Here is a 56123-nt window from a genome sequence, read left to right as displayed (position 1 = left end):
GGATGAGGGCGTGTGGGACGTCGTGGTGGTGGGGGCGGGGCCGGCCGGAGCCGCGGCGGCGCTCGGCGCGCGACGGGCCGGGGCGGCGCGGGTGCTGCTGCTCGACCGGTCCGACTTCCCCCGCGACAAGGCCTGCGGGGACGGCATCGCCGCGCACGCGCTGGACGTCCTCGCCGAGCTGGGCGTGACCGGGGCGGTCGACGGCTACTCGCCGCTGCCCGCGCTGCGCCTGGTCGGCCCCGGCGGCGGCACCGTCGCGCGGACGCTGCCCCGGCCCGCGTACACGGTGCCCCGCCAGGTGTTCGACGCACGCCTGGTGGCGGCGGCGGTGGCGGCCGGCGCGGAGCTGCGGCGGCACACGGTACGCCGGGTGGAGATCGCCGCCGACCGGGTGCTGCTCGACGGGGAGTTGTCCGCGCGGGCGGTGGTGGGCGCGGACGGCGCCGGATCGGTGGTACGCCGCGCGCTCGGGCACCCGGTCAACCCGGACCGGCACCTGGCGCTCGCGATCCGGGGCTACGCGCCCGCACCGGCCGGGCCGCCGGAACAGTTGATCGTCACCTCGGCGGCGCGCTGGCCCGCGTACGCCTGGGCCTTTCCGATCGGCGACGGGCGCGCGAACGTCGGGTACGGGGAGGTGCTGCGCGGCGAGCCGCTGACCCGCGCGCACCTGCTGGACCGGATGGCCGCGCTGCTCCCCGGCGTCGACCCGGCCACGGTGACCGGCCTGCGGGCGCACCACCTGCCGCTGTCCACCCACCGGCCGGCGCCCGGCCGGGGACGGGTGGTGCTGGCCGGGGACGCGCTGTCGCTGATCAACCCGTTCACCGGCGAGGGCATCTTCTACGCGCTGCGCTCCGGGGCCCTCGCGGGCGCTGCGGCGGCCGGCTCCCCGGCCGGGGCCGCCCGGGTGTACGCCGCCACGTTGCGCGCCCGGCTCGGCACCCACCTGCGGCACAGCTCCGTGGCGGCGTGGCTGGCCCGGCGGCGCCGGGTGGTCGACGCGGTGGTCGGCGCGGCCGGGCGGGACGAGCGGGTCTACCGCACGGTGGTGGAGCTGGGGCTCGGCGACGGCCGGCTGGACGCGCGCACGCTCATGGCGATCGGGGCGGACCTGCCGCGACCGCGCCGGAGCGGTTCGCCCTCAGGTGATATGCCACCGAGACACTGATCTCTCCCGCGGGTCGCTACCCTGCAAGGTGATGACTCTGCGGAAACTCCTCTACTCCGTGTACGAGCGCCGGCTGACGGCGAAGCTCGCGGGCAAGCCCGTACCCGCACACGTCGGCGTGATGTGCGACGGCAACCGCAGATGGGCCCGGGAGATGGGCTTCGTCGACCCGAACGACGGCCATCGGATGGGCGCCGAGCGGATCAAGGAACTGCTCCGCTGGTGCGACGCGGCAGGCGTCGGGCACGTCACACTCTGGCTGCTCTCCACCGACAACCTTTCCCGCCCGGCCGCCGAGCTGGACCCGCTGCTCCAGATCATCGAGGACCTGAGCACCGAGCTGGCCGAGGAGGGCAACCCCTGGCGGCTGCGGATGGTCGGCGCGCTCGACGTGCTGCCGGCGCAGCACGCCGCCGCGCTCAAGGCCGCCGAGGAACGCACCCGCGACCGCGACGGCGGGGCTCAGGTGAACATCGCTGTCGGGTACGGCGGGCGGCGTGAGATCGCCGACGCGGTCCGCTCGCTGCTGCTGGAGCACGCGGCGAGCGGCGGCACGCTGGAGGAGCTGGCCACCTCGATAGACGTCGACCACATCTCCGAGCACCTCTACACAAAGGGGCTGCCGGACCCGGATCTGATCATCCGGACCAGTGGCGAGCAGCGGCTCTCCGGTTTCATGCTCTGGCAGAGCGCGCACTCGGAGTTCTACTTCTGCGAGCTGAACTGGCCCGACTTCCGCAAGGTCGACTTCCTGCGGGCCCTGCGCTCCTACGCCACCCGCCAACGCCGCTTCGGCACCTGACCCCTCGCCGCAGCCCTCTCGCCCCGCCCCCGCCCCGCCCCGCCCCGCCCCGGCGGGCCGGGGTGTCAGCGGAGGTGGGGCAGGGCTGAGGTGAGGAAGTCGGCCAGGGCGGCGGGGGAGTCCAGGGTCATGTCGGCGGCGTCGGCCACCTCGTGACCGGTCTCCGGGTTGGCGACCGCGACACAGACACCGAGGAAGTCGGGGTCGTCGGCGGCGCGGGCGCGCAGCGCGGCGAACGCCTTGATGTCGGAGACGTCGTCACCGAAGTACCAGGCGCCACCGGCGTCCCGGACCGTCTCGCCGATCACCATGCCCTTGTCCCGGTCGACAGGGGGCTTCAGTTCCAGCACCATCCGGCCCGGCTGGGCGCGCAGCCCCAGCCGCTCGGCCTGGGCCCGGCCCCACTCCTGCACCAGCTCGCCGAGATGCGGGGCGGTACGCCAGTGCAGCGCCACGGAGAGCCGCTTGAACTCGACGAGCGCGCCGGGCGGCAACTCGGCGCGGGCCTGCTCGGCCAGCTCGGACATCGTCGGCACCCACGGCAGGGCGGCCGGCTCGGTGACCGTCTCACCGCCGGAGTGGCTGTGCTCCAGGCCGTAGAGCCCGTACAGGTCGATGCCGGCGAGGCCGCCGAGGTGGTCGCGGAGGAAGTCCACCGGGCGGGCGGAGACGATCGCGATCCGGCGGACGTGCGGGGCGAGCGCCTCCAGCGCGGTGAGCACGTTGGGCGCGGGCCGTACGGCTGTGGGATCGTCGTCGACCGGCGCCAGGGTGCCGTCGAAGTCGAAGAAGAGGACGACGTCACCCGCGCGGGCGGCGGTCGCACGCCAGGCGTGCTCCGCGTTCAACGGGGTCTTCGGCTGCTGGTTGCCCAGATTCAACGGCGGCACGCGCGTCAGCGTACCCCGCGCCGGGCGGCGTATTCGTGGCCGAGATGCGACGTCGGAACGACGTGGGGATCAGCGTTCGGCGGCTCCTCGTCCCCGGCGGCCGAACGGCACCACTGCCGCCTCCTGCCCGTGGCTGAGCAGGTAGCCCTCCACGAAGCCGGTGTTGCGGTCGCCGGTGTGCGCCTCGATCTCGTTGAGCCGCGCCACCAGGAACTCGGTGAGCGCGCTGACGCGGTCGTTGAGCCGATCGTGCAGCTCGGCGACGACGGCGAGGATCACCGCGGTGCCGGCCGTGGTGAGCGCGAAGAGGTTGACGACCAGTGGGAGCTGCCCGCCGTCCAGTACGCCGACCACCACGTTGCCGGTCACGCACGATGTCAGCGACACCACCGCGACCACGACTGCCAACCATTTCAGGGTCATGGACAGACCCCTCCTTCTGTCCCGCAGGGCTGGGTTCGGCTGTGTCCCGTCCCCCCGCCGATGACGAGCCCCTAGCAGTACAAACGTGGACGCTAGCGGGTCCGATCCGTCCCCGCGGCGAAACGATCGGGTCTGCTCATCCGTTCTTTCGCCATCTGAGGAACTAGCCCGCCTGTTTCCCCCTATTTCGGACACCGCCCGGCAGGGTCGGGCGGTATGCGAGGTAACGGATGGTTTCTCGGATGTGGAACTTCTCCGCGTCGGAGACGTTCGGGTCGACCAGCCGGCGCAGCAGCGCCTCCACGTCCGGGTCCATCGGGGGCGGTGCCGGCACGGTGCGCGGCCCGGCGGCCCGGTCCCAGCCGAGCGCGGTGAACGCGGCGGCCGGGTCGAGCCCGAGCCCTTCGCAGAAGGCGACCACCCGCTCCGCCTCCGGGTCGCTGGCCCAGTCGCCGCGTACCCATCGGTTGATGGTCTGGCGGGAGACGCCGGTGCGCCGGGAGACCTCGGTGCCGCTCCAGGCGCGCAGCGCGCGGGCGTCGTCGAGCGCGCGCCGGACGAAGGTGGCGAAGGCGATCTTCCGTGCGTTGGCCGTCTCGGTCACCCCGTGACGGTACGGCCAGTCGGTCCCGAGGGGGTGGCTCGGCACGCTGCTGTCACGCTGACGGGACGCCGGTCCGGGATTTCCGGTAAACGATCCAGTGCTGCTCAGGAGGGGTGTCACCCGGGCAGAATAGATGGACACGAGTGCAGCGGCAAAGGGCTGAAAAGCTGATACTGTCACGCTCATGAGACAGCTTACGGTGTGTCACGTGCCTGAGACGACGAGTGCTCACATGCGTCACTCCGCGGGTGCCGAGGGGGTCTCGTGACCGAGCTCGCGACCCGTGCCCAGGCCTTCGGGCTGATCGCGGACGGAGTGTCCGCCGGGCTGAGCGCCCCCTGGCGTCTCTACCTCGCCCGCGGGTGCCGGTACCTCTCGCTCAGCGTCGGCGACCGGGGGGAGTGGGACGCCTGGCGGACCCACCTCGGCTGCCCCGAGCTGAGCGTGCGGGTCTACGACTCCGGCGGGGAGATCCGCCGGGCGTCGGTGGCCGAGGTGGTCCTCGACGGATGCCGGATCAGCGTCGAGCTGGTCGAGGAGGTCAGCACCGACGACCTGGAGCGGCTGCTCGTGGTCGACCCACTGCCCGGGACGGACGAGCGATGACCCCCTTTCTCGCCGTGGTGCTCGTCCTCGTGCTCGGCTCCACCTGCTACGCGGCCGGCCGCCTGCACGGTCAGCTCAGCTACCGCATCGGCTACCGGTTCGGTTACCGTCAGGGCTACTTCGACGGCGACCGGGGTGCCTGGAACCGCCGTCGCCGCGACGCCCAGGCGGCGATCGCCTCGGCGCTGTCCGGTCCCGGCCCGACGGTGGTGACCTCGGCCGGGCGCTCGGCGGTGCCGTTCGCCGGCACCTCGGTACCCGCCGTGGTCGCCGCCCGGCCCGGCTCCGCCCCCGCGGTACGGGTCACCGCGACCGCCCAGCTCGGTGCCGTCGGCCGGGTGGGCACCACGTACACCGGCTCGTCGTTCGGCGCGGCCGGCGCCGGACCACGGGCCGGCACGTTGGTGCGCCGGCAGAGCTGAGGCCCGCGCCGCATCGCGGCGCTCGACGACCGGCCGGGGTGCGCGCAGGGGGCATGCATCCCGGCCGGTTGCGGTCCGCCCGTCACTCGCACAGGTGTACGTCCGGCGAAGACGACGCTTGATCCACGCGCGCCTCTAGCCGCGCGGCCCCGAGGCGATTAGCGTCTAGGCATGGCACGGGGTTTTCCCGGGCCAGCCGGACAGCCCGGACCTGCGTCCTCGCACACGGGGCCCGCATCCGACCCCGTGTCCTCCGGGCACCGGAAGAGGCGGAACTCGGGTGGCCGGGTGCCCATCCGCGGAGCAGGCCTGTGACCACTCGCCGTACCCCCGCCGGAGCCGAGCAGACCCCGGCCTCGACCGCCCCGACCCGCCGGACCACCCGCAGCCGCCGCGCCGCCGCCGCGGAGGCCGAGGAGCCCCGACCAGCCGGCCCGGCCTTCGTGCTGGACACCTCGGTCCTGCTGTCCGATCCGGCGGCGTTCCACCGCTTCGCCGAGCACGAGGTGGTGCTGCCGCTGGTGGTGATCTCCGAACTGGAGGGCAAGCGGCACCACCCGGAGCTGGGCTGGTTCGCCCGCCAGTCGCTGCGCATGCTGGACGAGTTGCGCGTACGGCACGGCCGGCTGGACCGCCCGGTGCCCGCCAACGACCAGGGCGGCACGCTGCGGGTGGAGCTGAACCACACCGACGACGGTGTGCTGCCGCCCGGCTTCCGCAACGAGTCGAACGACGCGCGCATCCTGTCCGTGGCGCTCAACCTGGCCGCCGAGGGGCGTCAGGTCACGCTGGTCAGCAAGGACATGCCGCTGCGGGTGAAGGCTGCCTCGGTGGGCCTGCGCGCCGACGAGTACCGGCACGGCCAGGCCAGCGATCCGACCTGGACCGGGATGGCCGAGCTGGATCTGGCCGAGGAGGAGATCGGCCGGCTGTACGCGGGCGAGGCGCTCGACGTCGACGTGGCGGCGGGACTGCCCTGCCACACCGGCCTGGTGCTGCACTCGGGCCGGGGCTCGGCGCTGGGCCGGGTGCTGCCGGACAAGACAATCCGGCTGGTCCGGGGCGACCGGGAGGCGTTCGGCGTGCACGGGCGCTCGGCGGAGCAGCGGATCGCGCTCGACCTGCTGCTGGACGAGTCGATCGGCATCGTGTCGCTCGGTGGGCGGGCCGGCACCGGCAAGTCCGCGCTGGCGCTCTGCGCCGGCCTGGAGGCGGTGATGGAGCGACGCCGGCACAAGAAGGTGATCGTGTTCCGTCCCCTGTACGCGGTCGGCGGTCAGGAACTGGGCTACCTGCCCGGGTCGGAGTCGGAGAAGATGTCGCCGTGGGCGCAGGCCGTCTTCGACACGCTCGGCTCGGTGGTGCACGAGAACGTGCTGGAGGAGGTCACCTCGCGCGGGCTGCTCGAGGTGCTGCCGCTGACCCACATCCGCGGCCGCAGCCTGCACGACGCGTTCGTCATCGTGGACGAGGCGCAGTCGCTGGAGCGGGGCGTCCTGCTCACCGTGCTGTCCCGGATCGGTCAGGGGTCGAGGGTGGTGCTCACCCACGACGTGGCCCAGCGGGACAATCTGCGGGTCGGCCGGCACGACGGGGTGACCGCGGTGATCGAGGCGCTGAAGGGGCATCCCCTCTTCGCGCACGTCACGCTCAGCCGATCGGAGCGTTCTCCGATCGCCGCCATGGTCACCGATCTGCTGGAGGACATCCCGGGCTGAGTGCCGCATTTGCACTATTTCATCCCGATATTAGGGGTGACGCAGATCACTTTTCGGCCTGGCTATTTCCCACCGGCCTCACCGTGCGCGATGGTGTCCATCGAGCGTCACCTACCACTCCAGCGCCGGACACGGCCCGGAGTCACACCGGTACCGGTGCGCTCACGGCACCCGGCGTGACCCGACCGTGGCCCACGTGTGCCGTGTCCCTGCCCCCGACGAAGGGAAACTTCGTGAGTCGGCTGTGGAGCCGGTTCGGCGCCCGTACGGCCGCTGTCGCACTGCTCTCCGTGGGCGTCGCAGGCGGCTTCTACCTGGGCGAGGATCGACAGACCCAGCAGCAGGGCCTGACCGCACAGGTCGGCCTGGAGGTCGACCAGGCGGAGCACGCGTACCAGCGTGAGCGGCTGTCCGACCACCGCGTGGACTCGTCGCGCAAGCGTGCCGCCGAGTACCAGGCGAAGCTGCGTGCCGCCGCGGCGGCGAAGGAGGCCGCCGAGCGGGCCAGGAAGGCCGAGGCGGCCGCCGCGTCCCGCAAGAAGGAGCGGGACGCCGCGGAGGCGGCCGAGAAGGAGGCGAAGGTCAAGCCGTACAGCGGCCCGATCCCGTCCTCGTGCGCGGAGTACAGCGGCAACCGGAAGGTCGGTTGCGCCATCATGCTCGACAAGGGCTTCGGCATCGACCAGTTCCCCTGCCTGGACAAGCTCTGGACCAAGGAGAGCGGCTGGAACCCGAAGGCCTCCAACAGCTCCTCGGGGGCGTACGGGATCCCGCAGGCCGTGCCGGGCAGCAAGATGGCCTCGGTGGCCGACGACTGGAAGACCAACCCGGCGACCCAGATCACCTGGGGTCTCGGCTACATCAAGGGCCGGTACGACACCCCCTGCGGCGCCTGGCAGAAGTCGCAGAGTTCGGGCTGGTACTGACATCACCACGACGGCGGGACACACCGGCAGACCCGGGTGTCCCGCCGTCGTCGTGCCGCCGCCCGACTGGCGGCCCGCCGCATTTGCTGATAGCTCTTGGTAGGTGACCTGGCACGGCGGCCCCAGCGGCGACCCCCATCGGTTCGGCACCGACGCGTTCTACGCGGCGCTCGGCCGGGCCTTCGTCGCCATGTGCGCGGTCGTGCCGGTGCTGTTCCTCATCGAGGCGCTCGACGTCGGCCTGCGACTCGGCCTCGACTACACCGCCGGCATCATCCCGCAGCGGCTCCAGGGCCTGGACGGCGTCTTCTTCTCGCCGTTCCTGCACGCCGGGTGGAACCACCTCTACAGCAACAGCATCCCGCTGATCCTGCTCGGCACGTTCGTGCTGGCCGCGGGCACCCGCCGGTTCCTCTGGTCCACCGGGGTGATCATCCTGGTCAGCGGTCTGGGCGTCTGGTTCACCGGCTCACCCAACTCGGTGGTGGTCGGCGCCAGCGGCGTGATCTTCGGATACCTCGGCATCCTGCTCACCCGGGGCGTGGTGGAGCGCAGCTGGTGGAACTTCGCCGTCGGCCTGCTGGTCGGGTTGCTCTACGGCTGGCAGCTGCTCGGCATCCTCCCCACCGACGAGCGCATCTCGTGGCAGGGGCACCTGTTCGGGCTGCTCGGTGGCGTGGTCGCGGCGATCCTGTTCCGGCGCCGCAACGACGCCGGCGAGTCCGACCGTCTCGGCTCACCGAGGATGACGCTGCCCTGACGGCGCGTTGATCGAAGCGCGGGACGTGCTTGCCCGCGGCCACCCGCCCGCCTACCGTTTCCGCATCAGCACGGGGTGATCCGAAGCGGAAAGTGACGGTACGCCATGCGCGAGGTCGATGTCGCCGTGATCGGGGCCGGTCCCGCCGGGCTCTTCGCCGCCTACTACGCCGGTTTCCGTGGACTCTCCGTGTCGGTGATCGACGCGCTGCCCGAGCCGGGCGGCCAGGTCACCGCGATGTACCCGGAGAAGCTGATCCTCGACGTCGCCGGCTTCCCCGCGATCAAGGGCCGTGAGCTGGTCACGAACCTGGTCGCCCAGGCCGCGCCGTTCCACCCCGACTACCGCCTCGGCGTACGCGCGGAGAAGCTGTCCTACCTCGACGGCCGGCCGGTGCTCGGCCTGGCCGGCGGTGAGCAGCTCACCTGCGGCGCGGTGCTGGTCACCGGCGGGCTCGGCAGCTTCACGCCCCGGCCGCTGCCGGTCGCGGAGAGCTTCACCGGCGGCGGGATCGTCTACTTCGTGCCGCAGCCGGCCGAGCTGACCGACAGGCACGTGCTCATCGTCGGCGGCGGCGACTCGGCTTTCGACTGGGCCGCCACGCTCGCCCCGCTGGCCCGGTCGGTGACGCTCGTGCACCGGCGGGACCGCTTCCGGGCACACGCCGCCACCATCGAGCGCGTCCGCGCCCTGCCGGTGCGGATCGTGGTGAACGCCGAGGTGAGCCGGCTGTACGGCGAGGAGACGGTCACCGGCGCCGAGCTGACCGTACGCGGCGGCGAGGTGGAGACGCTTCCGGTGGACACGGTGGTGGCGGCGCTCGGCTTCACCGCCGACCTCGGCCCGCTCGCCGAGTGGGGGCTGAACCTCGACCGGCGGCACATCGTGGTGGACAGCGCGATGGCCACCAACCTGCCCCGGGTGTTCGCGGCCGGGGACATCACCGAGTACCCGGGCAAGGTCCGCCTGATCGCGACCGGCTTCGGCGAGGCCGCCACCGCCGTGAACAACGCGGCCGTCGTCATCGACCCGGCCGCGCACCTGTTCCCCGGCCACTCCTCCGACGGCACCTGACGCCGACCGGCGTCAGGGCAGGCCGACCAGGTCCGCTATCAGTCCGATCTGGTGGTCGAAGTACTCGTCGCGGTGCGGCAGCGCCCGGTTGATCCGGCCGAACAGCTCGAAGCTGATCAGCCCGAACAACTGGGTCCAGCCGGCCATGCCACGGGCCAGCAGGGCGGGCGGCACGTCCATGCCGAGCAGGCCGACCAGTTCGGCCACGTCGCCGCGCAGCGGCTCGGGCAGATCCTCGTCGGGCGGGGCGAGCCGGCCGGACGCCAGCCCGTCGCGCAGGATGCCGACCAGGGTCACCGGTGGGCGCTGGGCCGGCGCGACGGTGTCGTCGGGGGCCGCGTACCCGGGCACCGGGCTGCCGTAGAGCAGCGCGTACTCGGCGGGGTGGGCGAGCGCCCACGCGCGGGCGGCCCGGCAGGCGGCGAGCCAGCGTCCGCGCAGGTCGGCCTGGTCGGCGGCGGCGTCGGCCGCCTCCACGGCGTCACCGAGCGCGTCGTACGCCTCCAGGATCAGCGCGGTGAGCAGGTCGTCGCGGCTGGGGAAGTAGCGGTAGATCGCCGAGGACACCATGCCGAGGTCCCGGGCGACCGCGCGCAGGGACAGGTTCGCGCCGTCGGTGTCCAGGTGGCGGCGGGCGACCGTCTTGATCTCTTCGATCATCCCGGCGCGGACCCGGGCGCGGAGCGAGGGAGCGACCATGTCTCCACTCTGCCATGGAGAGAGCGGCAATCAAAAGAGAGAGCACTGCTCTTGACGTGGGCCGCCGCGTAAGTCATGCTCTGTTGCGAGAGCGATGCTCTCGATTCGGATTACTGCTTCAGTGAAGGTGGACCTGTCATGGCACTGCACGTGATCGTCGGCGCCGGCCCCGTCGGCACCGCCACCGCCCGCCTCCTCGCCGAGCGCGGCGAGCGCGTGCGGATGGTCACCCGGCGCGGCACCGGTCCCGAGCACGCGGCGATCGAGCGGGTGGCCGCCGACGCCGCCGACGCGGACCGGCTCACCGCGCACACCGAGGGCGCGGACGCGCTCTACAACTGCGCCAACCCGGAATACCACAGGTGGCAGACGGACTGGCCGCCGCTGGCCGCCGCCCTGCTCACCGCCGCCGAACGCAGCGGCGCCGTGCTGGCGACAGTCGGCAACCTCTACGGGTACGGCCCGGTCGACGCCCCGATGACCGAGGCGACCCCGCTCGCCGCCACCGGCGTCAAGGGCCGGGTCCGTAACCGGATGTGGGCCGACGCCCTGGCCGCCCACCGCGCCGGCCGGGCCCGGATCACCGAGGTACGCGGCTCCGACTACATCGGCCTCGGCGGCAACTCGCTGCCCATGATGGTGCTGCCCAAGGTGCTCGCCGGGCAGCGGGTGTTCCTGCCGGTGGCCTGGGACGCGCCGCACACCTGGACGTACGTCGGGGACGTCGCCCGTACCCTCGTCGCGGTCGCCGCCGACCCGCGGGCCTGGGGACGGGCCTGGCACGTGCCCAGCGCGCCACCGATGTCCATGCGGGCGCTCGCCCACCGGGCGGCGGAGCGGGCCGGGGCGCCGGCACCCCGGCTGACCCGGATGCCCTACCCGGTGCTCTGGCTCGGCGGCCTCGCCGACCCGTTCGCCAAGGAGATGCGGGAGACCGCGCACCAGTTCGCCGGGCCGTTCGTGATGGACTCCACCGCAGCCACCGAGACGTTCGGGATCGAGGGGACGCCGCTGGACCGGGTGGTCGACGAGATGGTCACCGGCCTGCGCGCCGCCGCACCCGCCGCCGCCCGCTAGGTGCGGGGACGGGTCGGGCCGAAGGCGGCGACGAGCACGGCGACCAGGGTCAGCGCCGCGCCGAGCAGCGTGTCCAGCCCGGGGTGCGAGGCGGCGGTCGGCAGCGCCAGGTCCAGCAGCACCGCGCCGACGATCTGCCCGGCGATGGTGGCCAGGCCGAGCAGCAGCACCCCGGTGAACCGGACGAGGGCGGCGGCCAGCGCGATGAACACGATGCCGATCGGGCCGCCGAGATACAGCCACGGCTCGGCCGGGAACGCGCCGGCCGGCCGGCCGCGTACCGCCAGGTCGACAGCGAACGTGAGCAGCAGCGCCGCGGTGCCCACTGTGAAGTTCACCAGCGTGGCCGTCATGGCGCTGCCCGCCGCCGCCCGGACCCGCCCGTTCACCGCCTGCTGCCAGGCGATGCCCACCCCGGCCGCCAGCGGCAGCACGGCCAGCACCAGCGCTTTCGGGTCGCCGAGCCGGTCGCCCACCGCCAGCAGGACCGCGAGCACGGTGAGCACCGCGCCGATCAGCCGGTTCGGGGTGACCGGCTGCCGGCCGGTCGGGCCGATGCCGGCCCGGTCGACGAGCAGGCTGCTGCCGGACTGCCCGGCCACCACCGCGACGGTGAAGACCGCCACGCCGAGCGTGCCGATGGTCAGCCCCTGCGTCGCGACCAGGAACGCGCCGCACACGCCGCCCAGGCACTGCCACGGCCGCAGCGTGCCGGCGCGCAGCGCGCCGCGCAGGGCGGCCAGTCCCCGCCGGCCACCGGGGGTGGCGGGGGCCAGCACCAGCAGGATCAGCAGGCCCACGCCGAACGAGACCACCGCCGCGGCGATTCCGTCGGCCAGGCGTACGCCCAGCTCGCCGTTGATCCGGGACTGGACGGCGACCATCACGCCCGAGGCGGTGGCCAGCCCGACACCTGCGACACGTCGTCCGGTCGACAGCGTCGGCGGTGCCGGTGGTGCCGCCGTCCCGGCTCTGCTCACTCCTGCTCGGCCAGCGGTCGGCCGTCGAAGTCGACGGCCGAGTAGAGGGCGAGCTTCTCCAGCCGGTGGTACGAGTCGATCACCCGGATCGTGCCGCTCTTGGAGCGCATCACGATCGACTGGGTGTACGCCCCACCGGAGCGGTACCGCACGCCTCGCAGCAGGTCACCCGAGGTGACGCCGGTGGCCACGAAGAAGCAGTTGTCGCCGGTGACCAGGTCGTCGGTGAACAGCACCCGGTCCAGGTCGTGCCCGGCGTCCAGCGCCTTGCGGCGCTCGTCGGAGTCCTTCGGCCAGAGCTTGGCCTGCATCATGCCGCCCATGCACTTGAGCGCGCACGCCGCCGTGATGCCCTCCGGGGTGCCGCCGATGCCCATCAGCACGTCCACGTCCGACTCGCCACGCGCCGCCGCGATGGCGCCGGCGATGTCACCGTCGGAGATGAACCGGATCCCGGCGCCGGTACGCCGGATCTGCTTCACCAGGTCGTCGTGGCGCGAGCGGTCCAGCACGCACACGGTCACCTCGGCGGCGTCGGTGCCCTTGACCTTGGCGATCCGGTTGATGTTCTCGGCCACCCCGGCGTTGATGTCCACCACGTCGGCGTACATCGGGCCGACGGCCAGCTTCTCCATGTAGAAGACGGCGCTCGGGTCGAACATCGCGCCGCGCTCGGCCACCGCGAGCACCGCCAGCGCGTTCGGCATGCCCTTGCTCATCAGCGTGGTGCCGTCGATCGGGTCGACCGCCACGTCCACCTCGGGGCCGGTCCCGTCGCCGACCTCCTCGCCGTTGAACAGCATCGGGGCGTTGTCCTTCTCGCCCTCGCCGATCACCACGACGCCACGCATGGGGATCGAGTTGATCAGCTTTCGCATGGCGTCGACAGCTGCGCCGTCGCCGCCTTCCTTGTCGCCCCGGCCGACCCAGCGGCCGGCGGCCATCGCCGCGGCCTCGGTGACCCGGACCAGATCGAGGGCGAGGTTGCGGTCGAGATCCTGGGGCGTCCGCGTACTGGTGGTTGTCATGGCGGCCTCCTCGCGACGTTGCGGGGTGGGACCGGCGGTCACCACCGCCGGTTTGTCGCTGATCCTCACACGATCTCAGGTTCGTCGTCCCGGCGGGGCGGAGGAGGCCAGGATCACGTCCCCCGGTGGGCTGCGACAATGGCCGGGTGGAAGCCGCACAGCCTGCCGACCGCACACCGACCGACGCCACCCCGCCGGAGGGCCAGCCCGCGCTGGGCGAGCCCGCGGCTGTGGCACCCGCGCCCGGCGAGCCCGCGGCTGTGACACCGGCAGCGGGTGCGCCCGCAGCTGGTCCGGCGGGGGGCAAGGCCCGGTCCGAGCGGTCGCCGAAGGACATGGCGCTGTCCCTGCTGATCCTGCTGGTCCCGATCGCGCTGCTGCTCGCCTTCTACCGGGGCTTCCTCGGCGGCGACTCGCCGGTCACCGTCGACCCGGCGCCCGCGCTGGAGCAGGCCCGCTCCGCGAACGCCTTCCCGGTCAGCGAGCCGACCGGGCTGGGCGACGACTGGCGTACGGTGAACGCCCGGTTCCGGACCGAGGCGGACGGCTCCACGCTGCGCATCGGCTACGTGAACCCGGAGGGCCGGGGCGCCCAGCTCGTGGAGAGCAACGTCCCGGCGGAGAAGCTGCTGCCGGCCGAGCTGACCGAGGGACAGCCGCAGGGCGCGGCCGACCTGCCCGGCGGGCTGAGCTGGCAGCGCTACACCGCGCGCGGCAACGAGCAGGCGCTCGTCCTGCTGGAGCCGAACCGCACCGTGATCGTCGTCGGCGACGCGGGGGAGTCGGAGCTGCGCAAGCTCGCCACGTCGCTGCGCTGATCGTCCTCCCTCCGGGTGAGGCGGGATTGCGGAAGGCCGCTTCCGGGAACAGAAGGGACATCGAGCCCGGACGACCCACCTGGAGAGGTTGACGTGAAGATACGACGCTTCAGCGCCACCGCGTTCGCCGCGGCGCTGCTCATTCCCGGCCTGGCGGCCTGCAACGGCAACGGGACGACGTCCGACGCCTCCGCGACCCCGAGCGCCTCCGGCAGCGTCGCACCGAGCGCCACGGCGTCCAGCAGCGCGGCCAAGCAGGCCCTGCTCGACTCCACCAACGCGATCCGCGAGGGGAACTTCAAGTTCACCATGACCGGCGCGGGCTCCACCGCCGAAGGGCAGGTGCACGAGCCGAGCCAGAGCGCCGACATGCGGATGACCATCGGCGACCCGTCGTCGGACCTGATGATGAAGCTGGACCTGATCCACGCCAAGCCGGACAGCTGGGTCAAGCTGGAACTCGGCGGCGCCGCCGCCGCGCAGATCCCCGGCGTGAAGAACCTCAACACCGGCAAGTACCACCACCTCGACCAGAACCGGATCAAGGGCAACCGGGCGCTCGGCTTCGACTTCGAGAAGCTCGACCCGGCCGGCAGCGCCGTGCTCACCCAGGGCATCACCGAGGTGCGGCAGACCGGCGAGGGCGCGTACGAGGGCACCGTCGACGTGTCGAAGGCCGCCCAGGCGGGCTCGCTCGACCCGGCCGTGATCACCGCGCTCGGGGCGCAGGCCCAGTCGGTGCCGTTCACCGCCAAGGTCGACACGCAGGGCCGGCTCAGCGAGATGGTGCTCAAGATCCCGGCCGCCGGCCAGAGCGCCGCGCAGGACCTGAAGATCACCTACACCGACTACGGCAACGCGGCCCCGGCCCAGAAGCCCTCGGCCGACCAGGTCGTCGAGGCGCCCGCCGAGCTGTACGGCCTGTTCAACTGACCCACCGCTCCCCGAGACCTGGGCAGTTCCCGCGCCGAGCGGGAGCTGCCCAGGATTCGTTTCGGGTCAGTCCTCGGCGCGCTGGCGCGCGGCGTCGATGCGGGCGCGAGCGCCGTCCAGCCAGCGCTGGCACACCCCGGCGAGCTGTTCGCCGCGTTCCCAGAGGGCCAGCGACTCCTCCAGCGAGGTGCCACCCGCCTCCAGCCGCTCCACCACCGAGGCCAACTCGGCGCGGGCCTGCTCGTAGCTGAGCTGTTCGTCCTGCTTCGTCCCGGTCATGGTTCCTCTTCCCTCAGCCGTCGACGGTGGCGGTCAGCTCGCCCTCGGCGAGGCGTACCCGCAGTGCGTCGCCCTTCGCCACCTCGGTGGCCGCGCGGACGACGTGGCCGTCGGCGCGCTGCACGATCGCGTAGCCGCGCTCCATCGTCGCCGCCGGGGACAGCGCGCGCAGCCGGGCCAGCGTGTGCCGCAGGTCGTCGGTGGCGCCCCGCAGCCGGTGCTCAAGGGTGCGGCCGGCGCGGTCGCGCAGCGCCGACACGTCCACCGCCCGCTGTTCGACCATGACCTGCGGGCGGGCCAGGACCGGACGGGAGCGCAGCAGGTCGATCCGGTGCTGTTCCCGGTCGACCAGGTGACGAACGGCCCGTTCCAGGCGGGACCGGGCCTGCCCGATCAGCCGGGTCTCCTCGGTCAGGTCCGGCACGATGCGCTTGGCCGCGTCGGTGGGGGTGGAGGCGCGCACGTCGGCCACGTAGTCGAGCAGCGGCGCGTCCGTCTCGTGGCCGATCGCGCTGACCACAGGGGTGCGGCAGGCGAACACCGCCCGGCACAGCGCCTCGTCGGAGAAGGGCAGCAGATCCTCGATGCCGCCGCCGCCCCGGGCGATGACGATCACGTCGACGGCCGGGTCGGCGTCGAGCACCTTGAGCGCGCCGACGATGTCCGGCACCGCGCTCGGCCCCTGCACCGCCACGTTGATCGTGCGGAAGTCGACGGCGGGCCACCGGCGGCGGGCGTTCGTCAGCACGTCCCGTTCGGCCGCCGAGGCGCGGCCGGTGATCAGGCCGACCCGGCCCGGCAGGAACGGCAGCCGCCGCTTGCGGGCCCTGTCGAACAGGCCCTCCGCGGCGAGCAGCTTCTTGAGCTTCTCCAGCCGGGCCAGCAGCTCACCGAGGCCGACCTGGCGGATCTCGTCGGCCCGCAGGCTCAGCGTGCCCCGGGCGGCGTAGAACTCGGGCTTGGCGTGCAGCACCACCCGCGCACCCTCGCGCAGCTCCGGCGCGCCCGCGTCCAGCACGTCCCGGTTGGTGGTGACGGTGAGGCTGAGATCGGCCGACGGGTCACGCAGCGTGAGGAAGACGGTGCTCGCGCCGGGGCGGCGGCTGATCTGCGCCACCTGGCCGTCGACCCACACCCAGCCCAGGCGGGCGATCCAGGCGCCGACCTTCTGGCTGACCACCCGGACCGGCCACGGCTCCTCGGCCGTGCTCCGCCCGTCCGGCGCCCCTCGGCCGTCTTCTCCCGCGCTCACCCGCCCACCCTACGACCCGGCACCGACAGCGCCCGCGCGCGCCTCGCGGCCGCTGCCGCGCGGGAGAGCGGCACGTACGATGGGCCTGTGACTGACGCTGAGACGACTCCCCGGACCGGCAAGCGCGTGCTCCTGGCCAACCCCCGCGGCTACTGCGCGGGCGTGGACCGGGCGGTGCAGACCGTCGAGGAGGCGCTGAAGCTCTACGGCGCTCCGATCTACGTGCGCAAGCAGATCGTGCACAACAAGCACGTGGTGCGCACGCTGGAGGCCCAGGGCGCGATCTTCGTGGAGGAGAACGAGGAGGTGCCGGAGGGCGCCACAGTCATCTTCTCCGCCCACGGCGTGGCCCCCGAGGTGTACGAGCAGGCCAAGCAGCGCTCGCTGCGGGCGATCGACGCCACCTGCCCGCTGGTCACGAAGGTGCACCACGAGGCCCGCCGCTTCGCCGCGCAGGACTACGACATCCTGCTCATCGGCCACGAGGGGCACGAGGAGGTCATCGGCACCGCCGGTGAGGCGCCCGCCCACATCCAGCTCGTCGACGGCCCGGACGGGGTCGACAAGGTCACCGTGCGCGACCCGGAGAAGGTGGTCTGGCTGTCCCAGACCACCTTGTCCGTGGACGAGACGCTGGAGACCGTGGCCCGGCTCAAGAAGCGCCTGCCGCTGCTCCAGTCGCCGCCCAGCGACGACATCTGTTACGCCACCTCCAACCGCCAGCACGTGGTCAAGGAGATCGCCCCGGAGTGCGACGTGGTGATCGTGGTCGGCTCGCGCAACTCCTCGAACTCCGTCCGGCTGGTCGAGGTGGCGCTGGACGCCGGGGCCCGCGCCGGCTACCTGGTCGACTTCGCGCACGAGATCGAGGACGCCTGGCTGGCCGGCGCCCGCACCGTGGGTGTGACCTCCGGCGCGAGCGTGCCCGACGAGCTGGTCCAGCAGGTGCTCGCGCACCTGGCCGAGCGCGGCTTCGGCGACGTCGAGGAGATCACCACGGCGGACGAGCGGCTGACGTTCTCGCTGCCGCAGGAACTCAAGCGCGACATGAAGGCCGCCGCCGCGGCGCGCGGCTGACCGGGAACGGATCGGCCGCCCGCCGCGTCCAACCGATCATGAAGACTCCTCGTACGGTGCTCGTCGCACTGCTCGCCGGCCTCGCGCTGACCGCCTGCGCCGCGCCCGGCGACGGGTCCGCCGATTCCAGCCCGAGCCCGAGCCCGAGTACGACGGGAGCCGCCCCGGTGACCAGCCAGCCCGACCCCGGCACCAGCCCGACGACCCGCCCGGACCCCTCCTGGAAGGGCGGCCCGTCGACGCCGCCGGGTGTCGGCGGGACCGTCATCAGCGGCACCGTGCAGGCCGGCGTGGAGCCGAACTGCCTGCTGCTCGACGGTCACCTGCTGGTCGGCGGCCCGCGCGACGTGCTCAAGGCCGGTGCCCGGGTCGAGGTCACCGGCCGCCCCGAGCCGGGCATGATGACCACCTGCCAGCAGGGCACCCCGTTCGTGGTCGAGTCCGCCCGCCCCGCCTGACGACACGAAGGAGCCCCGCCCCCTGCGAGAGGGGACGGGGCTCCGTCGTGTCAGCGGCTCAGTTGACCGCGAGGACCTCGACCGAACCGCGGCCGACGACCGCGCCCTCGGTGGTGGTCACGGCCATGTCGCCGTACAGCTCCCGGCCGGCGGCCGGGGTGGACAGGGCGGTCACCGCACCGGTCAGGGTGGCGGTGGCGCCGTACGCCAGGGACAGCGGCGTGGACGGCGCGGAGAGCGTGCCCAGCGCCGGGGACGCGAACGAGTCCCGGTAGTCGTACGCGGTGCTCGGGTCGCTCATCGAGTAACCGTCGATCACGACCCGGTAGGTGCCCGGCGTCGGGTTGGTCAGCGTGACCGCCTCCTCCGAGTCACCGTCGGCCGACTGGCCCACCTGGGTGGTGCCGCGGAAGACGGTCAGGTCCAGGTCGGCGCTCAGGTCGGACGGGTTGCCGATCCGGGCGGTGAACGAGGTGGCGCCCTCGGGCACCTCCACCACGTACTCCTGGGTGGCGCCCTCGGTGATGCTGGGCCGCTCGGCCCGGGCGCTCGCCAGCGGACCGCCGACGCCGGTCACCTGGACCGGGCCGAACGTGTTGGTCAGCTTCCAGCTCACCGAGGCCGGGGTGCCCGCGGTGACCGACGGGAGCTGGACCACTGCGGGCTCCACCTTGACGCCCTGCACGCGGGCCTGCAGCCGGAACGGGTTGTCCAACGCCGGCGAGGTGCGACGCGCCTCCACCTCGATCTCCCACACGCCCGGCAGCGGGTTCTGGTAGTCCCGCTCCTGCGGCTTGCAGACCGCGGCGTCGGAGAAGTTGGTGTAGCAGGCGGTGCTGGCGGTGCTCTCGACCGGCACGCCGTACGGGTTGATGGCGATGAAGCGGGTCTGCGAGCCGGTCGCGATGCCGGACAGGTTGACCTGGAGCGCACCCGCACCCGGCGGGACGGTCACGAAGTACGACCGGAAGCCGTTCCGCTCGACCGAGCCGTCGACCGAGAAGGAGTACGCCGGAGCGGACACCGGGTTCGAGGCGACCACGACGGTGGCGACCTCGAAGTCGACCACATTGGTGGCCGGGTCGTCGACGGTCATGATGGCGCCGTGGGCGCCGGCCGTCATCGGCTTGGCCTTCACCTTGACCGTGACGGTCTTGTTCAGCGGCAGCCAGACCACCTTGGGGGCGCTGTAGGTGCCGTCGTTGCCGCGGAACGCGACCTCGTGCTTGATGCCCTTGTTCGGGCCGCTGGTGCGGGTCAGCTTCACCTCGTAGTGGCGGCTCTCCTTGACCTTCTGGCCACCGCGGTCGGCGGCGCAGCGGTTGTAGAGGCCGGTGCCGACGTTCGGGTTCGGCACGAACGTGCCGGAGGCCCGGTCGTAGCGGGTCAGGTTCGGCGACAGTTCGGTGCAGACCGGCGCCTCGGAGGTGTAGGTGCGGGTCGGCACGCCCTTGGCGAGCAGGCTCCACGCGCCCGGCACGTCGAACATGCCGTAGCCCTGCGCGTACGTCGGGACATCCGCGATCGGCTGGGCCGAGGTGTAGACGGCCCGGCGCAGCGCGGCCGGGGTGACGCCCTTGCCGGTCGCCTTGGCGGCCGACAGCAGCAGCGCGGCGGCGCCGGTGGCCTGCGGGGCGGCCATCGAGGTGCCGTTGAGCATCTGGTAGCCCGGGGGCAGCGGGTAGCCCGCCTCCGGCACCGGGTTGCCCGGCTGCCAGGTCGGCGCGGTGGAGATGGCCGAGCCCGGAGCGGCGACGTTCGGCTTGAAGCCGCCGTCCTCACGCGGGCCGCGCGAGGAGAAGTTGAACAGCGCGTTGTCCTTGCGGACCACCGAGCCGTAGTTGGCCAGCCAGGTGTCCTTGCTGATGCTCGCCGCGACGCTGACCACGTCGGTGGCGACCGACGGGTCGCCGACGGTGTTCAGACCCGGGCCGGAGTTGCCGGCCGAGATGAACAGCTGCACGCCGTAGGTGTTGATCAGGTCGTTGTAGAGGACCGCGCGGGCGTTCGAGCCGTCGTTGAGCGCGGGCAGGCCTCCGATCGACATGTTCACCACGTCGACCTTGCGGTTGATCACCAGGTCGGCCATGCCGGTGGTGAGCGCCGCCGCGGTACAGCCGCCACCCCAGGAGCAGGCGCGGGCGGAGACCAGCTTGGCACCCGGGGCGGCGCCGTCGAAGGCGCTGTTGCCGAGCATGTCGTTTGCGGCGGTGATGCCGGCGACGTGGGTGCCGTGGGTGCTCTCGACGATGCCGATGTTGACGTAGTCGACCAGGCCGGGGCCGCCGACCGGGGCGGTGTTCACGTTGCGCCGGTACTCGACCACGAACGGGATCTGCTCCCGTACGGCGGTGGCCGGGTTGTCCGTGCCGAAGTGGCCGACCTGGAACTTCTCCTTGTACGGCCGCATCACCTCGTCGTCGGTGAAGTCGTTGTTCTGGTTCGCGTCGACGCGGACGTCACCGGTGGTGGGGCTGTAGAGCACGCCCCAGAAGTCGGTGGTGTCCCCGTCGCGGTTGAGGTCACCCCGCGCGTCGCTGTTCGCGGTGATGTTCTCGCGGAACACGTTGAACCGGTAGTTGCCGGCCGGCGCCGTCCAGGTGCCGAGCGAGGTGGTGAACGTCGGGCCGCTGACCTCGGTCAGCATCGGCCGCCAGGACGCGTCCTCCAGCGGGTCGGTGGCGGTCACCCAGTCGACGATCTTGCGCTCGCCGGTGGTGGTCTGCTGCAGCGCCGGGTGATCGAGGTCCACACCGGAGTCCATGATGCCGATGGTGACGCCGCGGCCGTCCCACTGCGGGTTCGCGGCCTTGAAGGACTCCGCGCCGGTCTCGTTCGTCGGCATGTACGGGTTCACCGCACCGGTGTCGCCGCCCGGCCCGGCCAGCGTCTGGGCCTGCGCGGCGGTCTTGGCGCCCTTCGGGGCCGCCTCCGGGGCCGGGTCGGGGAGCTTGATGGTCTCGTCCAGGTCGACGGCGGCGACACCGGGCAGCGTGGCGGCCTTGAGCGCCTTCGCGGTCGGTACCTGGGCCAGCACGTAGCCGATCTGGTCGTACCGCTGGCTGACGGTGGCGCCCAGGGCGGTCAGGCCGTCGACGACCTTCTTGGTCGAGCCCTTCTTGGCCGCGACGATCATCGTGACGGTCGGCGCGTTCTTCGCCTCGGCCTCGTCGAGCAGCTTGGCGTCGTGTGCGCCCAGTGCCTTCGCGGCGGTCGGCTGCGAGGGTTGGGGGGCCGGGGCGGCGCTCGCGGTACCGGCGCCACCTCCGACGGTCAGAGCGCCGGCCGCGAGGACCGAGGCCAGGAGCGCGGCGGACGGTCGCCGGCTGCGCGTGCGGGGTCTACTCAACGTTCTCTTCCTCCAGAGAACAGGGCCCTCGAGGGGCAGGGCACGTGTGACGGTGATCCTGCGTGTCACGACGGCAGGTGTCACTACTCGGCCTGGGTTTGTGATCAGTCCGTGATACGGATCGGCCTACGTCATCGCGCGTGCCGTGCTAGATGTCGACGCCTGCCGACCTCTCGGACGATGTGGACGGCGTCCCCAGCAGCTCTGGTGCCTGCGGCTGCCTCGGCGCCAGCTCGACCTGCGCCGGGGTGGCCAGCTCGTCGTCGGAGACACCCAGCTCGGCCAGCTTGCGGGCGCTGACCAGCACTCGCGCCTCCAGCGACCCCACCGCCCTGTTGTACGCCGTCACCGCCCCGCTCAGCGAACTGCCGAGCTTGCCGACGTGGTCACCCAGTGTGGACAGCCGTGCGTACAGCTCGCGGGCCAGCGAGTGGACGGTGGCCGCGTTGCGCGCCAGCGCCTCCTGCCGCCACGAGTAGGCGACCGTGCGCAGCAGCGCCACCAGAGTGGCCGGGGTGGCGAGCACCACGTTGCGGGCGAACGCGTGCTCCAACAGGGACGGGTCGCGTTGCAGCGCCACGTCGAGGAACGGGTCCGCCGGCACGAACAACACCACGAACTCGGGTGTCTGGTCGAACGCCGACCAGTAGGACTTGGCGGCCAGGGCGTCCACGTGCGCGCGCAGGTGCCGGGCGTGCGCGTCCAGGTGGGTGTCGCGCCCGCGCTCGTCGCGCGCCTCCATCGCGGTCAGGTACGCGTCGAACGGCGCCTTGGCGTCCACCACCACCGTCCGGCCGCCGTGCAGGCGTACCACCAGGTCGGGGCGTACCCCCTGGTGGTCGGTCGCGGCGGTGACCTGCTCGCTGAAGTCGCAGTGCTCCAGCATGCCGGCGGCCTCGACGATCCGGCGGAGCTGGTGCTCGCCCCAGCGGCCCCGCACCTGCGGCGCGCGCAGCGCGGCGACCAGTTGCTTGGTCTCGGTGCGCAGCTCGCCGGAGACCGTGCTCATGGCGCGCACCTGCTCGCGCAGCTCGGCGTACGCGTCGACGCGGTCCCGCTCCAGCTCGGCCACCCGCTGCTCGTAGCGGCGCAGCGTCTCGTGCAGCGGCGCGACCGCGCGGGCAACCGCCTCCTGGGACTGCGCCGTCGCCTCGTAGCTGAGCGCCCGCATGGACTGCTCCAGCCGCCCCTCGCCGGCCTTGGTGGCGGCGAGCGTCGCCTCCAGGCGGGCGATGTCCGCCGCCGCGCGCGCCCGCGCGGCCAGCCAGCCCACCGCGCCGCCCGCGGCGAGGCAGAGCAGCACCACGGCCAGCGTCGCAAAGCTCATGGCCAAGAGCTTGCCAAACGGGTACGACGAGCGCCCGGTGGGTACGTTTGAGTCATGGAGTTCGCGTTGTGGCTGGTCCTGATCCTGCTGCTCGGAGGTGCGTTCGTGTTCTGGCGAAGGGGGAGCAGGTCGCGGCGGTCGAACGAGCTGGCCGACGCCCGCGCCGAGGCGCAGCGCTGGTACGAGCGGCTCGGCGGCCAGCTCATGAACCTGCACGGCGACGCCCCGGCGGTCCGGCAGGCGCTCGCCGACGCCGGTGAGCGCTACAACGCGGCCGGTTCGCAGCTGGAGCAGGCGAGCACGCCGCGCCAGTTCGGGCTGGCCCGGGAGACCGCGCTGGAAGGGCTGGCGTACATCCGGGCGGCGCGGACCGCGATGGGCATCGACCCGGGCCCGGAGCTGCCGCCGCTCGCCTCCGCCCAGGGCGCCGGCGCGCTCACCAAGGAACGCCAGGTCGACGTGCAGGGGCAGACGTTCCGGGCCGGCCCGCAGCCGGGGAACGCGACGCCCTACTACTACCCCGGTGGGCGGTTCCAGGGGCGGCCGGTGCCGGCCGGCTGGTACTCCACGCCGTGGTGGAAGACCGCGCTCGGGGCGGGCGTCGGTGTGGTCGGCGGCATGCTGATCGCGGACGCGCTGTTCTCGCCCGCGTTCGCCGACCCCGGGTACGGCTACGACGCCGGCTACCAGGAGGGCTTCGGCGACGGCCAGGACTTCGGCGACCAGGGCGGCGACATGGGCGGCGGCGACGCCGGTGGCGACTTCGGTGGTGGTGGTGGCTTCGGCGGCGGCGACTTCGGTGGCTTCGGCGGCGGCGACTTCGGCGGGGACTTCGGCGGCGGCGACTTCTAGCCGGCGCCGCGCGTCCGAGACCGCGCGTCCGAGCGCGCCACTCGCGCCACTCGGGCGCGCTCGGCGCATGCGTTAAAAAGGGCCCCCTCTTATGCACGAGGCGTTAAGAGGGGGCCCTTCCTTACACCTCAGCCGGTGTTGCGCATGCCGGCGGCGATGCCGTTGACGGTGGTCAGCAGCGCCCGCTCCAGGGCCGTGCCGTCGTTCGGGGCGCGTCGCCCACCCGGCGCGGTCGCCACCGCCCGCCCGGCCGCGCCGGACTCGCGGTACTGCCGCAGCAACGCCACTTGGAGGTGGTGCAGCGGCTCCAGGTAGGTGTCCCGCACGGCGAGCGTGCGCTGGAGCACCGGGGAGTTGTCCAGCAGCGCCGGTGAGGCGGTGACCGCCAGCACCTCCTGCTTGGTCAGCTCGTACTCCTGCTCGATCTTGTCGAAGATCGGGTGCAGCTTCTTCGGCACCAGCGTCTCCACGTACCGCCGGGCGATGGTCAGGTCGGTCTTGGTCAGCATCATCTCGACGTTCGACAGGAACGTGCGGAAGAAGTGCCAGTTCCGGTTCATCTCGGCGAGCACGTCGGCCAGCCCGGCCGCCCGCGCGGCGGCCAGCCCGGAGCCCACGCCGAACCAGCCCGGCACGATCTGCCGGGTCTGCGTCCAGCCGAACACCCACGGGATGGCCCGCAGGCCGGACAGTCCGGCACCGGTGTTCGGGCGCTTCGCCGGCCGGGAGCCGATGTTCAGCGCGCCGAGCAGCTCGGTCGGGGTGGAGGCCCAGAAGTACGCGGGCAGGTCCGGGTCCTCGACCAGCGACCGGTACGACCGGAACGCCGACTCCGAGACGACGTCCATGGCCGCGTCCCAGCGCTCCAGCATCTCGGCCGGCTGCCGGGGCGCGGTGTGCAGCAGCGTGGCCTGGAGCACCGCCGCCACCGTCAGTTCCAGGTTCTCCCGGGCCAGCGCCGGCAGCGTGTACTTGTCGGAGATGACCTCGCCCTGCTCGGTCACCTTGATCGCGCCGTCGAGCGTGCCGTACGGCTGGGCCAGGATCGCGTCGTGCGTGGGGCCGCCACCCCGGCCGACGGTGCCGCCCCGGCCGTGGAACAACCGCAGGTGCACACCGTGCCGCGCGGCCACGTCCCGCAGCGCGCGCTGCGCCCGGTGGATGGACCACTGGCTGGTGGTGATGCCCGCCTCCTTGTTGGAGTCGGAGTAGCCGAGCATCACCTCCTGCACGTCGCCCCGCGCCGCGACCAGCGCCCGGTACGCGGGCAGCGACAGCAGCTCGTCCAGCAGTTCGCCACCGGCGTTCAGCTCGGCCGGGGTCTCCAGCAGCGGCACGATGCCGATGCGGGCCCGCCCGGAGTGCACGTCCACCAGGCCGGCCTCGCGGGCCAGCACCACCGCGGCGAGCACGTCGTCCACGCCGAGCGTCATCGAGATGATGTACGACTCGATGACCTCGGGGCCGAACCGGTCCTGCGCCTCGCGGATCGCCGCGAACACGTCGAACGTCTTGCGGGCCGACTCGGTGAGCGGGCTGTCCTGGGTGGAGAGCGGACGGCGGCCGGTCAGCTCGTCGGCGAGCAGCTTGGTGCGCTCCAGCCGGGACAGGGCCGGGTAGTCGGACACCTCGCCGACCGCCTCGTAGAGCTGGGCCAGCACCTCGTGGTGCTTCTCCGCGTGCTCCCGGATGTCCATGGTGGCCAGGTGCAGGCCGAACGCGGACACCGTACGGATGGTCGAGGCGAGCCGCCCCACGGCGGTGAGCTGACCGGAGTTGCGGGCCAGCGAGGCGCGCAGCAGCTCCAGGTCGGCGATCAGCTCGGCCGAGCCCCGGTAGTCGCGCCCCGGCACGTGCGGGGTGTCGGCGCGCAGCCGCTCCCGGGTGTTGGCGAGCTTCGCCTTCACGCACCGCGCCTTGAGCCGGTACGGCTCCTCCGCGTTCACCCGGCGGAACCGGGGTGCCACCTCCGGTAGCGCGTCGAGGTCCTTGGCCAGGCTGGCGGACAGGTCGAGCGACACCGCGCGCAGCCGCCGGGAGACGCTGACCTCGGTGATCAGCTCGTCCATCGCCTTCTCGGTGGCGGCGATGCCGTGCTCGTGCTGGATGCGCAGCACCTCGCGGGTGACCACCGGCGTGACGAACGGGTTGCCGTCGCGGTCGCCGCCGATCCAGGTGCCGAAGCTCAGCGGGCGGGACGTCGGTGACGTCTCCACGCCGAGCGTGCGCAGCGTGTCGGCGAGGTCGTCGAGGACCTGCGGCGCGGCCTCGGCGTACAGGTCCCGCAGGTAGTAGATGGCGTTGCGCGCCTCGTCGGTCGGGTCCGGCCGGTCCAGCCGCAGCTCGTCGGTCTGCCACATGAGATCGAGCAGTTCGGCCAGGCGGCGGTTCGCCGGGCCCTCGTCGCTGGCGCCGTAGAGGATCGCGTTCGCGGTCTCGGTGTCCAGCTCGTCGGCGACCGCGCGCAGCTTGGACAGGATGGACCGGCGGGCCGCCTCGGTCGGGTGGGCGGTGAAGACCGGGCGTACGGCAAGCCGCCGGGCCGCCGCGGCGATCTCCTCGGCCGGTACGCCCCGCTCGGCGATCATCTTGGCCGCCTGGTCCAGCCAGCCGCCGTGCGTGGCGCGGCGACGGCGCAGGTCCCGCGCGCGGTGCACCTGCTCGGTGATGTTCGCCAGGTGGAAGTAGGTGGAGAAGGCACGGGCCAGCTTCGTGCCGGTGGTGACGTCGAGCCCGGCGAGGCGCTGGGCGGCGGCCGGCACGTCGGAGCGGACCTGGGCGCGGATCTCCTCGACCAGGTCGAGCAGCGGACGGCCCTCCTGGCGGGCAAGGGTCTGCCCGAGCAGCGTGCCGAGGCGGCGGATGTCGGCCCGGAGAGCGGCGTCGGGGCCGTCGTGGTCGTGCTGGTCGGTCACGGTTGCGCTCCTTACGCGAGGACGAAGGACAGCGCTGTCCGACTCCTCTGGATGGTATCCGCGTGCCCCCGGTGGGCAGGAGGGGGACGGCGTGATGATCTGCACTCTGGGACGGCCCGCCGGTCAGCCCCGGTCGGCGGCGTGCCGACCCGGCGGCGGCCGCCGCCGGGCGCGGAACATGGTCGCGGTGAGCAGACCGGCCAGGCCGGCGAGCACCCAGAGCAGCAACCCGGTCAACGCCCACCCGCCGCCGCGCCAGTCGAAGTAGATGGCCGACTTGAACAGGTCGGTGGCGAGGCCTGGAACGTTCCAGCGGTGCATGCCGCGCAGGAACGGCGGCAGGAACTCGGGCGCGTAGATGCCGCCGGAGCCGGGGTTGCCGAGCACCACGAGCAGCAGGATCACGATGCCGGTGCCGAGCAGCCCGAGCCAGCCCTGCACGGCGGCGGCGACCATCCCGGCCGCGAACGCGGCGAGCGCGCCGACCACCGCCACCGTCGCCGCGTGTCCGGCGAACACACCCAGCACCGGCCCGACCAGGATCGCCCCGATGACGCCGAGCAGGATCGCGTGCACCGCGAGCGTGGCGATCCGCAGCCCGGCCCGGCGCAGGCTGCGCGGGCTGGTGCCGAGCGAGATGCCGAGGGCGGTGGACGCCAGGTAGCCGCCGAGCACCACGCCGACGGCCAGGTAGAACGGCACCAGGCCGCGCGGGTCGTCGGCGGAGACCGGCACGTCGTCGGTGACCTGAAGTGGCACCCCGGCCTGCCGGGCCGCCTCGGTGAACACCCCGGTGACGAGTTCGCTGGCGGCGGGCGCTCCGGCGCTGGCGGTGGCGAGGGTCAGGCCGCCGTCCGGGGCGGAGCTGAGCACCGCGTACACCGACCTGTCGTTGAGGCCGTCGGAGGCGGCGTCGAGGCTGTCGTACCCGACGGGTTTGATCGTGTCTGTGCGGGCGCGGACGCCGGACATCACGGCCTGGGCCTGCTGGTCGTTCGTGACCACGGCGACCGGCACGTCGCGCGGGTCCGGCTTGTGCAGCGCGCCGACGTAGGCGGCAATGAACGCGCTGGCCAGCGCCAGGGTGCCGAGGATCAGCGCCGCCGTGCGCGGCAGCCAGTCCCGGGTACGCAGCTCCGGCTCGTCGTCCACGGCCACAGCCTATTGCCGGCATATGTCCGGCTCGTGGGGTTTCGTCGAGCGAAAACCGCTGGCCCGGGCCGATAGCGTCGGGCCATGAACGTGCCTGTCTACCCCGCCAAACCGCAGCCGGGCGACCGGGTCGCGGTGGTGTCGCCCTCCGCCGGCCTGCCGGGTCTCTTCCCCCACGTGTACGAGCTGGGGCTGCGCCGGCTCCGCGACGAGCTGGGGCTGGAACCGGTGGAGTATCCGACGACCCGGGTCATGGGCGCCGACCCGCGCGACCGGGCACGTGACCTGACCGCCGCGTTCGCCGACCCGACGATCACCGCCGTCCTGGCGACGGTCGGCGGGGACGACCTGATCACCGTCACCCCGTACCTGGACGACGACGTGCTGCGGGCGAACCCGAAGCCGTACTTCGGCTACTCGGACAACACCAACGTGCTCAACCACCTCTACCGGCTGGGCGTCGTCGGCTACCACGGCGGCTCGGTGCTGGTGCACCTCGGGCGCTCCGGCAAGCCGCACCCGCTCACGCTCGACTCGCTGCGCGCCGCGCTGTTCACCTCCGGCTGGTACGAGCTGACCGCCGCGCCCGAGTGGGGCGACGAGCCGTGCGACTGGCGCGACCCGGCCGCGCTGGCCGGGGAGCCGCCGATGTACCCGTCCGAGGGCTGGCGCTGGCACGGCCCGGCCGAGGTGGTGCGGGGCCGCACCTGGGGCGGCAACCTGGAGATCCTGCACTGGCTGATGGCGGCCGACCGCGTTCCGCGCGCGGCCGACCTGGCCGGCTCGGTGCTGGTGCTGGAGACGTCGGAGGAGATGCCGCCCGCGCAGGAGGTCTTCCGGATCGTGCGCAACATGGGCGAGCGGGGTCTGCTCGCCGCCGTACCGGCGATCGTGGTGGGCCGCCCCAAGGCGTGGGACTTCGACCGGCCGCATACCGTGGCGCAGCGGCTGGCCTGGAGTGAGGACCAGCGGGAGGCGATCCTGTCGGCGCTCGCCCCGTACGCCGGCGACCCGGTGGTGGTCTTCGACGTCGACCTGGGCCACACCGACCCGCAGCTGATCATCCCGTACGGCGGCGAGATCCGGGTGGACGCGGTCGAGCGCCGGATCGCCGTGCGCTACTGACGACGCCGGCCATGGGTGTCTCCGCGCTGTTTCGACACCCATGGCGTTCCACCCGGCGCTGTCCGGCCGGCGCCGGCGTGGGTCAGGCGTCGACGACGGCGAAGGCGCGGACCGGGAACGTGCCCATGCCGGCCACCCGTGGCGGGGCGGCGGTGAACCGGAAACCGGTAGGCGGCAGCGCGTCCAGACCGGTCAGGTGTTCCACGATCGGGATGCCGGCGGCCAGCAGGCCGGTGTGCGCCGGGCGCTGACCGGCTGCCGCCGGAGTCATGTCGTCGATGTTGATCGAGTCGATGCCGACGAGCGCCGCGCCCGCCTCGGCCAGCCACTGCGCGCCGTCACCGGTCAGGTAGGGCGCCTCCGGAGCGGCGTACGCGTCGGTGCCGAAGTGCGCGTCCCAGCCGGTGTGCAGCAGCACCGCGCACCCGGCCACGTCGTACGGGGCGAGCAGCAGCCGGTCCACCGCGCGCGTACCGGCCGGCACGCGTACCACCAGGCCGGGCAGGTCGGCGAGGCGGTCCAGCGGCATCCCGGTCAGGTCCGGGCCGTCGGCGAAGCGGTGCGACGGCGTGTCCACGTACGTGCCGGTGTTGGCGATCATGTTGATCCGCGCGACGTGGAACTCGACACCCGGCGCGTACCGCTCCCGGGACTCCTCCCGGGTCAGCCAGTCGGTGATCGACGGTCCGGGCCAGCCGGGCAGCGTGACCATGCCCTCGGTGATCACGTGACTCAGCTCGACGAGCTTCCGCCCACCGGAGGCCGGGACGTCGAGGCCCCGCCCGCCCTTGTGCGGCTCCTCGACGACGGTCCGGTTGGTGATCCGTACCTCGCCGACCATGAGCAGCCCGAGGTGCCGGACCAGCAGCGCGGCCACCTCGTCGTCGGTGACGTCCGGGTGCGGCACGTCCAGCCGGAACCCGTCGGTGCGCAGCCCGCCACCGTTGGAGAAAACCACCTCGGCGTCGAAGACCGTCCGATACTCGATCATCCGCCCACCGCACCACGCCCGGCCGCGGCCGGTCAAGATCCAGATTCGGGCGGCCCCGGAACGTCGGTGCGGGGGGATAGGCTCGAACGGTGCACCCCCCGTCCGGCTGGACGCGGGGTCGTCGTCGTGTGTCGAAGCCGCTGGAAGTGATCACTGATGCTCACCGGACTCTTCTCCGCCGCCCTGGCCGACCCGGGGCTGGCCCGGGCGCGTGACCTGGCGCGCTCCGGTGCCGCGCAGGTCGACGGGCTCGACCTGACCGCCCCCGCCGCGCTGCGCCCGTTCGCTGTCGCAGCCGTCGCCGCCGACGAGCCGGCCGGCGGCGCGGGCCGCCCGGTCCTCGCGGTCACCGCCACCACCCGCGAGGCCGACGACCTGGCCTCCGCGCTGGGCAGCCTGCTGCCGCCGGAGCAGGTGGCGGTCTTCCCGTCCTGGGAGACGCTGCCGCACGAGCGGCTGTCGCCCCGCTCCGACACGGTCGGGCGCCGCCTGGCCGTGCTGCGCCGCCTCGCCCACCCGGACGCCGCTGACGCGCACGGCCGTACCGGGCCGCTGCGGGTGGTCGTCGCGCCGGTCCGCTCGCTGCTCCAGCCGCAGCTCAAGGGCCTCGGCGACCTGGAGCCCGTCCAGCTCGCCGCCGGTGACGAGGCCGACCTGGAAGAGGTGGCCCGCCGGCTCACCGACATGGCGTACGCCCGGGTCGACCTGGTCACCAAGCGCGGCGAGTTCGCCGTGCGCGGCGGCATCCTGGACGTCTTCCCGCCCACCGACGAGCACCCGTCCCGGGTCGAGTTCTGGGGCGACGAGGTGGAGGAGATCCGCACCTTCGCGGTCGCCGACCAGCGCACCATCGAGGGCGTCGCGCAGCTCTGGGCGCCGCCGTGCCGGGAACTGCTGCTGACCCCGGCGGTGCGGGAGCGGGCCGCCGCGCTCGCCGCCGAGCACCCCGAGCTGGCCGAGATCCTGGACAAGCTGGCCGAGGGCATCCCGGTCGAGGGCATGGAGTCGCTGGCCCCGGCGCTGATCGGAGCCGACGCGCTCGAACTCCTCGTGGACTGCATGCCGGCCGGCACCCACGTCCTCCTCTGCGACCCGGAGCGCATCCGCACCCGCGCGCACGACCTGGTCCGTACCTCGGAGGAGTTCCTCCAGGCCAGCTGGGCCGCGGCCGCCGTCGGCGGCCAGGCCCCTGTCGACCTCGGCGCCGCCGCCTTCAAGACCCTGGCCGAGGTACGCACGGCGGCCCGCGCCCTGCGCCAGCCCTGGTGGACGCTCGCGCCGTTCGGCCTGGTCGAGGCCGACGCCGCCCCGGCCCGGCAGCCCTGGGAGGACGAGCCGGCCGCTGTCGACGTCACCCCCGACGACGCCATCGCGGTGAGTCTGGCCGCCCAGCCGGCCCCGCTCTACCACGGCGAGACCGCACGGGTGGTCGACGACCTGAAGCGGTGGGCCGGCGAGGGCTGGTCGATCGCGCTGGTGTTCGAGGGGCACGGTCCCGCCCAGCGGGCCGTCGAGGTGCTGCGCGACGCCGGTCTCGGCGCCCGCCTCACCGAGGAGGTGCCCGCCGCGCCCGCGCCCGGCGAGCTGCTCGTGTCGTGCGGCTGCCTGACCGCCGGCTTCGTCGACGAGGCGTCGAAGTTCGTGCTCCTCACCGGCAACGACGTCACCGGCGGCCGGGGCACGTCCACCCGCGACATGCGCAAGATGCCCAGCCGGCGGCGCAACACCATCGACCCGCTGGAGCTGAAGGCCGGCGACTTCGTGGTGCACGAGCAGCACGGCATCGGCCGGTACGTCGAGCTGGTGCAGCGCACGGTGAACGGCGCGAGCCGCGAATACCTGGTCATCGAGTACGCGCCGAGCAAGCGCGGCCAGCCCGGTGACCGCCTCTTCGTCCCCACCGACCAGCTCGACCAGCTCTCCCGCTACGTCGGCGGCGAGCAGCCCACGCTGCACAAGATGGGCGGCTCGGACTGGCAGAAGTCCAAGGCCCGGGCCCGCAAGGCGGTCCGTGAGATCGCCGCGCAGCTCATCCAGCTCTACGCCGCGCGCAAGGCGTCCAAGGGGCACAACTTCGCCCCCGACACCCCGTGGCAGCGGGAGCTGGAGGACGCGTTCCCCTGGCAGGAGACACCCGACCAGCTGGCCGCCATCGAGGAGGTCAAGCGGGACATGGAACAGACCGTCCCGATGGACCGGCTGATCTGCGGCGACGTCGGCTACGGCAAGACCGAGATCGCGGTACGCGCGGCGTTCAAGGCGGTGCAGGACGGCAAGCAGGTGGCCGTGCTGGTGCCGACCACGCTGCTGGTGCAGCAGCACTACAACACGTTCGCCGAGCGGATGAGCCAGTTCCCGGTGTCGATCCGGCAGCTGTCCCGGTTCCAGACGCCGAAGGAGACCGAGCAGACGCTGGAGATGGCCGCTGCCGGCACCGTCGACATCGTCATCGGCACCCACCGGCTGCTCCAGGCGTCCACCCGGTTCAAGTCTCTGGGGCTGGTCATCATCGACGAGGAGCAGCGGTTCGGCGTCGAGCACAAGGAGCACCTGAAGACGCTGCGCGCCTCGGTCGACGTGCTCGCCATGTCGGCCACCCCGATCCCGCGCACGCTGGAGATGGCGATCACCGGCATTCGGGAGATGTCCACCATCGCCACCCCGCCGGAGGAGCGGCACCCGGTGCTCACGTTCGTCGGCGCGTACGACGACCGGCAGGTGGCCGCCTCCATCCACCGTGAGCTGCTGCGCGACGGTCAGGTCTTCTACCTGCACAACCGGGTCGAGTCGATCGAGAAGACGGCGCGCAAGCTCCGGGAACTGGTGCCGGAGGCGCGGGTCGCGGTGGCGCACGGCCAGATGGGCGAGGAGGCGCTGGAGAAGGTGATGGTCGGCTTCTGGGAGAAGGAGTTCGACGTCCTGGTCTGCACCACCATCGTCGAGTCCGGCATCGACATCCCCAACGCCAACACCCTCATCGTCGAGCGGGCCGACCTGCTCGGCCTGGCCCAGCTGCACCAGATCCGCGGCCGGGTCGGCCGCGGCCGCGAACGGGCGTACGCCTACTTCCTCTACCCGCCGGAGAAGCCGCTGACCGAGAACGCGCACGAGCGGCTCGCCACCATCGCCCAGCACACCGAACTCGGCGCCGGCATGTACGTGGCGATGAAGGACCTGGAGATCCGCGGCGCCGGAAACCTGCTCGGCGGCGAGCAGTCCGGCCACATCGAGGGCGTCGGCTTCGACCTCTACGTGCGGATGGTCGGCGAGGCCGTGTCCGCCTTCAAGGGCGAGAGCACCGAGGAGGAGACCGAGGTCAAGGTCGACCTGCCGATCGACGCGCACCTGCCGCACGACTACGTCGCCGTGGAGCGGCTGCGCCTGGAGATGTACCGCAAGCTCGCCGAGGCCCGCGATGAGGAGCGCCTGCGTGAGGTGGTCGCCGAGATGACCGACCGGTACGGCGAGCCGCCCGCGCCGGTGCAGAACCTGGTCGCGGTGGCCCGGTTCCGGCTGCTGGCCCGCCGCTACGGGCTGACCGACGTGTCGATGCAGGGCAAGCACATCCGGTTCGGCCCGCTGCCGCTGCCCGACTCCAAGCAGATGCGGCTCAAGCGCTACCACCCGGACTCGGTCTACAAGCAGGCGCTCGACCAGGTCAGCGTGCCCCGGCCCAGCACCCGGCGGATCGGCGGCGAACCGCTGCGCGACCAGGCGCTGCTGGAGTGGTGCGGGCAGCTCCTGGCCGATGTGCTGGGCAAGCCCGAGGAGCTGGCCGGTTCTGCCAGCCCCGCAGTGGCGAGCGGAAGGTGACGGGGCAAGCCCCAGGAGCTGGCCGGTTCTGCCAGCCCCGCAGTGGCGAGCGGAAGGTGACGGGGCAAGCCCGAGGAGCTGGCCGGTTCTGCCGGTTCCGTGGCCGGTGCCCGATGAGGTGGGTGGAGTCACAGGCCGGTACGGGGCGTGAGAGAGTGACCCTCATGCGTGCTCGCCGTTCCCTCGTCGCCGTCAGCGTCGCGGCCCTCGCCGCGCTCTCTCTCGCCGCCTGTGGCCGCTCCGCCCCGGACGTCGCCGCATACGTCGGCGACACCCGGTACTCGGTCGACCGGGTCGACGCGATCTACGAGGACGCGCAACGGCAGTACGCGGACGCCGTCCGTAGCCAGGCGCCGCAGACGCCCTCGCCGGCGGAGCTGCGGTCCTCGGTGACCCGGCAGGACGTGCTGAACCTGCTGGTCGCGATCGACCTGGGCAAGCGCGTGGCGGCCGAGAAGGGTCTCCAGGTCGCCGACCAGATCTCCCCGGAGCAGCTCCAGCAGGAGCTGCGCATGCCGGCGACCACCGAGTACACGAAGCTGTGGGGCGAGTGGGTCGACCTCTCCGGCACGCTCCAGCAGAGCCTGCCCCCGGCCGACCTCAGCGACGAGTCCCTGATGGCCGTCTACCGGGCCATCGAGAAGACCGGGGCGATCCAGCCGGGCATGAGCGTCGACCAGGTCCGGCAGGCGTTCGGCGAGGCCGGGTTCGTGCGTACCGCCACCGCCCTCAGCAACGCGCTCCAGCAGCAGGCCGAGAAGACGGACGTCCGCGTCAACCCCCGGTTCGGCGTGACCGGCGTGCCGTCGCTCGTGAACACCGGCCAGTCGTTCGTCTTCTACTCCCTGCCGTACGTCAACGAGGAGGGCCCGGTCACCGACATCTCGACGCCCGAGGCGCCGGCCTCCGGTTCGCCGGCTCCCGGAGCCGCATGACCGCGCGCATCGTCCTGCTCGTCACCTCGCCCCGGCTGCCCGCCGGATTGCTGACCTCGGCCGCCTGGGACGCCGTACGCTCCGCTCCGGTCCTCGCCGGTGCGGAGAGCGAGCTGACCCGGGCGGTGCGGACGGCCGGCGCCGAGGTGAACGTGGTGACCGAGGGTGCGACCCCGGCGCTGCTCGACGCCGCGGCGGCGCACGGTGGGGCGGTGTGGCTGGCCGGCCCGACCGGCGACGAGGCGCTGGCCCGCGAACTCGGCCTGCGGCTGGCCCGCGAGCCCGCCCTGGCCGAACTGGAGCTGATGTACGGCTCGTGGGACCCGCCCGGCGCCCGGCTGCTCGACGCGGTCGAGGTGATGGACCGGCTGGCCTCGCCGGGCGGCGACCCGTGGAAGCGGGCACAGACCCACCGCACCCTGGCCGGTTTCCTGCTGGAGGAGTGCTACGAGGCGTACGACGCGATCAGCGCCGACGACACCGACGCGCTCCGCGAGGAACTGGGCGACGTCCTGCTCCAGGTGCTGCTGCACGCCCGGCTGGCGGAGAACCTGCCGGAGGGCAAGAGCTGGACCGTCGACGACGTGGCGGGGACCCTGGTCGACAAGATGGTGCGGCGTAACCCGCACGTCTTCTCCGGCGAGCCGGCCGGCTCGATCGAGGAGATCGAGGCGAACTGGGAGCGGATCAAGCGGGCCGAGAAGACCCGCGAATCGGTGCTCGACGGCATCGCGCTGAGCCAGCCCGCGCTCTCGCTGGCCGCGAAGATCCTGGACCGTGCCGGCCGGGTCGGCCTGGCCGTACCGCCCCCGCTTGCCGAGTCGCAGGTGGACCCGGAGGCCCGGCTGGGAGCGAGCCTGCTCGCAACTGTCGCCGCCGCACGGCAGGCCGGCATCGACCCGGAGGCCGCCCTGCGGCGGGCCACCCTGGCGTACGCCGAAGCCGTCCGAGCCGCCGAACGCCCCACCCCCACCAACCCCGCCTAGCCCCTCCGCGCCCCACCCTTCCCTGCCCTCCCTTGGCGATCTTGCACTTTCGGCCCGAGCGGTGCCGCAAATGCCCGATCTGCCCGGGCGCAAAGTGCAAGATCGCCGAGCCGACCCGGCCCCGCCCAGCCGCGCCTCCCGGAAGGCGAGACTCGCCGTTCGTATCGCGGGATCAGCGGAGATCTTGGTACGAAAGTGCCCCTATAGGGGCCGTTTCCGTCCAAGATCTACGTCGGCCTTGGGCGCGCTCGCGCCCACCAGCCAGCGCGTCGAGGGCCGGCGGCAGCGCCGGCACGGGCCGTCCAGCTGACTCGCCGTGGTGATCAAGGAGTTTGTGTCGTCGGGGGGCGCTGAGCGGGACGCAAACTCCTTGATCAACGCGGAGGGGCGGGGAGGGCGCGGGGAGGGCGCGGAGGGAGCGGAGGTCGGTAGGGTCGGGGGATGGAGTCGTTCGTGCCGCTGGCGGAGCGGATCGTGGAGGCGTTGCTGGAGAGCCGGCCCGGGCTGGCCACCTTCGCCGGGGACCACCGTTACGACGACCGCCTGCCCGACCTCTCCGCCGATGCCCTCGCGGCCGACCAGGCGATGCTCAAGGACGCCGCCGACGCGCTCGCGGAAATCGACCCGGACGCGCTCGACCCGGCGGAGAGCGTCGACCACGCGCTGCTCACCAGCCTCGTCGACAGGGGTCTGTTCGAGGCCGGCGAGATCCGCGGCCACGAGTGGGATCCGCTGCGCCACAACCCGGGACCGCTGCTGCACGCCCTGCTGGCCCGTCCCTTCGCCCCGGCCGAGGAGCGCCTGACCAGCCTGGTCGGGCGCCTGTCGGCCGTACCCGACGCGCTGTCGACAGCGCGCGCGACGCTGCGGGACATGCCGCGGGTCCACGCGGAGACGGCGGTCGGGCAGTTCACCGGTACGGCGGCGCTGATCCGCGACGAGGTGCCCGGGTTGCTGGCCGAGGCGCCGGCGCTGCGTGAGCGGGTCGGCGCGGCGGCCACCGACGCGATCGCCGCGCTGGAGGAGTTCGTGGCCTGGCTGCGGCAGGGCCTGGCCGCGGATGCCGGCCCGGGGCGTGACCCGCGGCTGGGCCGGCGGCGGTGGGAGGCGCGGCTGTGGCACACGCTCGACACCGAGCTGAGCGCCGCCGAGGTGCAGCGCCGCGCCTGGGCCAACCTCGACCGGGTCACCGAGGAGATCCGCGCGGCGTCGGTCGAGCTGGTCGGTGGTCCGGCCGACGACGAGACGGTACGCCGGGCGCTGGACCTGCTGGCCGCCGAGCACCCGGACGACGCCACGATCGTCGACCTGGCCTCGGTGACGCTGGACGAGGCGAGTGACTTCGTCCGCCACCACGACCTGGTCAGCATGGTCGGCGACCCGTGCGTCATCCAGGAGATGCCGGAGTTCGCGCGGGGCGTGGCGGTGGCCTACTGCGACTCGCCGGGCCCGCTGGAGACGGCCGACGTGCCGACGTTCTACTGCATCTCGCCCACCCCGGCGGACTGGCCGGCGCAGCGGATCGAGTCGTTCTACCGGGAGTACAACGACCACATGATCCGCAACCTGACGGTGCACGAGGCGATGCCCGGCCACTTCCTCCAGCTCGCGCACGCCCGCCGCTACGACGGCCCGACCCGGGTACGCGCGCTCACCGAGTCGGGCGTGTTCGTCGAGGGCTGGGCGGTCTACGCCGAGGAGTTGATGGCCGGGCTCGGCTTCGGCGGCCTGCCGGTGCGGTTGCAGCAGCTCAAGATGCAGCTCCGGATGACCATCAACGCGCTGCTCGACCAGCTCGTGCACTGCGACGACCTGCCCGAGTCCGAGGCGATGGCGTTGATGACCGGGCGTGGCTTCCAGGAGGAGGGCGAGGCGGCCGGCAAGTGGCGGCGGGCGCTGCTCACCTCGACGCAGCTGTCCACCTACTTCGTCGGCTACAGCGAGATGGCCGACATCGCCGCCGCGCGGCCGGACGGCGTGCCGCTGCGCGACTGGCACGACGCCATGCTGGCGCACGACTGCCCGCCGCCGCGCCACCTGCGGACGCTGCTGGGGGTGTGAGGGCTCACCGGCGGCCGGCGGCCGCGTCGATCAGCCAGCGCGACAGCGAGTACGCGGGCGGCAGCTCGGCGGGCAGCGCGTCGACCGGGAACCAGCGCGCCTCGGTCAGCTCGGTGCCGTCGGGGGCCGGTTCGGCGGCCGGGTCGGTCACCTCGGCGGTGAACCCGGCGAGCAGCGTGCCCGGCCCGGACAGCGCCCACGGCTGGCTGTCCACGTAGGCCGGTCGCCGCAGGGTCAGGCCGACCTCCTCGGCGACCTCGCGGTGCACCGCCGCCTCCAGCGACTCGCCCGCCTCGACGAACCCGGCAACGAGCGCCCACAGCTGCGTCGGTCCGTGCGCGTGGCGGACCAGCAGCAGCTCGTCGGCCCCACCGGCCGGGCCGGGCCGGGTGATCGCGGTCAGCACCGCGACGGACAGGGGGAGGAACGAGGTGAGTTCGCACTCCGGGCAACGCCGCGCGGTCTCGCCCGGCACGTCGGCCAGTTCGGCCCGGCACGCGCCGCACCACCTGTGCGTACGCCGCCAGTTGACCACGGCGAGCGCCCGCCCGGCCAGGTCGGCGCGGGGTGCCGGTAGTTCGGCGGCGAGGCCGCGCCAGCTGCGCCACCGGCCGGGCAGCGACTCCGGATCGGTCACCTCGGCGGCCCACGCCGGTATGCCGTCGAGCGTGCCGACCGGCGTCCAGGCGAGGTCGCCGGGCAGCGCGCCGATCCGCAGCGGCTGCTCGTCCGGGCCGGTCAGCAGCTTCCGTCCGGAGACCGGCAGCGCCAGGTCGTCGCGCCGCGGCGGCCGCCCGTGATCGGCAGCGGGCAGGAATCCGGCGCGCGCCGGGCGAGCGCCGGTGGCCCCGGCCTCGGCCTCGGACGGGGGACCGTCGGGCGGGGTCACGACGTGGTGGGGCGGCGGTCCACCACACCGGCGCCGGCCGGCACGGCGAACGCGGCGGCCTCGACGCTCTCGGTGTAGCGACTCAGCGTCACCTCGGCGGGCTTGCCGTCGAGCGTGCCGGAGAAGCTCCCCAGCACGCCTTCGGTCGTCACGCAGGCGCTGAAGCGTTCCCCGCCGTGGGTGACGTCGACGCAGGTGGCGTGGCGGCCGGCGAGCGTGGTGTCGCTCTGCTCGATGACCGCTTCCGGATCGAGCGCCGCCGCGGTGAGCAGCCGGATCACCGCGGGCGGCGTGACGAGGCCCTCCTTGCGCGCCTCGTCGTAGACGACCACCGACGGCTTGCCGGCGGTGAGCACGGGCGGCGAGACGGTGCAGGAGGTGCGGGCGGCGGTGCTCGCGCACCGGGTCACCGACTCCTGCGTCACCGTGATCTTGCCGCCCGGCCAGGTGTACGTGGAGCGCAGCGGCTTCTTCGTCTGCGCGATCGAGGCGGTCCGGCCGCCGTCGATCTGGTAGTCGGCGGCCCAGGTCTGCTCCAGCGCCCGGTCCATCCGCGCGGCGAGGTCGTTGACCAGGTCGGAGCGGCCGAGCGCGACGTTCGCGTCGTCCAGGGCCTGGCAGCCGGTGACCGAGAGCGACGCGATGACCGAGGCGGCGAGCACGCGGAGAGTCGTCGTGGCGGCAGGCATGATGCCCAGCCTTGTCGATCGGCGCAACGTCTCGCAAACCGGTTGCCGGTTGACGACCGGTAATCCGGGAATGTCCGTCTCAGCAGGCGCGTCGAGGGCTGCCCCGAGCGGCGTGCGGCGGGGCGGGGACCGATACGCTGCGTTCAACACCTGCCTCAGCCGCACCGTCGCGGCCCATATGGACCGGAACCACACAAACGAGGAGCGACTCAGTGGCAACCATCGAGGGAATCGTCGCCCGGGAGATCCTGGACTCGCGGGGCAACCCGACGGTCGAGGTCGAGGTCGGGCTCGACGACGGCACGATCGCCCGTGCCGCGGTGCCGTCCGGCGCCTCCACCGGCGCCTTCGAGGCGGTCGAGCTGCGCGACGGTGACAAGGATCGTTACCTGGGCAAGGGTGTCGAGAAGGCGGTCGCCAACATCGAGGACCGGATCGTCGACCAGCTCATCGGTTACGAGGCCAGCGAGCAGCGGCTCATCGACCAGAAGATGATCGACATCGACGGCTCGGACAACAAGGGCGAGCTGGGCGCGAACGCCATCCTCGGCGTCTCCCTGGCCGTGGCGAAGGCCGCCGCCGGCAGCGCCGAGCTGAGCCTGTTCCGCTACCTGGGCGGCCCGAACGCGCACCTGCTCCCGGTGCCGATGATGAACATCCTCAACGGTGGCGCGCACGCGGACTCGAACGTCGACATCCAGGAGTTCATGATCGCGCCGATCGGCGCGCCGACGTTCCGGGACGCGCTGCGCTCGGGCGCCGAGGTCTACCACGCGCTGAAGTCGGTGCTGAAGAAGAAGGACCTGTCGACCGGCCTGGGTGACGAGGGCGGCTTCGCCCCGAACCTGCCCACGAACGCCGCCGCGCTGGACCTGATCGCCGAGGCGGTGGAGAAGGCCGGCTACCGGCTCGGCACCGACATCGTCTTCGCGCTCGACGTGGCCGCCACCGAGTTCTTCGACAACGGCACCTACACGTTCGAGGGCAGCGCCAAGAGCGCCGAGGAGATGAGCAACTACTACACCAAGCTGGCCGGCGACTACCCGATCGTGTCGATCGAGGACCCGCTGGCCGAGGACGACTGGAGCGGCTGGGCCACCCTCACCGCCGCGCTCGGCGACCGGATCCAGATCGTCGGCGACGACCTGTTCGTGACCAACCCGCAGCGCATCGCCCGGGGCATCGCCGAGCAGGCCGCAAACGCGGTGCTGGTCAAGGTGAACCAGATCGGCTCGCTCACCGAGACGCTCGACGCCGTCGACCTGGCCCACCGGGCCGGCTTCAAGTGCATGATGAGCCACCGTTCCGGCGAGACCGAGGACACCACGATCGCCGACCTGGCCGTCGCCACCGGCTGCGGGCAGATCAAGACGGGCGCACCGGCCCGCTCGGACCGCGTGGCCAAGTACAACCAGCTCCTGCGGATCGAGGAGGAGCTGGCCGACGCGGCGCGGTACGCCGGGGCGGGCGCCTTCCCGCGCTACCGTTCGGCCTGAGCGAGCGCTCCGGGGGAGGGGTGTGACGATGCAGCAGCGCCGCACACCGGGTGGCCAGCGGCCCGCCCGTCGGCCGGGTCAGCCCGGCCGGGCGGGCGGGGCCCGGGTCCGGTCCACGGCACGCGACAACGGCGTCCGCGCGGAGGCGCGCGCCGCCGGCCGGTCACCGGGCGCGTCCCGTGCCACCGACGGCGTACGTCCCGCGAGCCGTCCCGCCGCGGCCCGGCGTACCGCCGCCGGTGGTCCGGTCAAGCGGCTCACCGCACCCCAACCCCGGCGCTTCACCGGCCGCGCCACAGTGCTGTTCGCGGTGCTGATCGCGCTCGCGCTGGCGTACACCTATCCGGTCCGGGTCTACCTGGACCAGCAGGCCGACATCGAGCGGATGGAGGCCGCGCAGGCCGCCCAGCGCGACGAGATCGAGCGGCTCACCGCCGAGGCGGCCAAGTGGAAGGACCCGGAGTACGTCAAGACGCAGGCCCGGGAGCGCTTCTTCATGGGCAAGCCGGGCGAGACGCTGCTGGTGGTGCTCTCCGATCCGGAGGGCGCCGCGAAGGACGCCGGCAAGGACGTGAAGCCGGGGGCGCCGAAACAGCCCGAGCCCTGGTACGACACCCTGTGGTCGAGCGTGCGGGCGGCGAACGCCGACCGCGGGGACAAGTGAGCACCACACGAAAGGCACTTCCTGTGAGCGCGAGGAGTGAGCCGGATTTGCGAGCCCCGCAGTCGCGAACGAAGGCGGCGCGGTGAGCGTCGTACCACCGCAGGAGCCGGCGGCGGATTCCGTACCCCCGCCGGAGCGCCAGCCGGCCACCGAGGCCGACCTGGCCGCGGTGGCCGCGCAGCTCGGACGCCCGCCGCGCGGCACCCGCGCGGTGGCCCACAGGTGTCCCTGCGGCCTGCCCGACGTGGTGGAGACGACGCCCCGGCTGGCCGACGGCACGCCGTTCCCGACGCTGTTCTACCTGACCTGCCCGCGTGCCACAGCGGCGTGCAGCCGGCTGGAGTCGGCCGGGCTGATGAAGGAGATGGCCGAGCGGCTGGCGGAGGATCCGGAGCTGGCCGCGCGGTACCGGGCGGCCCACGAGGACTACCTGACCCGCCGGGAGGCGATCGGCGAGGTGCCGGAGATCGCCGGCATCTCGGCCGGCGGCATGCCGGGGCGGGTGAAGTGCCTGCACGTGCACCTCGGGCACGCGCTCGCCGCCGGGCCGGGGGTCAACCCGTTCGGCGACGAGACGCTGGCGCTGGTGGAGAAGTGGTGGGCGGCCGGCCCCTGCGTGGACGTGCCGCCGGCGGAGTGAGATGAGCGCCGACGAGATCACTGTCCGCCGGGCCCGCACCACTGACGTGCGTGGGATCCGGCGGCTGGTGGACACCTACACCGACGATCGTCGGCTGCTCAGCAAGGCCACCGTGACGTTGTACGAGGACGTGCAGGAGTTCCGGGTCGCGGTGACGTCGAGCGGTGCCGTGGTCGGCTGCGGCGCGCTGCACGTCATGTGGGAGGACCTGGCCGAGATCCGGACGGTGGCAGTGGACCCGTCCTGCCGGGGCCACCGGATCGGGCACCGGATCGTGGGCGAGCTGATCGACTCGGCGCGTGAGCTGGGCATCGGCCGGATCTTCGTGCTCACGTTCGAGACCGGTTTCTTCGGCTCGTTCGGCTTCCGCGAGATCGACGGCGCCCCCGTCCCGCAGCCGGTGTACGAGCAGCTCCTGCGCTCCTACGACGAGGGTGTCGCGGAGTTCCTGGACCTGGAACGGGTCAAGCCCAACACCCTGGGCAACACCCGCATGCTGCTGCGCCTCTGACCGTGCGCGGGCTGCCGTAGGGTGGGCGCCGTGAGTGCGCGTGTGGCCGCCATCGACTGCGGGACCAACTCGATCCGACTGCTGATCGCCGACCTGCCCGACCCGTCCGCCGGGGAGACGGCGCCGCTGCGCGACGTCAGCCGGCGGATGGAGATCGTCCGGCTGGGGCAGGGCGTCGACCAGACCGGCATGCTCGCCCCGGAGGCCGTCGAGCGGACCCGGGTGGCGCTCGCCGACTACGCGGCCGAGATCGAGAAGTCCGGCGCCGAGCGGGTACGCATGTGCGCCACCTCGGCCTCCCGCGACGCCTCGAACGCCGCCGACTTCCGTGCCATGGTCGAGCGCACGCTCGGCGTACCGCCCGAGGTGGTGACCGGCGACGAGGAGGCACGGCTGTCGTTCACCGGCGCGGTGCGCGGCCTGCCCGCCGACGCCGAGCCGCCGTACCTGGTGGTCGACATCGGCGGCGGCTCGACCGAGTTCGTGGTCGGCACCCGCGCCGACGGGGTGCGCGGCGCGATCTCGGTGGACATCGGCTGCGTCCGGATGACCGAACGGCACCTGCACGGCGACCCGCCCGGCGCTGCCGAGATCGCCGCCGCCGAGGCCGACATCGCCGCCGCCGTCGACCGCGCGCTCGCCGTCGTGCCCGGCCGCGAGGCCGCCACGCTGGTCGGGCTCGCCGGTTCGGTCACCACAGTGGTCGCCCTGGCGCAGGGGCTCCAGGAGTACGACCCGAGCCGCATCCACCACGCCCGCATCTCGTACGAGCAGGTGGCCGAGGTGACCGCCGACCTGCTCGGCAAGAGCAGTGAGCAGCGGCTGGCGTACCCGGTGATGCACCCCGGGCGGGCCGACGTGATCGGCGCGGGCGCGCTGGTGCTGCGGATCATCATGGAGCGGGCCGGGATGCCGTCGGTGGTCGCCTCCGAGCACGACATCCTCGACGGCATCGCCTGGAGCCTCGCGGCGACCTCGGGATAGGTGGTTCCCCTGCGTGTGGCCGGTATGATTTCCATATGGTCACCACTGTCAATCTTCCTGAGGGACTGCACGAACGGCTCAAGCAGCTTGCCGAGCAGGAGCACCGGTCGATGAACGCCACCATCGTCGTGGCCGTCGAGGAGTACGTCTCGACGCGCAGTCATCGTGCCCGCGTGCGGGATCTTGCGCGGGAGGTTGCCGAGCGTGACGCCGAGCTGCTGCGGCGGTTGGCGGAGTGATCCACTATCTCGAGGTCGACGACCTCGTGGAGATCGCCTCGATCGTGCTGGGTGGGACGCCGCAGGTCCGTGATTTCGGTCTGCTCTCATCGGCGGTGGTCCGCCCGGCCACCGTGGCGTTCGGCCAGGAGGCTTATCCCGATCTCTGGACCAAGGCCGCCGCGCTGCTGCACTCGGTCTGCATGAACCACGCGCTGATTGACGGGAACAAGCGTCTCGCCTGGGCGGCGGGGCGGGTGTTTCTGGCCCTCAACGAGGTGCCGATCCAGGATGTCGACGTTGATCAGGCCGAGGCTCTCGTGATGTCGGTGGCAAGCGGCACCCTGACCGAGGTCTCGGACATCGCCCGCGAGCTCCGCAAGCTCTACGTCTGAGCCATCGGCGGAGATGCTGTCGCAGTTGCCGGACGGCACCGCCTGGAGTCTCGCCTAGCCGGCCACCTGCCGCCCACCCTCCTCCTGCTGAAGGGGTGCTGTGTTGTTGACGGTAGTGCGGATTGCGCACTAGTGTGCGGGGTGTGGATACCACGCAGCTCCTCAAGGGCGTGCTCGACCTGGCGGTGCTCGCCGTGCTCAAGGACGAGGACGGGTACGGCTACGACATCCTGCGGCGGCTACGCGAGGCCGGTCTCACCGAGGTCGGCGACGCCTCGGTCTACGGCACGCTGCGCCGGCTGTTCGCGGCCGGTCTGCTCACCACGTACGTGGTGCCGAGCGAGTCCGGGCCGCACCGCAAGTACTACTCGCTCAACGCCGCCGGGCGTGACCAGCTCACCCGCTCCGGCAAGACCTGGCGCTCGTTCGCCACCACCATGGACGCGCTGCTCGACGATCGGGGGATGGCGGCATGACCGTCATGGGGCAGGAGATCACGGACTACGTCGACCGGGTGCGGGCGGCGCTCGCAGACCTGCCGCCGGAGGTCCGCGACGAGTTGACCGAGGAACTGCCGGAACACCTCGCGGAGGTCGCCGCCGAGGGCGAGGGCACGCTGGTCGACCGGCTGGGTACCCCCGAGGCGTACGCCGCCGAGCTGCGCGCCGTCGCCGGTGCCCAGCCGAGCCGGCGGCCGACGCGTTTCCACCGCCTCGCCGAGGCCCGGCGGGAGGCGGCCACCCAGCTGCGTCTGCTCGACCGCCAGCTCGGCCCGGTGCTCGGGCACGAGACGGTGAGCGACTTCCTGCGTCCGCTGCGCCCGGCCTGGTGGCTGGTGCGCGGCTGGCTGGCCGCGCTGATCGTGGCGTGGATGGTGGACGGCCGGTCCGGCCTGGTGCCCCGGCTGGACGGCAACAGCTCGATGGGGCTGTTGCTGCTCATCGGCGCGGTAGTCGCGTCCATGTGGTGGGGTCGCCGCTCGGCCGGGATCGCCGGGTGGCGGCGGCAACTGCACCAGATCACCACCGCCGCGCTGCTGTTGTTCTCCTTCGCCGTGCTGGCCCAGGTGGACGAGCGGGCCGACACCGACGTCTACCGCGATTACGAGCAGACGTCGGTGGACCACCGGTACGACCGGATCGAGGACGTCTTCGTCTACGACCAGCAGGGGCGGCTGATCCGCGACGCGCGGCTCTTCGACCAGAACGGCGTGCCGATCACGCTCGGCTGGCCGAGCTGCATGGCCGACACGGGCGCGGTGCCGGAGATGCGTAACACCTACCCGTACTGCCCGGAACTGGCCCCGTTCGGCCCGCCGGTCTCACCGTCGATCGCCCCGCCCGCACCCGCGCCCACGGACAGCGCCACCCCGACCGTGCCCACCACCAGCGCTTCCCCGGAACCCACGTCAACTCCCTGAGAGCGCTCGATCCCGCGAGATCTTGGAAGGAAACGGCCCTCATAAGGGCCGCAAGCTTCCAAGATCTCGCCGGGCTGGGGCGGCTGACGTCCACTACTCGGCTGTGAGTTCTACAGGAGGTGAATGCCACTGTTGTTCCGTCTTCCCCGGGCCGCTCACCGCGTGGCACGCTACCGGCACGTAACAGCCAACTGTGCGACCAGCCAACGTTGACTGACCGCAAGGAGGACGGGCCCATGGGCGAGATGGTGAGCTTCACCGGCAACGGGGGGACGAGCGAGGGGTATCTCGCGATACCCTCCGGCGGTGCGGCCAGCCCGGCGGTCATCGTCATCCAGGACTGGTGGGGTCTCGTGCCCCACGTCCGGGCCGTGGTCGACCGCTTCGCCGAGGCCGGTTTCGTCGCCCTCGCGCCCGACTTCCGGCACGGCGGGCCGGCCGTGAAGCCGACCGAGCCGCAGCTGATGCTCAACAGCTCTCAGATGGACGAGGCGGCGACCGACATCGCCGCCGCCGCCGAATACCTGGCGAGCCGGCCGGAGGTCGCCGGCAAGGTGGGCTGCGCCGGGTTCTGCGCGGGCGCCAGCCTGGCCCTGTGGTCCGCCACGCTCTCCGAGCGCATCGTGGCCACCGCCGGGTTCTATCCGCGCCTGCCCTGGGAGGGCATGGCCGTCGGGGCGGCCGACGAGGGCGGCTGGGCCGGCTACGCCGGCAAGGCGGCGCTCATCCACTGCTCCGAGGCGGACGGCCTGTCCGCCGCCGACGGGGTGCAGAGCGTACGCCGGTCCATCGAGTCGGCCGGCGGCACCTGCCAGACGTTCGACTACCCGGGCACCGCGCACGCGTTCTTCAACGAGGACCGGCCGGAGCACTACGACCAGCGGGCCGCGGCCACCGCCTGGGCCCGCACGCTGGAACTGTTCCGGGCGAAGCTTGGCTGAGTCGCGTACCCCGCAGGACGTGGTCGCCCGCGCCGCGCGGGCGACCGACCTGGCCGACCTCGACGGCGCGGTCAGCGACTGCTTCGCCTGCCCGCGCCTGGTGGCGTGGCGCGAGGAGGTCGCGCTGGTCAAGCGGGCGGCGTTCCGCGACCAGGACTACTGGGGACGGCCGGTGCCCGGCCTCGGCCCGCCGGACGCGCGGATCGCCATCCTCGGCCTGGCGCCCGCCGCGCACGGCGGCAACCGCACCGGCCGGATCTTCACCGGGGACCGGTCCGGCGACGTGTTGTTCGCCGCGCTGCACCGCGCCGGGCTGGCCAACCAGCCGACGAGCGTGTCCGCCGACGACGGCCTGACGCTGCGCGACACCCGCGTCTTCGCCGCCGTGCGGTGCGCGCCGCCGGACAACAAACCCACCCCGGCCGAGCGGGACACCTGCGCGCCGTGGCTGCACCGCGAGGTCGAACTGGTCCGTCCCACGCTGCGCGTCGTGGTCGCGCTCGGCGCGTTCGCGTGGGCCGCGTGGTGGCCGGTGCTACGCCAGGTGTACGGGCAGCGACCGCCCACACCGCGACCGGCGTTCGGTCATGGGGCACACTGGTCCGGCGAGTCGGTGCCGGCGTTGCTGGGCTGCTATCACGTCAGCCAGCAGAACACATTCACCGGACGGCTCACACCGGCGATGCTGGACGACGTGTTCACCCGGGCGAAGCACCTGGCCGGGGTGGACTGAGGAACACCTGAGGCGGTGGGATGGATTTCGGCGTACTGCGCAGGTGGTGGCCGGTCGCCGCGGTGACGGTGCTGCTCGCGTTCGCCGCGTTCGCCGCCGGTCACTCCGCCATCGGGGCCAGCCGGATCCCGCCCGCCGCCGACACCATCCCGTACGTGCCGGACTACCCGTCGCCGGAGGCCGTGCCGTCGATCCCCGTGGAGCCGCGCGACGTCGGCGAGCCCACCTCGGGCGGCGTGCCCGACTGGCTGGCCACCGCCGCCGTGGCGTTGCTGTTCGCGGCGGTGCTGGCCGCCATCGGGTACGTGTTGTGGAACGTGCTCCGGGGCGCGCTGCGGCGGACCACCCGCGCGGTGCCGGTGCGGCGCACCCGGCGTACCGCCGAGGGGACCGCCCGCGAGGTGGTGGCCGCGCTCGACGCCGGACTCGTCGAACTGGACGACCGCTCCACCGACCCGCGAACCGCTGTCATCGCCTGCTGGGTACGCCTGGAGGAGGCCGCCGAGGACGCGGGCGTGCCCCGGCACACCGGCGACACACCGACCGACCTGGTGGCGCGGCTGCTGCGCGGCGACCCGGCGGCCGGCATCCCGGCGATCGCCAGCGCCGACGTGCTCGACGGTTTCGCGCACGTCTACCGGGAGGCCCGGTACGCCACGCACCCGGTCGACGAGCACACCCGGGACCAGGCCCGTGCCGCGCTGCGCCGGTTGCGCGGCGAGCTGACCAGCCTGGCGGCGGGGGAGGCGTCGTGAGCAGCAGCATCGACGACCTGCTCTCGTTCGGCGAGGAGCCCGCCGGGGAGGAGACCCGGCCCTCCGGCGGCGGCCGGGCCCGGCTGCTGCTGCGGACCGCCGCTGTCACCGCCGCGATCGTGGTCGTGGTGGTGGTCGGGCTGCGCGCTGTCGGCCTGAAGATGCCGGTCTGGATCATCGCGGCCGGGGTGCTCGCGGTGCTCGCCGTACGCCGGGTCACCACCACGCTCTCACCTCCGCCGCCGCCCCGCGCGGGGGCCCGCGCGCCCGCCGGCGAGGAGCCCGGCACCTGGAACTGGTCGGCGCGGGACGCGCTGCGTGCCGCGATCAACGGCTGGGAACGCCCGCTGGACTGGTGTGCCGACAACCGGGACCGGTTCAACGAGCGCATCCTGCCCCGCCTCGGCGAGCTGGCCGACGAACGGCTGCGCCAGCGCCACGGCGTCACCCGGGAGTCCGACCCGGACCGCGCCCGGTCGGTGCTGGGCGAACCACTGTGGACGTTCCTCGCCACCCCCGTCCGCCGCCCTCCGTCGCCGCGCGACCTCGCGGCGATCGTCGCCGAACTGGAGAAGATCTGATGAACGACGTGGACCGGAGCATGGCCCCCGCCGAGGTGGGCCGGCTCGCCCGGGCCGTCCTGGAGGCGGTCGGCACCGTCGTGGTCGGCAAGCGCGACGCGCTGGAGCTGGTGCTGGCCGGCATCCTCGCCGGTGGTCACGTGCTGCTGGAGGATCTGCCCGGCCTGGGCAAGACGCTCACCGCGCGGTGCTTCGCGCAGGCGCTCGGGCTGGACTTCCGGCGACTCCAGTTCACCCCGGACCTGCTGCCCGCCGACGTGACCGGCTCGTTCCTCTACGACCAGAGCAGCGGCGACTTCGCGTTCCGGGCCGGGCCGGTCTTCACCAACCTGCTGCTCGCCGACGAGATCAACCGGACGCCGCCGAAGACGCAGTCGGCCCTGCTGGAGGCGATGCAGGAGAAGCAGGTCTCGGTCGAGGGCGTGACCTACCGGCTGGACGAGCCGTTCCACGTGCTCGCCACCGCCAACCCGATCGAGTACGAGGGCACGTACCCGCTGCCGGAGGCGCAGCTCGACCGGTTCCTGCTGCGCGTGTCGTTCGGCTACCCCAGCCACGACGAGGAATGGGACGTGCTGCGCCGCCGGATCGCCCGCCGCCGCGAGGAGGCCGAGATCAAGCCGGTGGTGGACGCCGCCACGCTGCGCGCCATGCAGGCCGCCCTGGAGGACGTGGTGGTCGAGGACTCGATCGGCCGCTACATCGTGGCGCTGACCGCCGCCACCCGGGAGCACCCGTCGGTGCTCGTCGGCGCGTCCCCGCGCGGCTCGCTGGCGCTGCTCCTGCTGTCCCGGGTACGGGCGGTGCTCGCCAACCGGGACTACGTGGTGCCGGAGGACGTCAAGGCGGTGGCGGCGCCCGCGCTGGCGCACCGGATCACGCTGCGTCCGGAGATGTGGCTGCGCCGGGTCGACCCGTCCTTCGTGGTCGGCGAGGTGCTGGAGTCCACGCCCGCCCCGGCCAGCGGCGCGCTGCCCAGCTACGCCGCCGGACGCTGATGGACCGGGCCGACGCGGCGAACGGCTGGGCGCCCACCTGGGCGCTCGGCCGGGCCGTGCTGCTCACCGGCGTGCTGCTCGTCGTCGCCGTCCTGCTCGGCCGCATCGACCTGGTGGTGCTCGCCACGCCGTTCGCGCTCGGGACCGCGTACGCCCTGCGCCGCCGTCCCGCCGGGCTGCCCGAGCTGGAACTGGGCGTCGCGGACACCCACCTGGTCGAGGGCGCGCCGATGGCCGCCACCGTCGCGGTGGCCAACCCCGACCTGATCGGGTACGACCTGGCGGTGGTCCGCACCCGGATGTCGCGCTGGCTGCGGGTGGAGCAGGTGGGCTTCGGCGGCACCGGGCTGGACGTGAGCCGCTCCGGCGGCGCGGACCGGCCGTTCGTCACCTCCGTACCCCGGGGCAGCGCCGTCGACCTGGAACTGACCGGCACCGCGCTGCGGTGGGGCCGGCACCCGATCGGCCCGGCCGGGGTGCGGGTCGCCGCCGCCGACGGGCTGCTGGTCTCCCGCGCGGTGATCACCGAGCCGATCCGGGCCCGGGTCTATCCGCGTACCGAACCGTTCGACGCGGTCGAGGCGATGCCCCGGGCCGCCGGGCTGGTCGGCGCGCACCGCTCGCGGCGGCCGGGCGAGGGCGGCGAACTGGCCGGGGTGCGCGTGTTCGCGCCCGGCGACCGGCTGCGCCGGATCGACTGGCGGGTGTCGCTGCGGGCCCGGCAGCTGCACGTCGCGTCGACGCTCTCGGACCGGGACGCCGAGGTGGTGGTGCTGCTGGACGTGCTGGCCGAGGCGGGCCGTTCCGGCGGCGTGAACGGGACCGCGTCGGTGCTGGACACCACGGTCCGGGCCGCCGCCGCGATCGCCGAGCACTACCTGCACCGCGGCGACCGGGTGTCGATGCTGGAGTACGGCCCGTCCGCCCGCCGGCTGCGCCCGGCCACCGGGCGGCGGCAGTACCTGACAGTGCTGGAGTGGCTGCTCGACGTGCAGGCCGACTCGTCCCCGCACGAGCCGTACGACCAGGTCTTCGGCCCGCAGGTGCTCTCCTCGGACGCGCTGGTGGTGGTGCTCACCCCGCTGCTCGACGAGCGGTCCGCGCAGATGCTGGCCCGGCTGGCCCGGGGCGGGCGGTTCGTGGTGGCGGTGGACACGCTGCCGGCCGAGCTTCCGGTGCCGAAGGAGCGGGGCTGGGCCGAGGTGGCGTACCGGCTATGGCGGCTGGACCGGGACACGATGATCGGCCAGCTCCGGGAGCACGGGGTGCCGGTGGTGCGCTGGGCGGGCTCCGGCAGCCTGGACGAGGTGCTGCGCGACGTGGCCCGGCTGGCGACCGCCCCGAAGGCGGGGTTGCGGTGAACGAGAGGCGGGCCCGGTGAACGCGGTCGTCGAGCGGGTGCGGGCCCTGCGGTACGCCGCCGCCCGGGTCAGCCCGCTGCCGCTGCTGGTACGCGGCGGCATCTTCCTCACCGTGCTGGCCGGCTTCCTGCTCGCGTACCCGGTGCAGGCCTTCACCTCCCGCTCGCTGCTGGCCCTGACGGTGGCCGCGGTGCTGCCGGCGGCCGGGCCGCGCCGGATCTGGCCGACGTTCACCGCGCTGGTCACGGTCGGCGGCTGGCTGCTGGCCACGCTCGGCTTCGACCGGCCGCCGGCGCTGTGGCGGCTGCTCGCCGTGGCGACGCTGCTCTACCTGGCGCACTCGCTCTGCGCGCTCGCCGCGCTGCTGCCCTACGACGGCCTGATCGACCCGGACGTGGTGCTGCGGTGGCTGGGCCGGGCGGGCGGCGTGGTGCTCGCCAGCGCCGTGCTGGGCGTGGTGCTGGCGTGGCTCGGGGGAGTGGGCGGGACGGACGGCTCGCAGGCGGTGACAGCGGTGGGGCTGCTGGTGGCGGTGGGTCTGAGCGCGCTGCTGGGGTGGCTGCTGCGACGCCGGTGACGCTGCGTTCCGGTGACGTTGCGCAGGTCACACGGGTTGTGCTCCGTCACAGAAGGGGGTCTCGCGCGGGATTACCCGGGGACCCCGGGGAAAGATAGATGACGTGAACCCGAAGCGGATCCTTGTCGTGGGTGCCGGTCACGTGGGCCTGTACGCCGCTCTGCGCCTGTCCAAGAAGCTGAACAGGCGTGAGGCCGAGGTCATCGTCGTCGACCCGCAGCCGCACATGACGTACCAGCCGTTCCTCCCGGAGGCATCGGCGGGCAACATCTCCCCTCGGCACGCTGTGGTGCCGCTGCGGCGGGAGTTGCGCAAGTGCACCGTGGTGGCGGGCACCGTCACCCGGATCGACCACGACCGCAAGACCGCCGTGGTGCAGCCGATCAGCGGCCCGGCCCGGGAGATCCAGTACGACCACGTGGTCGTCGCCCCCGGCTCGGTCTCCCGCACCCTGCCGATCCCCGGCCTGCACGAGAACGGCATCGGGTTCAAGACCATCGGCGAGGCCATCTTCCTGCGCAACCACGTGCTGGACCGGCTCGACGTGGCGGCCTCCACCACCGACCCGGCGGTACGCAGCCGCGCGCTGACGTTCGTCTTCGTGGGCGGCGGCTACGCCGGCATCGAGGCGCTGGCCGAGATGGAGGACATGGCCCGGGACGCGCTGCGCTACTACCCGGAGCTGAAGCCCGAGGACATGCGCTGGGTGCTCGTCGAGGCGACCCAGCGGGTGCTGCCCGAGGTCGACCGGGACATGGGCGCCTACACGGTGCAGCAGCTGATGAAGCGCGACATGGACATCCGCCTGGACACCCGGCTGGAGTCCTGCGTCGACGGTGTGGTGAAGCTCTCCGACGGCGACAGCTTCCCGTCCGACACCATCGTCTGGACCGCCGGTGTGAAGCCGTCGCCGATGCTCGACGCGACTGACTTCCCGCGCGACGAGCGCCGCCGGGTCACCTGCCGGCCGACCCTGCAGATCGTGGACGGCGACCGGGTGGTCGAGGGTGCGTGGAGCGCCGGTGACTGCGCCGCCGTACCGGACCTGACCAAGGAGCCTGGCAACTTCTGCTCCCCGAGCGCCCAGCACGCGGTGCGGCAGGCCGCGCGGATGGCCGACAACATCGCGAACGTGATCCGCGGGCGCGAGCCGGTCGACTACAAGCACAAGCACGCCGGCAGCGTGGCCAGCCTCGGCCTGCACAAGGGCGTGGCGCAGGTCTACGGCATCAAGATGACCGGCTGGCCGGCCTGGTTCATGCACCGGACGTACCACATGTCGCGGATCCCCTCGTTCAACCGCAAGGTGCGTGTGGTGGTCGACTGGACGCTCGCGTTCTTCCTCAAGCGTGAGGTGGTCGCGCTCGGCCAGCTGCACGACCCGCGCGAGGAGTTCGCCGAGGCGTCCGCGCCGCAGGTCCCGGCGCGCGTCTGACGCGTCTCGCGTAAGGGCCCTTCCCTTATGGGAGGGGCCCTTCGCCGTCACCGGGGGTCAGAACCGCCAGGTCCAGGCGTCGGCGAGCCGGACGCCGGGGCCGTAGAGCTGCTCCAGGGTGCGGCGCAGCATCTCCGCGTGCGGGGCGTCGTCGGTCACCGCCACGCACGAGGCCTGCCAGAACTCCACGTCCCGGGCGGCCTGGCGGCGTTGCCGGTCACCGACAGCGGGCGCCACGCCCCGGCGGGCCACCTCGGCGAGCAGGGCCGAGGTGGGCCGCTGCCAGGTGCCCATGGTGGCCGAGCCGTCCCGGCCGTACGGGCCGATGAAGAAGCCTTCCGGCATGGCGAACGCGACGCCGGTGGCGGTGGCCCAGCGCATCGGCCAGGGGTCCTGCGGGGTGGCGGTGGGCACCGGCACCAGCACGCCGCCGGGGCGTACGCACTGCCGCCAGTGGCCGCCGGTGACGAACTCGGGCAGCGGCGGCCGGTCCATGGTGGGCAGCGGCGCGGGGAGGACGGTGAGCAGCGCCGCGCCGACCGCGACCGGGACGACCCGGCGGGCCCGCCCGGACTCGCCGAGCGCCCGGTGCACGGCGAGGGTGAGCACTGTGCCGGTGAGCGGCAGCACCGCGAGCGCGAACCGGGTGGGCAGCGCGCCGTCCACCAGCGGCAGCCCGGCCAGGAGTGCGTACGGGCCGGGGATCCCGGTCCGCTCCCCGCCGGCCACCACCTCGGGGCCGAGCGCGAGCGCGGCCATCGTCAGCGCGCCGGCCACGAGCGCCACCACCGGTGCGCGCCGGCCCAGCCAGACCGCGCAGCCGACGGCGACCAGCAGCAGCGGCCAGCCCAGGAACGAGGTGAACTCGGCCGGGCCGGTGGTGAGCCGTACCGCCTCCGGGCTGCCGAACACCGACAGCGCGGAGAGGCGGGTCCAGGCGATCAGGTCGGCGGAGAAGTAGGCGGGTGGGAACATGCCGTCCGCGACGCCCTGGGGGCCGGCGAACTGCACCCACAGCGGGTACGCCAGCACCGGCAGCGCCAGCCCGGCGGCGGCGAGCAGCCCACCGGCGAAGCCGCGACCGGCCCGGCGCACCAGGTCCCGGTCGGCCAGCCCGTACGCGATGGTGACCACCGCCAGGGTGAGCGCGGCGAGGAACAGCACCTCCTCGCCGACGAAGACCTGCACGATGACGACGGCGGCGAGCCCGGCCGTCGAGGAGGCCATGCGGCGGCGGTCCGGACCGTCCGGGCGACCGGCCGGGTCGGCGGCGCGCAGCAGCCGGACCACGAGCCAGACCAGCACCGGGACCAGCCACTGCGCGGTCATGTGCAGATGGCCGTTGCTCTGCGAGACCATGCCCGGCCCGAAGCCGCACAGCGCCGCACCGGGTGCGGCCGCGAGCCGGCGGGCCCGCAGGACACGCGTGAACAGCAGATACCAGGCGAGCGCCGTACCCGCCATGTTCACGGCCACGAGCAGGGCGAACGTCACAGGTGCCCCGAACCCCAGGGTGACCGGGGCGAAGAGCACGCCCAGCGCCACGACCGAGGTGTTCGCCATCAGGTTGACGCCGTCCGGCGCGTTCAGCCGGTCGGTGACCAGGCTCAGCTCGCCGCGCAGGGCGCGCGCGTCCAGCGCCAGGAACCACTCGTACAGCGTCTGGTCGGCCGGGTTGAGCGCGAGCACACGCGTGCCCGGCGCCGGCCAGAGGCCGTGGGTGAGCCAGCCGGCGAACGCGACGAACGCCAACCCCGCGAGCAGGTCCGCGCGATGCCGCCGGAGGGCCGCCGTCACCCGCCGCGTGCCCGCCGCCGGCCGGGCCGCCCGGCGGCGGCCGGGCCGGAGTGCCGGGCGGGCGGCGCTGGTCACGGCCTCGACCATAACGGCCGCACCCGTCGGGGTACGCCGCGTCGCGGCCGAGCCGCTACGGTGAGATCTGTACCGCCGCGTGTCGACGCGCCGGTGTCACCCGCCCGGGTGGTGGAACGGCAGACACGGCCGCCTTAAAAGCGGCTGCCGCAAGGCGTGCGGGTTCGACCCCCGCCCCGGGCACCCGAACTCTCAGGTTTCCCACAGCTAGGCGTAGCACGCGCGATTGCGGCCACGTTTACCCTGGAGTAGCGCGTCTTTCGTGCGATCGACCCCCTGAGGGAGGCCTGAGAAGTGAAGTCCTCGAACCCGGTGCTCGCCCGGCTCGGCCAGGCGGCAGAGCGTGAGCGGGCGGCCGGGTACGCCCAGCCCGGGCCGTACGGTCAGCCCGGATACCCCCAGCAGCAGTACCCGCAGCAGCAGTACGCCCCGCAGCAGTACCCCCAGCAGCCCTACGCCCAGCCCTACCCGGGCGGCTACGGCCAGCCGGTGGCCCCGCCCACCGTGACCCCGATGACCCTCGACGACGTGGTCGTCAAGACGGTCCTCATGCTCGCCATCCTCGGCGCCTCGGCCGCTGCGGCCTGGGTGCTCGTGCCGGACTCGCTCGTCGGCGTGGCCTGGATCGGCGCCGCGGTGGTCGGCCTGGTGCTCGGCCTGATCATCTCGTTCTCCCGGATGGCCAACCCGGCGCTCGTCGTGGCGTACTCGGTCATCGAGGGCGTCTTCGTCGGCATGGTCAGCAAGGCGTTCGAGTCGCTCTACGACGGCATCGTGCTCCAGGCGGTCGTGGCCACGTTCGGCGTGTTCTTCCTGATGGCGATGATCTACAAGGCGCGGATCATCCGGGCCACCCCGAAGTTCACCCGGATCATGGTGGCGATCATGGCCGGCCTGTTCGGCGTGATGCTCGTCAACCTGGTGCTGGCGCTGTTCGGCGTGAACACCGGTTTGCGTGACGGCAGCCCGCTCGCGATCGGCTTCAGCCTGGTCTGCATCGTGGTGGCGTCGCTGAGCTTCGTGCTCAACTTCGCCGACATCGAGGAGGGGGTCCGGATGGGCCTCCCGCAGCGCTACTCGTGGACCGCCGCATTCGGCATCGTGGTGGGCCTGGTCTGGCTCTACATCGAGATCCTGCGGCTGCTCAGCTACTTCCAGGGCGACGACTGACATCACGCCCTCCCCGACGACGCCCGCCTGCCGCATCCGCGGCGGCGGGCGTCGCCGTTTCCCCGTCCCCGCCGGGCCGCCCGGGGCAGAGTGGGATCCGGGTACGTGGGCGGGAGGTGGTCACGGTGCGCAGCGCCAACCCGGTGCTCGACCGGCTGGACGACGTCGGCCGCGCCGAGCGGCAGGTGCTCGGGGTCGGGACCGCCGGCACGATGACGGTGGCCGACGTGGTCAGCCGGACCGTGGGCCTGCTGCTGGTCACCGGCGTCACGGCGGCGGTGTCCTGGGTGG

General features: G+C 73.1%; 54 protein-coding genes and 1 tRNA gene (1 of these 55 running past the window's edge). 39 read left to right on the top strand and 16 right to left on the bottom strand.

All coding sequences use genetic code 11. The features are described 5' to 3' along the window. Positions 1-10: 10 nt before the first annotated feature. Positions 11-1171 carry a geranylgeranyl reductase family protein gene (locus ACGFIA_RS04505; protein ID WP_357381601.1) on the top strand — a complete coding sequence of 387 codons (1161 nt, stop codon included), beginning with the start codon at positions 11-13 and terminating at the stop codon, positions 1169-1171. 31 nt (positions 1172-1202) lie between these two features. Beyond that, the gene (locus ACGFIA_RS04500) at positions 1203-1973 is read left to right on the top strand and encodes an isoprenyl transferase (RefSeq protein ID WP_357381603.1); all 771 of its coding nucleotides are present in this window, start codon (positions 1203-1205) and stop codon (positions 1971-1973) included. Positions 1974-2038: 65 nt separating this feature from the next. On the opposite strand, the gene otsB is transcribed toward ACGFIA_RS04500, so the two are convergent. From otsB to ACGFIA_RS04485, 3 genes are all read right to left on the bottom strand, one after another. After that, the gene (otsB, locus tag ACGFIA_RS04495; protein ID WP_357381605.1) at positions 2039-2863 is read right to left on the bottom strand and encodes a trehalose-phosphatase; all 825 of its coding nucleotides are present in this window, start codon (positions 2861-2863) and stop codon (positions 2039-2041) included. A 69-nt stretch (positions 2864-2932) separates the two neighbouring features. Continuing rightward, a complete protein-coding gene (locus ACGFIA_RS04490) occupies positions 2933-3286 on the bottom strand; it encodes a hypothetical protein (RefSeq protein ID WP_013284062.1) in 354 nt (117 codons plus the stop codon). Between the two features lie 163 nt (positions 3287-3449). Beyond that, positions 3450-3890, bottom strand: coding sequence for an XRE family transcriptional regulator (locus ACGFIA_RS04485; protein ID WP_357381608.1), 441 nt, complete (start codon positions 3888-3890; stop codon positions 3450-3452). A 264-nt stretch (positions 3891-4154) separates the two neighbouring features. Between ACGFIA_RS04485 and ACGFIA_RS04480 the strand changes: the two genes are divergently transcribed. The 6 genes from ACGFIA_RS04480 (at position 4155) to ACGFIA_RS04455 (ending at position 9396) form a co-directional block, all read left to right on the top strand. Next, positions 4155-4496, top strand: coding sequence for a hypothetical protein (locus ACGFIA_RS04480; RefSeq protein ID WP_357381610.1), 342 nt, complete (start codon positions 4155-4157; stop codon positions 4494-4496). Beyond that, a complete protein-coding gene (locus ACGFIA_RS04475; protein WP_357381612.1) occupies positions 4493-4918 on the top strand; it encodes a hypothetical protein in 426 nt (141 codons plus the stop codon). Before ACGFIA_RS04480 ends, ACGFIA_RS04475 begins: the two co-directional genes overlap by 4 nt. 311 nt (positions 4919-5229) lie before the next feature. Further along, a complete protein-coding gene (locus ACGFIA_RS04470) occupies positions 5230-6636 on the top strand; it encodes a PhoH family protein (protein WP_357381614.1) in 1407 nt (468 codons plus the stop codon). 233 nt (positions 6637-6869) lie between these two features. Then, the gene (locus ACGFIA_RS04465; protein WP_357381616.1) at positions 6870-7562 is read left to right on the top strand and encodes a transglycosylase SLT domain-containing protein; all 693 of its coding nucleotides are present in this window, start codon (positions 6870-6872) and stop codon (positions 7560-7562) included. 103 nt (positions 7563-7665) lie between these two features. Continuing rightward, positions 7666-8322: a rhomboid family intramembrane serine protease gene (locus tag ACGFIA_RS04460; RefSeq protein WP_357381618.1), complete on the top strand. Its 657-nt coding sequence runs from the start codon at positions 7666-7668 to the stop codon at positions 8320-8322. A gap of 105 nt (positions 8323-8427) precedes the next feature. Further along, complete coding sequence (locus tag ACGFIA_RS04455) at positions 8428-9396, top strand: NAD(P)/FAD-dependent oxidoreductase (protein ID WP_357381620.1); 969 nt, start codon at positions 8428-8430, stop codon at positions 9394-9396. Between the two features lie 12 nt (positions 9397-9408). On the opposite strand, the gene ACGFIA_RS04450 is transcribed toward ACGFIA_RS04455, so the two are convergent. Then, positions 9409-10095 carry a TetR/AcrR family transcriptional regulator gene (locus ACGFIA_RS04450; protein WP_393258516.1) on the bottom strand — a complete coding sequence of 229 codons (687 nt, stop codon included), beginning with the start codon at positions 10093-10095 and terminating at the stop codon, positions 9409-9411. A 138-nt stretch (positions 10096-10233) separates the two neighbouring features. Here ACGFIA_RS04450 and ACGFIA_RS04445 point away from each other — a divergent pair, with 138 nt between their 5' ends. Next, positions 10234-11172, top strand: coding sequence for an NAD-dependent epimerase/dehydratase family protein (locus tag ACGFIA_RS04445; protein WP_393258513.1), 939 nt, complete (start codon positions 10234-10236; stop codon positions 11170-11172). Here the strand turns inward: ACGFIA_RS04445 and ACGFIA_RS04440 are convergent. Together ACGFIA_RS04440 and glpX are read right to left on the bottom strand one after the other, a co-directional pair. Beyond that, on the bottom strand, positions 11169-12152 hold the full coding sequence (locus ACGFIA_RS04440; protein WP_393258509.1) for a DMT family transporter: 984 nt from the start codon (positions 12150-12152) through the stop codon (positions 11169-11171). The two genes, ACGFIA_RS04445 and ACGFIA_RS04440, sit on opposite strands and share 4 nt — an antisense overlap. Next, the gene (gene glpX, locus ACGFIA_RS04435; protein ID WP_252453116.1) at positions 12149-13180 is read right to left on the bottom strand and encodes a class II fructose-bisphosphatase; all 1032 of its coding nucleotides are present in this window, start codon (positions 13178-13180) and stop codon (positions 12149-12151) included. Before glpX ends, ACGFIA_RS04440 begins: the two co-directional genes overlap by 4 nt. Positions 13181-13326: 146 nt before the next feature. Between glpX and ACGFIA_RS04430 the strand changes: the two genes are divergently transcribed. Continuing rightward, positions 13327-13998, top strand: a complete 672-nt coding sequence (locus ACGFIA_RS04430; RefSeq protein ID WP_393258506.1) for a DUF4245 domain-containing protein — start codon at positions 13327-13329, stop codon at positions 13996-13998. 93 nt (positions 13999-14091) lie between these two features. Continuing rightward, positions 14092-14931, top strand: coding sequence for a hypothetical protein (locus tag ACGFIA_RS04425; protein WP_357470118.1), 840 nt, complete (start codon positions 14092-14094; stop codon positions 14929-14931). A gap of 66 nt (positions 14932-14997) precedes the next feature. Here ACGFIA_RS04425 and ACGFIA_RS04420 read toward each other — a convergent pair whose 3' ends face one another. Together ACGFIA_RS04420 and xseA are read right to left on the bottom strand one after the other, a co-directional pair. Next, positions 14998-15210 (bottom strand): exodeoxyribonuclease VII small subunit, encoded by a 213-nt coding sequence (locus ACGFIA_RS04420; protein ID WP_128136699.1) that lies wholly within the window; start codon positions 15208-15210, stop codon positions 14998-15000. A gap of 13 nt (positions 15211-15223) precedes the next feature. After that, positions 15224-16462: an exodeoxyribonuclease VII large subunit gene (xseA, locus tag ACGFIA_RS04415; RefSeq protein WP_357381631.1), complete on the bottom strand. Its 1239-nt coding sequence runs from the start codon at positions 16460-16462 to the stop codon at positions 15224-15226. A gap of 87 nt (positions 16463-16549) precedes the next feature. On the opposite strand from xseA, the gene ACGFIA_RS04410 reads away from it, so the two are divergent. Next, positions 16550-17539 carry a 4-hydroxy-3-methylbut-2-enyl diphosphate reductase gene (locus tag ACGFIA_RS04410; RefSeq protein ID WP_357381633.1) on the top strand — a complete coding sequence of 330 codons (990 nt, stop codon included), beginning with the start codon at positions 16550-16552 and terminating at the stop codon, positions 17537-17539. 38 nt (positions 17540-17577) lie between these two features. Beyond that, positions 17578-17997, top strand: a complete 420-nt coding sequence (locus ACGFIA_RS04405) for a hypothetical protein (RefSeq protein ID WP_357381635.1) — start codon at positions 17578-17580, stop codon at positions 17995-17997. Between the two features lie 58 nt (positions 17998-18055). Here ACGFIA_RS04405 and ACGFIA_RS04400 read toward each other — a convergent pair whose 3' ends face one another. After that, positions 18056-21346 carry a S8 family serine peptidase gene (locus ACGFIA_RS04400; RefSeq protein ID WP_357478878.1) on the bottom strand — a complete coding sequence of 1097 codons (3291 nt, stop codon included), beginning with the start codon at positions 21344-21346 and terminating at the stop codon, positions 18056-18058. A gap of 148 nt (positions 21347-21494) precedes the next feature. After that, a complete protein-coding gene (locus ACGFIA_RS04395; protein ID WP_357470134.1) occupies positions 21495-22673 on the bottom strand; it encodes a DNA recombination protein RmuC in 1179 nt (392 codons plus the stop codon). Between the two features lie 54 nt (positions 22674-22727). On the opposite strand from ACGFIA_RS04395, the gene ACGFIA_RS04390 reads away from it, so the two are divergent. Further along, a complete protein-coding gene (locus tag ACGFIA_RS04390; protein WP_357470137.1) occupies positions 22728-23525 on the top strand; it encodes a hypothetical protein in 798 nt (265 codons plus the stop codon). 128 nt (positions 23526-23653) lie between these two features. Here ACGFIA_RS04390 and ppc read toward each other — a convergent pair whose 3' ends face one another. Both ppc and ACGFIA_RS04380 read right to left on the bottom strand, forming a co-directional pair. Further along, a complete protein-coding gene (ppc, locus tag ACGFIA_RS04385) occupies positions 23654-26440 on the bottom strand; it encodes a phosphoenolpyruvate carboxylase (protein ID WP_357381643.1) in 2787 nt (928 codons plus the stop codon). A gap of 123 nt (positions 26441-26563) precedes the next feature. Then, the gene (locus ACGFIA_RS04380; RefSeq protein WP_357381645.1) at positions 26564-27592 is read right to left on the bottom strand and encodes a hypothetical protein; all 1029 of its coding nucleotides are present in this window, start codon (positions 27590-27592) and stop codon (positions 26564-26566) included. 84 nt (positions 27593-27676) lie between these two features. On the opposite strand from ACGFIA_RS04380, the gene ACGFIA_RS04375 reads away from it, so the two are divergent. Further along, positions 27677-28717, top strand: a complete 1041-nt coding sequence (locus ACGFIA_RS04375) for a S66 peptidase family protein (protein WP_357381647.1) — start codon at positions 27677-27679, stop codon at positions 28715-28717. Positions 28718-28799: 82 nt separating this feature from the next. On the opposite strand, the gene ACGFIA_RS04370 is transcribed toward ACGFIA_RS04375, so the two are convergent. Then, positions 28800-29708, bottom strand: a complete 909-nt coding sequence (locus ACGFIA_RS04370; RefSeq protein ID WP_357470143.1) for a cyclase family protein — start codon at positions 29706-29708, stop codon at positions 28800-28802. 156 nt (positions 29709-29864) lie between these two features. On the opposite strand from ACGFIA_RS04370, the gene mfd reads away from it, so the two are divergent. The 4 genes from mfd (at position 29865) to ACGFIA_RS04350 (ending at position 37503) form a co-directional block, all read left to right on the top strand. Then, positions 29865-33521, top strand: coding sequence for a transcription-repair coupling factor (mfd, locus tag ACGFIA_RS04365; protein ID WP_357470146.1), 3657 nt, complete (start codon positions 29865-29867; stop codon positions 33519-33521). Between the two features lie 164 nt (positions 33522-33685). After that, positions 33686-34456 (top strand): hypothetical protein, encoded by a 771-nt coding sequence (locus ACGFIA_RS04360; protein ID WP_357381654.1) that lies wholly within the window; start codon positions 33686-33688, stop codon positions 34454-34456. Next, complete coding sequence (locus tag ACGFIA_RS04355; RefSeq protein ID WP_357500072.1) at positions 34453-35442, top strand: nucleoside triphosphate pyrophosphohydrolase; 990 nt, start codon at positions 34453-34455, stop codon at positions 35440-35442. Before ACGFIA_RS04360 ends, ACGFIA_RS04355 begins: the two co-directional genes overlap by 4 nt. 441 nt (positions 35443-35883) lie before the next feature. Beyond that, positions 35884-37503, top strand: a complete 1620-nt coding sequence (locus ACGFIA_RS04350) for a DUF885 domain-containing protein (protein WP_357381658.1) — start codon at positions 35884-35886, stop codon at positions 37501-37503. A 4-nt stretch (positions 37504-37507) separates the two neighbouring features. On the opposite strand, the gene ACGFIA_RS04345 is transcribed toward ACGFIA_RS04350, so the two are convergent. Both ACGFIA_RS04345 and ACGFIA_RS04340 read right to left on the bottom strand, forming a co-directional pair. Further along, positions 37508-38392, bottom strand: a complete 885-nt coding sequence (locus ACGFIA_RS04345) for an NUDIX domain-containing protein (protein ID WP_357470156.1) — start codon at positions 38390-38392, stop codon at positions 37508-37510. Then, entirely contained in the window at positions 38389-39081 is a 693-nt protein-coding gene (locus ACGFIA_RS04340) for a hypothetical protein (RefSeq protein ID WP_357500070.1), read from the bottom strand. The genes ACGFIA_RS04345 and ACGFIA_RS04340 overlap by 4 nt, the downstream gene beginning before the upstream one ends. 212 nt (positions 39082-39293) lie before the next feature. Here ACGFIA_RS04340 and eno point away from each other — a divergent pair, with 212 nt between their 5' ends. The 17 genes from eno to ACGFIA_RS04255 all read left to right on the top strand — a co-directional run bounded on the left by eno (position 39294) and on the right by ACGFIA_RS04255 (position 52790). Continuing rightward, positions 39294-40577 carry a phosphopyruvate hydratase gene (eno, locus tag ACGFIA_RS04335; RefSeq protein ID WP_013284093.1) on the top strand — a complete coding sequence of 428 codons (1284 nt, stop codon included), beginning with the start codon at positions 39294-39296 and terminating at the stop codon, positions 40575-40577. 28 nt (positions 40578-40605) lie between these two features. Then, positions 40606-41241, top strand: a complete 636-nt coding sequence (locus ACGFIA_RS04330) for a septum formation initiator family protein (protein WP_357500173.1) — start codon at positions 40606-40608, stop codon at positions 41239-41241. Positions 41242-41323: 82 nt separating this feature from the next. Further along, a complete protein-coding gene (locus tag ACGFIA_RS04325; RefSeq protein WP_135243360.1) occupies positions 41324-41881 on the top strand; it encodes a DUF501 domain-containing protein in 558 nt (185 codons plus the stop codon). A gap of 1 nt (position 41882) precedes the next feature. Beyond that, the gene (locus ACGFIA_RS04320; RefSeq protein ID WP_357470166.1) at positions 41883-42392 is read left to right on the top strand and encodes an amino-acid N-acetyltransferase; all 510 of its coding nucleotides are present in this window, start codon (positions 41883-41885) and stop codon (positions 42390-42392) included. A gap of 42 nt (positions 42393-42434) precedes the next feature. After that, a complete protein-coding gene (locus tag ACGFIA_RS04315; protein ID WP_357470352.1) occupies positions 42435-43376 on the top strand; it encodes a Ppx/GppA phosphatase family protein in 942 nt (313 codons plus the stop codon). Positions 43377-43411: 35 nt separating this feature from the next. After that, the gene (locus tag ACGFIA_RS04310) at positions 43412-43615 is read left to right on the top strand and encodes an Arc family DNA-binding protein (RefSeq protein ID WP_357470169.1); all 204 of its coding nucleotides are present in this window, start codon (positions 43412-43414) and stop codon (positions 43613-43615) included. Continuing rightward, positions 43612-43989, top strand: a complete 378-nt coding sequence (locus tag ACGFIA_RS04305; RefSeq protein WP_116504050.1) for a type II toxin-antitoxin system death-on-curing family toxin — start codon at positions 43612-43614, stop codon at positions 43987-43989. The genes ACGFIA_RS04310 and ACGFIA_RS04305 overlap by 4 nt, the downstream gene beginning before the upstream one ends. Before the next feature lie 143 nt (positions 43990-44132). Next, the gene (locus ACGFIA_RS04300) at positions 44133-44465 is read left to right on the top strand and encodes a PadR family transcriptional regulator (protein ID WP_030271259.1); all 333 of its coding nucleotides are present in this window, start codon (positions 44133-44135) and stop codon (positions 44463-44465) included. After that, positions 44462-45409, top strand: coding sequence for an HAAS signaling domain-containing protein (locus ACGFIA_RS04295; RefSeq protein ID WP_357470172.1), 948 nt, complete (start codon positions 44462-44464; stop codon positions 45407-45409). Before ACGFIA_RS04300 ends, ACGFIA_RS04295 begins: the two co-directional genes overlap by 4 nt. Before the next feature lie 236 nt (positions 45410-45645). Then, entirely contained in the window at positions 45646-46350 is a 705-nt protein-coding gene (locus tag ACGFIA_RS04290) for a dienelactone hydrolase family protein (protein ID WP_357381679.1), read from the top strand. 19 nt (positions 46351-46369) lie between these two features. Further along, entirely contained in the window at positions 46370-47083 is a 714-nt protein-coding gene (locus ACGFIA_RS04285; RefSeq protein ID WP_357381811.1) for a uracil-DNA glycosylase, read from the top strand. 20 nt (positions 47084-47103) lie between these two features. Further along, positions 47104-47838 (top strand): DUF4129 domain-containing protein, encoded by a 735-nt coding sequence (locus ACGFIA_RS04280; protein WP_393258488.1) that lies wholly within the window; start codon positions 47104-47106, stop codon positions 47836-47838. Beyond that, a complete protein-coding gene (locus ACGFIA_RS04275) occupies positions 47835-48419 on the top strand; it encodes a hypothetical protein (protein ID WP_357381683.1) in 585 nt (194 codons plus the stop codon). The genes ACGFIA_RS04280 and ACGFIA_RS04275 overlap by 4 nt, the downstream gene beginning before the upstream one ends. After that, positions 48419-49417 carry a MoxR family ATPase gene (locus ACGFIA_RS04270; protein WP_114919471.1) on the top strand — a complete coding sequence of 333 codons (999 nt, stop codon included), beginning with the start codon at positions 48419-48421 and terminating at the stop codon, positions 49415-49417. Before ACGFIA_RS04275 ends, ACGFIA_RS04270 begins: the two co-directional genes overlap by 1 nt. Continuing rightward, entirely contained in the window at positions 49417-50778 is a 1362-nt protein-coding gene (locus tag ACGFIA_RS04265; RefSeq protein ID WP_393258483.1) for a DUF58 domain-containing protein, read from the top strand. Before ACGFIA_RS04270 ends, ACGFIA_RS04265 begins: the two co-directional genes overlap by 1 nt. 16 nt (positions 50779-50794) lie before the next feature. Further along, positions 50795-51355: a hypothetical protein gene (locus ACGFIA_RS04260; RefSeq protein WP_357381689.1), complete on the top strand. Its 561-nt coding sequence runs from the start codon at positions 50795-50797 to the stop codon at positions 51353-51355. Between the two features lie 103 nt (positions 51356-51458). After that, entirely contained in the window at positions 51459-52790 is a 1332-nt protein-coding gene (locus tag ACGFIA_RS04255) for an NAD(P)/FAD-dependent oxidoreductase (RefSeq protein WP_357381691.1), read from the top strand. 57 nt (positions 52791-52847) lie between these two features. Here ACGFIA_RS04255 and ACGFIA_RS04250 read toward each other — a convergent pair whose 3' ends face one another. Then, on the bottom strand, positions 52848-54674 hold the full coding sequence (locus tag ACGFIA_RS04250; protein ID WP_393258479.1) for a hypothetical protein: 1827 nt from the start codon (positions 54672-54674) through the stop codon (positions 52848-52850). A gap of 90 nt (positions 54675-54764) precedes the next feature. Here ACGFIA_RS04250 and ACGFIA_RS04245 point away from each other — a divergent pair. The 3 genes from ACGFIA_RS04245 to ACGFIA_RS04235 form a co-directional block, all read left to right on the top strand. Then, positions 54765-54845 (top strand) — tRNA-Leu (locus ACGFIA_RS04245). Positions 54846-54956: 111 nt separating this feature from the next. Beyond that, positions 54957-55832 (top strand): Bax inhibitor-1/YccA family protein, encoded by an 876-nt coding sequence (locus ACGFIA_RS04240; RefSeq protein WP_357381695.1) that lies wholly within the window; start codon positions 54957-54959, stop codon positions 55830-55832. A 125-nt stretch (positions 55833-55957) separates the two neighbouring features. Then, positions 55958-56123: the 5' portion of a Bax inhibitor-1/YccA family protein gene (locus ACGFIA_RS04235; RefSeq protein WP_357381697.1), read on the top strand. 593 nt of this gene lie beyond the right edge of the window; the window shows 166 of its 759 coding nt (coding positions 1-166); its start codon is at positions 55958-55960; the stop codon falls past the right edge of the window.

Origin of the sequence: Micromonospora sp. NPDC049203 (assembly GCF_043197215.1) — a bacterium.
Lineage (GTDB): Bacteria > Actinomycetota > Actinomycetes > Mycobacteriales > Micromonosporaceae > Micromonospora.
Note: the sequence above shows the minus strand (reverse complement) of the source record. Positions and strands in the feature narration are given on the sequence as shown.

Excerpts from the sequence above, each read along its gene's own strand:
- ACGFIA_RS04500 (WP_357381603.1), top strand. The coding sequence starts at position 1,203 with ATGACTCTGCGGAAACTCCTCTACTCCGTGTACGAGCGCCGGCTGACG.
- ACGFIA_RS04490 (WP_013284062.1), bottom strand. The coding sequence starts at position 3,286 with ATGACCCTGAAATGGTTGGCAGTCGTGGTCGCGGTGGTGTCGCTGACA.
- ACGFIA_RS04475 (WP_357381612.1), top strand. The coding sequence starts at position 4,493 with ATGACCCCCTTTCTCGCCGTGGTGCTCGTCCTCGTGCTCGGCTCCACC.
- ACGFIA_RS04455 (WP_357381620.1), top strand. The coding sequence starts at position 8,428 with ATGCGCGAGGTCGATGTCGCCGTGATCGGGGCCGGTCCCGCCGGGCTC.
- ACGFIA_RS04450 (WP_393258516.1), bottom strand. The coding sequence starts at position 10,095 with ATGGTCGCTCCCTCGCTCCGCGCCCGGGTCCGCGCCGGGATGATCGAA.
- ACGFIA_RS04445 (WP_393258513.1), top strand. The coding sequence starts at position 10,234 with ATGGCACTGCACGTGATCGTCGGCGCCGGCCCCGTCGGCACCGCCACC.
- glpX (WP_252453116.1), bottom strand. The coding sequence starts at position 13,180 with ATGACAACCACCAGTACGCGGACGCCCCAGGATCTCGACCGCAACCTC.
- ACGFIA_RS04420 (WP_128136699.1), bottom strand. The coding sequence starts at position 15,210 with ATGACCGGGACGAAGCAGGACGAACAGCTCAGCTACGAGCAGGCCCGC.
- ACGFIA_RS04405 (WP_357381635.1), top strand. The coding sequence starts at position 17,578 with ATGAAGACTCCTCGTACGGTGCTCGTCGCACTGCTCGCCGGCCTCGCG.
- ACGFIA_RS04395 (WP_357470134.1), bottom strand. The coding sequence starts at position 22,673 with ATGAGCTTTGCGACGCTGGCCGTGGTGCTGCTCTGCCTCGCCGCGGGC.
- ACGFIA_RS04390 (WP_357470137.1), top strand. The coding sequence starts at position 22,728 with ATGGAGTTCGCGTTGTGGCTGGTCCTGATCCTGCTGCTCGGAGGTGCG.
- ACGFIA_RS04375 (WP_357381647.1), top strand. The coding sequence starts at position 27,677 with ATGAACGTGCCTGTCTACCCCGCCAAACCGCAGCCGGGCGACCGGGTC.
- ACGFIA_RS04370 (WP_357470143.1), bottom strand. The coding sequence starts at position 29,708 with ATGATCGAGTATCGGACGGTCTTCGACGCCGAGGTGGTTTTCTCCAAC.
- mfd (WP_357470146.1), top strand. The coding sequence starts at position 29,865 with ATGCTCACCGGACTCTTCTCCGCCGCCCTGGCCGACCCGGGGCTGGCC.
- ACGFIA_RS04360 (WP_357381654.1), top strand. The coding sequence starts at position 33,686 with ATGCGTGCTCGCCGTTCCCTCGTCGCCGTCAGCGTCGCGGCCCTCGCC.
- ACGFIA_RS04355 (WP_357500072.1), top strand. The coding sequence starts at position 34,453 with ATGACCGCGCGCATCGTCCTGCTCGTCACCTCGCCCCGGCTGCCCGCC.
- ACGFIA_RS04350 (WP_357381658.1), top strand. The coding sequence starts at position 35,884 with ATGGAGTCGTTCGTGCCGCTGGCGGAGCGGATCGTGGAGGCGTTGCTG.
- ACGFIA_RS04340 (WP_357500070.1), bottom strand. The coding sequence starts at position 39,081 with ATGCCTGCCGCCACGACGACTCTCCGCGTGCTCGCCGCCTCGGTCATC.
- ACGFIA_RS04330 (WP_357500173.1), top strand. The coding sequence starts at position 40,606 with ATGCAGCAGCGCCGCACACCGGGTGGCCAGCGGCCCGCCCGTCGGCCG.
- ACGFIA_RS04320 (WP_357470166.1), top strand. The coding sequence starts at position 41,883 with ATGAGCGCCGACGAGATCACTGTCCGCCGGGCCCGCACCACTGACGTG.
- ACGFIA_RS04310 (WP_357470169.1), top strand. The coding sequence starts at position 43,412 with ATGGTCACCACTGTCAATCTTCCTGAGGGACTGCACGAACGGCTCAAG.
- ACGFIA_RS04295 (WP_357470172.1), top strand. The coding sequence starts at position 44,462 with ATGACCGTCATGGGGCAGGAGATCACGGACTACGTCGACCGGGTGCGG.
- ACGFIA_RS04290 (WP_357381679.1), top strand. The coding sequence starts at position 45,646 with ATGGGCGAGATGGTGAGCTTCACCGGCAACGGGGGGACGAGCGAGGGG.
- ACGFIA_RS04280 (WP_393258488.1), top strand. The coding sequence starts at position 47,104 with ATGGATTTCGGCGTACTGCGCAGGTGGTGGCCGGTCGCCGCGGTGACG.
- ACGFIA_RS04270 (WP_114919471.1), top strand. The coding sequence starts at position 48,419 with ATGAACGACGTGGACCGGAGCATGGCCCCCGCCGAGGTGGGCCGGCTC.
- ACGFIA_RS04265 (WP_393258483.1), top strand. The coding sequence starts at position 49,417 with ATGGACCGGGCCGACGCGGCGAACGGCTGGGCGCCCACCTGGGCGCTC.
- ACGFIA_RS04250 (WP_393258479.1), bottom strand. The coding sequence starts at position 54,674 with ATGGTCGAGGCCGTGACCAGCGCCGCCCGCCCGGCACTCCGGCCCGGC.